We start from the raw sequence: 57,671 nt of genomic DNA on the forward strand, positions 1-57,671 counted from the left end.
TAACAAGACCAGGAGATATGGGATTTGATGTAGTCCATCTTAATCTTCATAAGACATTTTCAACTCCTCATGGTGGCGGTGGTCCAGGGGCTGGACCTGTTGGAGCAAAAAAAGAGTTAGTGTCTTTTTTACCAATTCCAATAATCGAAAAACAAGAAGATAAATATGTATTAAACTATGATAGACCAAAGTCTATTGGAAAAATTAAAAATTTCTATGGAAACTTTGGAGTCCTTGTAAGAGCTTACACATATATATTGACAATGGGAAGAGATGGACTTAAAGAAGCTAGTGAAATGGCAGTTCTAAATGCTAATTATATAAAAGAAAGTATAAAAGATGATTATATTTTACCAATAGACACTTTATGTAAACATGAGTTTGTATTAGGTGGACTACCAAGAGGAGAAGCAAATATAAAAACTATTGATATAGCAAAGAGATTGTTGGATTATGGATATCATCCTCCAACAATGTATTTTCCTCTTATTATAAATGAAGCACTTATGATAGAGCCTACAGAAAGTGAGAGTATAGAAACATTAGATAGTTTTATTGAAGCTATGAAGAATGTCGCCAAAGAAGCTAAGGAAGAGCCAGAATTACTAAAAACTGCTCCACATAATACTTTAGTTAAAAGAGTTGATGATGCAAGAGCAGTGAAAAAGCCTATATTAACATGGTCACAAAGATAAGTAATTAAAATAATAAATAATTTAAATATACAAAAACTTTGTATTTGTATTAAAAAGCTATCTAAACTATTTTAAATTAGATAGCTTTTTTGTATATATGTTGACATACATGGTATGTACTGTTAAAGTTTTTTATATATTACTAGAAAATGTAAGGATTTAAATCCCTCTTGATTTTATGTATGTTTCAACCATTTCTATATTTTATGCTTGAGACATTTGGAGTTAAGTATACATCTACATCAGAAGTTGGAGTTATGATATCTATGATACCAGTAGTTACAGGGATTATGGGAATTATATTTTTAAATGAAAAAATGAACTTAAAACAAGTAGTGTGTATCGTAATTGCAGTTTTTGGAGTTATAATAGTAAATTTACAAAATACAGGTAATCAAACAAGTAGTATGCTTGGAAGAATAATGATACTTGCGGCAGTAATTTGTGCAGGTGCATATGGTGTATATGTAAGAAAATTATCTAAAAGTGAATTTACACCAATTGAAATAACAGCAGCAATGCAACTAATTGGAACAATATCATTTACATCAATATTATCAAATATCGCTACGGTAGTATCTATATTTGCAGGAGTATTTTTACTGAATGAAAAGTTCAATTTTTATAGTATTGTAGGAAGTATGCTTATAATAATTTCAGTTATAGGAATGATTATATATGGTAAAGGAAAACATGAAGATTTGGAAATTGAATATACAAACTAGTTTTATTTTATAGGGAATAAACCTATTTATTCTTTTAACTTAATTTAAACTTAATAAGAATATATCGAAATTCATAAAAAATTTAGGAAATCTTAAGAATTATGATATTTAAATCTTTAGATTTATGTTTTATTATATAAACTACAATAAGATATATTAAACTAAATTAGAATTTTACAATATATTTATAGATATTACTATTAAAGAAAAAGTTAAGTTGAAAGGAGTATAATATGGATAAAGTTAACTTAAAAAGATATAATTGTGATATAAATGTTGGATTAAACAGTGAACAACTTAAAAGTAGAATAGAAGACAAATTAATTAATGTATTTGACAATGGAAAAACTAAAACATACAAGCAAATTTTTAAAGATAATATATTTACACTTTTTAATCTTATAAATATTGTTTTAGTTTGTTTGCTAGTTTCAGTTGGCTCTTTTAAAAATACCTTATTTATATTTATTGCTGTAATTAATACTATTATTGGTGTGATTCAAGAAATAAGAGCAAAAAGATTGTTGGACAATCTATCTGTTATAGTATCAAGCAAAGTATCTGTTATAAGAGAAAAAGAGAAAATAAAGATTGATGTTCAAGAATTAGTGCTAGACGATATTATGATTTTAAAAACAGGAAATCAAATTTGTGCTGATTCAAAAGTTTTAGAAGGAAATTTAGAGGTAAATGAATCTCTAATCACAGGAGAATCTGATATTATTGTAAAAAGCAAAGGTGATTTTTTATATTCTGGTAGTTTTGTAGTTTCTGGAGATGCATTTGTAAAAGTTGAAAATATAGGAAAAGATAACTATGCAAATAAGATAGCTAGTGACGCTAAAATTTCCAAGAAACACAATTCTCAACTCAGAAATTCATTAAATGCAATATTAAAAGTTGTTGGTGTAATAATTATTCCTTTAGGAATTATATTGTTTGTAAAACAACATTTTGGAAATGGAGATTCTATAGTAACATCTGTAGTAGGTACTGTGGCAGCTGTAAATGGAATGATACCAGAAGGATTAACTCTGCTTACAAGTATTGCCTTAGCTGTTGGGACAATAAAACTTGCAAGCCACAAGACTTTAGTTCAAGAATTATATTGTGTAGAGACTCTTGCTAGAGTTGACACATTATGTCTTGATAAAACAGGTACAATTACAGAAGGTAAAATGCAAGTTGATGACGTAGTAATGCTTGAAAAAGTTGATGTAAATGAGATTATGGGAAATTTGTGTAATTCTCTTAAAGATGATAATGCGACATTAAATGCTATAAAAGATAAATATGATATTTCAGATACGTATAAAGTTAAAAATTTGATTCCATTCTCATCAGCAAGAAAATACAGTGGTGTTGTTTTTGAAAATGAAGGTACATACTTAATAGGAGCCTTTGAGTTTATTTTTAAAGATAGATATAAAGACTTAAAAATAGAAATTGAAAAATATTCTAAAGCAGGAAATAGAGTAATAGCTTTAGCTCATAGTAACTCTTACATGGAAGATAATAAGATACCTGAAGATATAAAACCGCTTGCTTTTATATTGATATTAGATAAAATTAGGAATGAGGCTAAGGAAACTTTAGAATTTTTTTATAATGAAGGTGTAGATATAAAAATTATATCTGGAGATAATCCAATAACAGTAAGTGAAGTAGCAAGAAAAGCAGGTCTTAAAACAGCTAATAGATTTATTGATGCAACAACACTTAAAAATGATAAAGACATATACGATGCTGTTGATAAATATAGTGTTTTTGGAAGAGTAAGCCCACAACAAAAGAAACAAATGATTGTAGCATTAAAACAACAAAATCGTACAGTAGCAATGACAGGAGATGGTGTAAATGATGTGTTAGCACTTAAAGAAGCTGACTGTAGTATTGCAATGGCATCTGGAAGTGATGCTACCAAAAATGTTTCTAATTTAGTTTTATTAGATTCAAATTTTGCATCCATGCCAAAGGTTGTTATGGAGGGGAGAAAGGTAATCAATAATATTCAAAGAGCATCTTCTTTGTTTTTAGTAAAAACAATTTTTTCATTCTTCTTATCACTATTAACATTATTTTTCTTTAGTAGACAGTATCCATTTGTGCCAATTCAATTATCATTGATTGGAGCTGTAACAGTAGGTATACCATCATTCTTTTTAGCTCTTGAGGCAAATAGAAGTAGAATTTCAGGAAATTTTTTACTTAATATATTAAAAAATGCTTTACCAGGAGCATTATGTGTAACATTAAATGTAATTATTGTTTACAATATAGTCGAATATTTAGGTTATAGTTCAAGTGTATTTTCCACAATGTGTGCTATATTAACTGGTATATGTGGTCTTTTAATACTAAGACAGCAATGCTTGCCATTTAATAAAGAAAGATTATTTTTAATTGTAAGCATGACCATAGCATTTGTTATTGGGATTCTATTTTTAGGTGGATTATTCTCATTTGTAGCTCTAAGTAAAGAGCTAATCCTTATAACTATGGTATTAGCAGTGTTAATGCCGATTATGATAAAAGTTATGTTATTTGTATTAGATGAGATACTAGACACAATAGTTCCAGATTTAAACTAATTTGAGCAATATAAAAAAAAGAGCAACTTAATATTAAATATAGTTGTTCTTTTTTTATTTACATTAAATTTTATATAAGAATATCATATATATTTATTAATCAGCTATGTATGAACAGCAATAATCAACAACTTCATTAACTTTTAAATCAAAACTTGAATCAGAAGGAACATTAAATTTTTGACCTTCTTTATATGTCACAAATTCATTGCTTCCAGGTAGTTTTACATCCATGCTTCCAGCAAGCATTTCCATTATTTCTTCTTCTCTAGTAGAAAAAGTATACTCTCCAGGTAACATCAATCCTAAAGTTTTTCTTTCTCCATTAGGAAATATTATTACTCTACTACTTACTTTACCATCAAAATAAACGTTTGCTTTTTTTACTGCAGTAACATCTTTAAATTCACTCATTAGACAAATCCTCCAAAATTATTTACTCATATATATTATATAGAAATAATATAAAAATTGCTATATATTTACAAATAAAATTTAGTATTTATAAAAAAAATTAATAAAGATAAAATAAGAAAAAATTTAAAAAATGAATGGAAAAAATTCATATTGTTATTATATTGACTTCGCAATTTTATAAATATAATATGAAAAGTACTTAGGAGAAGTACCATATGCTACACATCAAAAACATAAAGATAGTGTATAATCTAAATATGTTATACAATCTAAAGTTTATAATTATAGAAAGAGGGGATAAGCTTGTCAAAGAGAATATTGGTCATAGAAGACGATATAGATATCCAAAATATAATAAAAACATTTTTAGAAAATGTAGATTATACTATCATAACAGCAAATAATGGTCTTGATGGAATTGAAAAGTTTAAAAAGCAACAATTTGATTTTATTAGACATACTGATGCCAAAAATAGATGGCTTTGTAGTTTGTGAAATAATAAGAAATGAATCTAATATTCCAATTATTATACTTACAGCATTGGATGAAGAAACAGACCAAGTAAAAGGATTTGAATTAAAAGTGGATGATTATATTACAAAACCATTTTCTACAATTGTTCTTCTAAAAAGAGTAGAGGCAGTATTAAGAAGAACTGGGGATAAGGAAGAAAATCATGAAGATAGAGAATTTTTATCATATAGAGATATCAATGTTGATGTTGAAGGATATAAAGTTTTTGTTAATTGTAAACAGATTGAATTGACTGCTAGAGAATTTGAAGTTCTAAAGGAACTAATAGAACACAAGGGTAGTGTACTTACTAGAGAAAATTTAATAAATAGCCTGTGGAAATATGATTTTTTAGGAGATGAAAGGGTTGTAGACACACATATAAAAAATCTTAGAAAAAAGCTTGATGTGAATTACATAGAAACAATAAGAGGGGTAGGATATAGGATTGATGTATTGGATTAAGAAAAGTCTAAATAGAAAAGTTTTTTTAAGTACAACTTTGATACTTATTTTATCCTGTACACTAATTTACATATTTATCATGATGTCAATGCCCAAAACATATAAATCATACTTAACAGATGATATCAAAAAAAATCTGAATGAATTTGTTAAAGTTATTGAGAAGACTAAATATGAGGATTCTACACCTAAATTTTATGATTTTATAATTGAAAATAATGTGTCTATTAATTTAATGAAAAATGGAAAATCAGTAGAAATACCATCTAATATAAAGTATGGGAAATTAGGTGATGAAAATATTATATCAAATAAGAAGCAAAGAACCATATTCAATGAAGATAATTTTTTATATAATTACCTAAATAATAATCAAATTTCGGGAAGTAGTTATGTAAGTGCCATATCCACTGATATTACATTTAAAAATAGTTCAGATAAATATATTCTCTCTGTTATGCCAAAATTGATGGTAGTTGATGAAGCTTCTATGGTTTTATTAAAATTGATACCAGTAGTTACAATAATGATTTTGATAATATCACTAGTTACTTCATTTATTTATTCTAGAGTAATTACAAAACCTGTTGTCAAGATAAGTAATACTTCAAAAAAAATTGCACAGATGAATTTAGATGTTAGATGTGATGTAGAAAGTGATGATGAAATAGGCTCTCTTGCTTTAAGTTTAAATGAGCTTGCACATAATTTATCAAGCACACTTAATAATCTTGAGCATGCAAATTTAAAGCTTCAAGAAGACATTGAAAAGGAAAGAAAGAATGAAATAAGTAGAAGAACTTTTTTTGCAGCAGTATCTCATGAGTTAAAAACACCAATTACGATTATAAAAGGTCAACTTGAAGGCATGATATACAATGTTGGCATGTATAAAGATAGAGATACTTATTTAAGACATTCACTTAAGGTAATAGAAAGTATGGAAGAAATGGTACGTGAAATTCTCGATATTTCTCGTATGGAGTCATCTGGATTTAAATTAAATACAGTAGAAATCAATATGAGTTCATTAGTACAGAAATCAATACAAAATTACTTGATATTAGCAGAAAATAAGAATATAGATGTTATTACTGATATAGAAAAAAATTTATACTCTTTTGTAGATATAAAATTGATGAAAAAAGCTATTTCTAATATTATTAACAATTCAATTAAGCACTCAAAAAATGGTGTTTTGGTAAGTATAAAATTGTATAAGAATAATGAATGTGGAGTTTTTGAAGTTGAGAATTCAAATACATTTATAGAAGAATCTGAGATAGAAAATATTTTTAATCCTTTTTATCGTGTAGATAAGTCACGAAGTAGACAATCTGGTGGAAGTGGTCTAGGATTGTATATTATTAAAGTTATATTTGATATGCACAAGGTCAAATATAAAATTGAAAATACATCAGTAGGTGTAAAATTTACAGCTATATTTCCTATCGCATTAAAAAATACATTGCAGTAAATATTTTATAAATAAAATAACCCTATACTAAAATTTTAAGGTTAAATTTAAATTTTAGTATAGGGTTATTTTGAGTATAAGAATGTATTTAAAAAGTATTTAGCTACCATATAAAAAACAAGATAAGAACATATTAACTACATACTTCATTTATATAATAAAAAATGTAATAAGAAACTAAAAAACGTGAAAGGTGAGTGAAACATGAAAATTGATGTTAAAAATTTAAATATGACTTATAGAGCAGGGAAGGAAGCACTAAAAGATATAAATATAAGTCTTGAAAGTCCAAATTTGATAGGCTTACTTGGTCCTAATGGAGCAGGTAAAAGTACTTTAATGAAACTTTTGACTTCAAGAATACTTCAAACTTCAGGTAAGATTTTAGTAAATGGTAAACCCCTTAAACAGAATGAAACAAATTTAAAAAGTAAATTAGGATATTTACCACAAGAATTTGGTTTGTATGATGAGTTGACAGTGTATCAATTTCTTGAGTACATGTCAGTTTTAAAAGGTATTAATAAGAACACAAAAAAGATAATAGAAGAAGTTATTAGTCAAACTAATCTATTAGAAAAGATAAATTCAAAGATTAAGACCCTATCAGGTGGTCAAAAACAGAGAGTTGGAATAGCTCAAGCAATAATGGGAAATCCAGAGTTATTAATACTAGATGAACCTACAGTCGGACTAGACCCTGAGGAGAGAATAAACTTCCGTAATTTATTTTCAAAAAACTCAAGAGATAAGATTGTAATATTGTCCACACATATTATAGAAGATGTTCAGTCTGTATGTAATAGATTGATAGTAATAAATAAAGGAAATGTGCTATTTGATGGAAGTTCTGAAGAGTTAATTAAAAAAGCGGAGGGACATGTTGGAGTTTATGAAGATAAAAATGGAAAAATACATAGCAATAAAACAAGCAAATTTAAAGTTACATCAAGTATTCTTACTACAACAGGGACTTCATATCGTATTGTAAGTCATAAGCTTTCAGAATTTGCGATACCTGTAGAACCATCATTAGAGGATGCGTATATGTTTTTAATATCTGAGGAGGAGATAAAGTAATGCAATCAATTAAATTTATCAAAGATGAGATAAAGAGGATTTTTAGCTCAAAGATTACATGGACTTTCATAGTAGTAATAGCACTGATACCAGGTCTATCAATAATAATGTATGAAAATCCTGGATTATTGCCCCAAGGTAGTTCAGGACAATCACTTAGTTTGAGTATACCTGTTTTACTTAATCCAGCAAAGTTAGGGGCTTTAATAGGTACAGTTTTATTCTCAATGTTTACAATATATGAGATGGATAGTATTTATAGAAACAAAACCAATGGTATCATAGAAACTATTATGGATGCTAAAAGTTTAAATTTAGCTAGAGTGATTTCTATTCTTATATCAACTATAGTATCTGTAATAATTTCGATGATTATATGTTTTCCATATTCTATCATTAAGATGGGTGATAATTTTAGTTTAAGTACTTATCTTATAAACTATTTAGTTTTAATGTTACCAGCCTTATTATTTGGTATTTTACTTTCAGCAGGATTTTATTCTATAACAAGACGTATTGATTTAAGTATGATTATACTCCTTGTTCTAGTATTTTTATCTATAAATATAAAAGATAGTTATCTTATTGATTGGGTACAGACAAAAGTTACTATTTATTCTGATAGCTTTGGGAATACTTTGCAATTAAAAGCTTTATGTTGGAATAGACTACTTTGGAGTTTTATATCAATATCAACGTATTTATTAGGTGTGATATGCACAAGAAAATATGAAAAAAATGTTTTTTCATCTATACTAATTAATATGAAAAAGGTATTACTATCAATTTTAACTATAGTATTAATTGCAGGTTCTTATAGTGTATATGCATTTGAACCATATTATGATGATACTCCTCCACCTAAAATGGAAAAGGTATCAGATAAGAAGTCTGGCTCAGGTGCTGTTATGTCTACTGGTGCTGATGAAAAGCTAAATAAGAATATAAAATTACTTGATTCAGATCTTGATATAAAAATAAATCCTAAAAAGGCAAGATTAGATGGCAAAATACAATACACTATGGAAAATACTAGTGGAGAAAATCAAAACTTGGAATTTGATTTAAATCCTGGATACGATATTAAAGATATTAAGATAAATGGTAAGAAAGCTAAATATGATATTTCTAAGAAGAAACAAGCAGAAGGAAGACTTAGTTTGAATATACCTAAAGAAAAAAATCTTAAAATTGAAATTGAGTATGGAGGGAAATTAATAAACAATCAACTATTTGAAACTATTCTTGCAGGAGATACAATAAGTAAAGATAAGGTTGAGTTACGTAGTAAAGGTTCAATATTTCCAAAACCTAAAGTTGATGCTATGAATACAATGGAATCGATGATTCATGGTAATATAACTCTACCTACTGGAATAACACCTGTAGTAAGTGGAATCAGTACAGAAAAGGTAAAAGGTGATAAAAAGGATAATGAATGTACATGGAAATTTAGCACAAGAGGAATAATGTTGACTATAATAGCTGCAGACTATGTAAAAAAAGATATAAAAGCAGGTGGGATTGATGTGCAATTTTACTATAATAGAAAGCATGGAGATAAAATAAATAAAATGAATGCAGAGAAAATTATAAAAGATTCTATCAATTTCTATACAAAACAATATGGAGAACTAGAACGTTATAAAGTTATTCCGCTTAAGCTAGTAGAAGGAGGAGCCTCATCAGGACAGGTAACTGGAGGAAAAGCACATGAGAATATAAGTTATATGGATGAAAGTATTTTCAACCCAGATGTATTTGATACTCACATAGGAGAGGGAGAAAATGGATCTGAAGTTTTGGCTCATGAAATATGCCACCAGTGGTGGGGGATTATAGTACAAGTTGACCAAATGACACCTCCTTGGTCACCAGAAGGAATAACAAATTATGCAACTAATAAGTTCATGGAATACGAGTATGGAAAAGAGTATAGTAAAAAAACTATAGATAATTGGAAAGAAGAAAATGATAAGCTTAAGAGAAATTTCTATATGAATAATCCGCAGTATTTGGAAAAATTGCCTGAAAATTATGTATTCAATATTTTATCACCTAATTCTATGAGACTTCTATATAACAAAATGCCATTACAAATTTTGAAGGCAGAAGAGATTTTAGGACAAGATAAGTTTGAAGCTATTCTTAAAGACTTATATAACAAATATAAGTACAATATATTAAAATATGATGATTTCTTAAAGACTTGTAATCTTACAGGGGAGGAATTGAATTTTGAATAATTTAAAAATAATAAAATATGAAATGAAGAGATTGTTATTCTCTAAGGTATATTTGGTTTTAATATTAATAACAGGATGGTTCTCCTACCATGTCCTTAAGACAAAGACAATCTATGGTTTAAACGACACAGCACCATTTTCAGAGTGGAGTTATTCTGGTTTTTTACTTGATGTAAATCCATTTTTACTAGTTATAGTTCTTGTGTTTTGCACGTACATCTTTTCAAAGAGAGAAGAAGCTGTAAGGACAATTACTATGAGCACTAAGATAAAACCTACAACATATTTTTGCTTAAAAAGTTTTACAATAGCAGTTGCGTATCTTCTAACAGTTGCAGTTGTAATTGCAATAAGTTTTATTTTTTACAATAGATTATTTCAATTTAATGATTTTAGTCAATTTATAAAACCTATAATTCTAATTTTAATACCATCTGTGTTATTTATATCAGGTATGGGCATGTTTATTGGTAATATAAATGGAAACTTTCTATATATTTTTATTCCAATAATATTTCTTATAACAAATTCTGGTACACTATCTATTATATCTGGTAAAAATTTAGTGAACTCTATATTAGAGAGTAAAGTTGCAGACACGATGGGGAATCTTGCATTTGATATTCCACAGAGATTTGTAATAAGTAGAATAGCTTTGGTGATTATAGGTATAGGCTTAATAGTTATTGTATGCAAAGCATACAATAAAACTAAAATTAAAGCTTAGAAGGGTATTACAAAGAGTAATTTAGTTAAACTTCATAAAAATTGTAGCATTCTTATTTAAGGATTAAGAGTAATGTGTATAAATTAAAGTTTAGAAATAAAACTGACTATGAAAAACACAATATAATTATTAAAATTAAATACAACTAGAAATAAATCAAAGATAATCTAAAAGAGTATGTTTTAATCTATGATTTCATGGATTTTAGTACATACTCTTTTTATTGAGTATATGAATTAAGTAAGTTATGTACAATAAAAATTTTTATTATAATTCTACAGAAGGTTCCTCAATTAATTTTCCACATACATATCTATGAATAATATTTCTGTCATCACCAACATAGATAAATCTTTCAAGTCTTTCAAGTATAGAGTAGCTGTCATGATTTAAATCTGAATCATCAATAATTAATGCATCAAAATCATAATTTTCTTCAAAGCTACCAACTTTTCCAAAAAAACTTCCTCCACTTTTAGTTGCAATATAAAAAGCCTCAGATAACGATAGGAAATTACATTTCTTATTAGAATTTACCCAGTATAATTTAGATAGCTGGATTGCAGATACTATTGCTTTAAATATTGACAATGTATGACCACCACTTATATCTGAACCAAGAGCTAGTTTAATATTATTATCAAGTAATTTTCTAATAGGCATGGCTCCACTACCAACATTAAAATTAGAAGCAGGACAATGAACAGCCATAACCTCATTTTCTTTCATTAAATCTATTTCTTCTTGAGAGCAGTGAATACAATGAGCCATTAATGTAGCTGTTTGACCAAATAAATTGTATCTATTGTAGGCATCTCCGTAAAATTTAGATTCAGGTTCTAAACTTTTAACCCATTCAATTTCATCATGGTTTTCAGATAAATGTGATTGTATAGGAACATTATACTTTAAACATAAATCTCCTAATTCCCTTAAGAGATTACTTGTACAACTAGGTATAAATCTAGGAGTTATAATTGGTTTTACAATAGAATTTATGTCACTGTATTTGTTTATTATTTCTTCTGTATCGTTGATAGAATCCTCAGTATTTTCTAGTAGAGTGTCAGGACAATTCATGTTCATATTTACTTTACCAACATATGCTCCAAGACCAGCTTCTTTAAAAATATCCATAAGTTTCATAGATGCTTCTTTATGTATTGTTGCAAATACAGCTATTCTAGTAGTACCTGATTTCCATACTTCTTTTACAAATTTTTTATACATCTTTGTAGCATATTCTATATCTATATACTTTGATTCTTCTGGGAATGTATAAGTTTCAAGCCATGGTATAAGTTCCTTGTCCATAGCCATGCCTAAATTTCTAAACTGAGGTGCATGGCAATGAAGGTCGTTCATACCAGGTATTATAAGTTTATCAGTATAGTCTATGATTTCTGAGTTTTTATATTCTTTAGGTATATCTTTAAAGACACCTTTTACTTTGCCTTTGTTTAGTATAATGTAGCTATTTTCAAATACTGTGAAAGTATCTGAAGTCTTTGTAAAAATTATATTTCCTTTTATTGCTTTTAACATATAGCTCTCCTTAGTTTTAAATTTGTTAGCTTTAATATATAAGTAAATATATAGGGTTTATTAATTAAAATTTTACCCTATGTATTATATCAAATCTGAGTTATAAATACTATTAAATAATAATAAATATTATTGAATTTGAGAGGATGAAAATAATGAAACAATACGAATGTATTGGTAAAGGAAATACATCTAAAATTTATGATTATGGAGAGAATAAAATAATAAAATTATATAAAAGTGAAATTTCAAAGGATTCTTACATTAGGGAATTTTGTATTACAAAAAATATATTAGGAATTAATAAGATTATAATATATGACAAAATGAACAAGATTTATCATATATTATAATCATGTTAGAGACATCTATTGGTAGGAGTATTCTCTTTATAACTGGATTAAAAAAATATTAGGTACATTACTTAACAGTTTTTAAAATCGATTTAAATGAATCTTTTTTATGACATAAATTGTACAATATACAATTTCCTTTTATTGTATTTCATTAATTTAATTTTAGTACTATATTTCACTATAAGCATTAAATTTTAAGGAATAAATTGGAATAATGCATTTAAAATATGATTAGTAAAATTAGTTTAAGACTATTATCTATCTTATGGGTTTATATTCCATTTTAGATTCTTCATCAGTTCTCTCAATTTTAAAAATGACAGGACGAATTCCATCATTACAGGAGCATATAGCCACTCCTTCTTTATCTATCCAATCTCCATAGTAAAATTTTTCACTACCATGAGATAAAGCAAATACATATTGATACATTGCTTTCCATGCTTCGTCACATAATTTTTCAGGTTTAGCAAAATCTCCAAAAAATACTTCTCCTACTTTATGCATAGGGCATTTTCCAATACCTTTACATCCATACTCATCTGCTAAATCTTTATGGAATGTTGTTTTTATTACTTCTATTTTACATTTTTTCATGAAAGTCATCTCCTCGTAATTTGTAACTTTTATTTATATAAGTATATGTGCTATCTTATATTTAAACAAGTATTTACTTTTAAGTAAGGTACTAACATTTAGGATAGTATCTTTATTATAGGATGGTGATTAAATGAGTATGAAAAACTATAATACATCTGATTTAACTAATATAACTTCTACACCATTTGGATATACTCTTTCAATTATTGGAGGAAAATGGAAGATGATTATAATGTTTTGGTTAGTCGAGTATGATGTATTACGTTATGGAGAACTTAAAAGATGTATTGGTTCAATAACTGATAAGATTCTCAATAATCAGTTAAAAGAATTGGAACGAGATGGTATTATCATACGCAAAGAATATCCTCAAATTCCTCCTAAAGTTGAATATTCACTTTCCAAAAGGGGATTGTCATTAATGCCTATTTTAGAAGAAATGTGTAAATGGGGTGAAAATAATAAACTCAATTTATAAAATAAAAGCCCAGTAAAGATTTTGCTGGGCTTTTATTTTATAAATTAGAAATGCTAAAGTTAATTTACAGGTATATAATTTTCTGTGATTAATACTTTGAAAATCACTAATTAAAATCTTTATTAGTGATATTTTTTAATATAAATTAAATAAAAAAATAAAAAATATATCTAAATAAAATGATTATTTTTCTTGAATTTTTTATATAAATATGGAAATTTGTCTAGTTATACATTTTTATTGACCAGTTACGCAATTGATATTGAATATTCTAAATATTGATGTTACTTTATATATGATTTAAGTACAATAGGGGGATATTTTATAAATATGATTTGCGTTATAGATAGATAAAATTTGGAGTAGTAAAAACTTAGATTCATATTTGATGAAATTGTAGAATATGTGTATAGAATGATTCTTGTGCTTCAAGAGAATATAAAGGATGTAATTTGTATAGTTGTTTTATTTTATAGTATATACTTTTAAATTATATAGTGAAAAAGTAAAGATGTACTCCCAATACATCTTTACTTTAAAATAAGTTATAGTTACTTGAAAAGTATAAAAAATTATATAGTTATTTAAGGTAGAAAATCTAAAAAGGTTTTTCTAGAAAATGAAACTTAATTTTAATTATATCTACTTACTAACAATAAAACTTGATATAAACAAGATTCAACTACAGTTTCTCCATATTCTGATATAAAATCATCTAATTGTGTATCTATAAAATTACAATAATCATATGAACTACTTATATAAGCAGTCAATATATGTGTACATCTGTCTATTTCTCCAATAAACATATTATCCATCCCCCTAAAAACTTTAGTAAAAATAAAAAAATTATATATGTGCTAATTTGCTAACATAACTTACAAAGAATTTTTTAGTACTTATCACTATAACTTTATTACTAAATTTTTCTAGTTTTACCAATTTAGCTTTTATTCTACAAGTTAATAATACTAGAATATGATTTATTATTCAACATGCTTGTTTTAGATTAAAAAATATTATAAAATTATATTTATTTTTTGAAGAATAAACTCTGACAATAAACTGATAAGGTTTACATGAATAGATTGAATTAAAGGTTTATATATTTGAATTAATTAGATTCAAAGTAGAGGATAAACTAAAAAAGTATTCAGGATATATTATTAAAATGAATGTAAGAATAAATAAAGTGAAATGCTAGAATATTAAAATTAACAATAATATAAAAAATAAAATTTATTGTTAGTAAGAACTTTAATATAGATATTTTAAAACAGATATAAAAACTAATTGATTTACTTATAGATATTTAAAAGATATAAAGAGCTTGTAGATAACTCTTTATATCTTTTTTGTTATGATAAAAAATTTTAAGAGACAACAAAAAAGATAAGAGCATATCTATAACACATATATATGTTCTTTTATAAAAATAAATAAAACAATGCAATTAAATTTGGTTAAACTATATTATTTATATGTAATATCTTGATTATTAATAATAAAGTTTTTATATTAAAAAATTCCTTTTAAATATAAAATGCAATTTAAGTCACTATTTGATAATTTTTCCGCAATATGGGCAATAAGTACTATTCTTTACAAGTTCCATTCTTGAATCTAAATAATGATTACAATTTGGGCAACGATAAAATTTCCAATCAATAAAAATACCAACAAGTACAAAAATAATTGATACTATATAATTTTCTATAAAAAAGATAAATGCTGCTCCAATAATAAACATAGCCATAGATGTTAAGAAGATTATTTTTAATTTTGTATAAATATCTATACTTTTCATACAATCACCAACTTATCTTAGATTTAATCCTATTAATAAAAGTATATCAAGTTTATTATAAAAAATGTAAACTAAAAAATTACAATAAAAATAAGTAGCGAATAAAACTAAACACATAATTTAAGTTTTATTTAAGGTTAGAATTATATTGATATAAGATTTAAGTTTTATTATGTATATAAATAAAAAGCAATTAAAAAGACTTAGGAGGAAATGTATATTGATAAGTTGGGAAATAAAGAAATTGATTAAATCTAAGAGCATGTTGATATCTTTAGGGATATTAATATTCATATTATTAATCAGTATATTTGTTAAACCTGTTTTAGAAACAGAAGATTATTATATTGATGAGAAAAAAGGTCATATAGAATATACAAGTAATAGAACAGATATAGCTAATGATAAATTTCAAAAAAAACTTGATATTTTAAAACAACTTTCAAATCAAACATATAGTGATAAATTTTCTAAAAAGATTAAATCCATGTCAAAAGAAAAACTTGATAATCTAAATGTTGATGAATATAAAAATGTTGACTTTTGGAAGGTATTTAATTATAGAGCCACAAATTCACTTATAAATATAGGGGTGTTGATTGTCATAATCATAACTGTATCAAATCTTTATACAGATGAAGTAATTTCTTCAGTAAAAGATATTATACTATCATCAAAAGAGAAGGAAAAGGCATTAAAATCTAAAATAGTTATTGCTATATTTATACCATTAGTAATTTATTTTGTTTATTTAATCTGGATATTTATTATGACCTGCATACAACAAGGATTACCAATTAATGGTGACTTAGAATCGTTTAGGATAGTAGACAATATAGCTACATTAAAAGCAAATTCAAATATAACCAATTATGTAATATCAAATATAGCTATAGATATTTTAATGTTTGAAGGATGGGCAATGATAGCTATGTTAGGTTCTTTTATTAGCAAATCTTCAATATCATCAGTAGGTTTTCTTATTTTAAGTATAGCTGTAGCTAAAGTGATGTCAGTAGTTCACATATTACCTAAAGGATTGCTTTCGATTATTTCAATGGTAAATTACTATGATTTAATATTTGGATTTAATAAAATAATAGGAAATTATTTAGGTGATATTAGAATATTTAAAATGAATATAGATATTGTCAATCTATCAATAGGACTTTTAGTAGTAATATTTTTAGGTATAATGACTTTGTGTTTCTCAGTAATAAAGTCAAAGTATATAAATAGATAAAAGGGGAATTAAAATGAATAAATTAGAAGTTAAAAATATTTCAAAGATATATGGAAAAAAAGTAGTAAATGATAAAATTACAGTTACATTAGAAAATGGAGTTTATGGTCTTTTAGGACCAAATGGAGCAGGAAAATCCACTCTAATGAAACAAATAACCACACTAATAAAACCTGAGAGTGGGCAAATACTTTACAATGGTAAGGATATATTTAATATGGATGATGATTATAGAAATATTTTAGGATATTTACCACAAGAATTTGGAGTATATAAAAACTTTACAGCTAGACAATTTTTACAATATATAGGAGCGTTGAAAGGTCTAAAAGGCAGAAATTTAAATTGTAGGATAGATGAATTGTTAGAGTTAGTAGGTCTTTATGATGTCAGAAATAAGGCTATAGGAAAATTCTCTGGAGGTATGAAAAGAAGAGTTGGCATAGCACAAGTTTTATTAAACAATCCTAAAATAATAGTACTTGATGAACCAACAGCAGGACTTGACCCACAAGAAAGAGCGAGGTTTAGAAATCTAATAGCAAAAATATCAAGGGATAAGATAATAATTCTTTCTACTCATATAATTTCAGATATAGAATCAGTTGCAAAAGAAACAATAATGATTAAAAATGGTAAACTTCTTATGAAAGGAACACATAAAGAAATATTAAATCATATGCAAGATAAAGTTTATAATATTCAAGTTGAAGATGAGTGTGATATTGATGAGATTCAATCTAAATATAAAGTTATAAGTATTCAAAGTGATGTTAATTCAATAGTAATTAGAGTTGTGTCAGAAAATACTCCAACTGAAGCTAATGTACAACTAGTTCAAGCAAAATTTGAGGATGTATATATGCTTTACTTTGATTTAGAAGATGCAAAGGAGATATAACAGATATGATAAATTTAGTTAAAGCAGAAATAATAAAAGCCTTAAAATTAAAAAGTGTTTGGATGCTTTGGATACTTTTACTATTATTTGGGTTTGTATTGATTAGAAAATTTAATGTTTTTGACACATATTCAGATATATTTTATAAGATAGAGGGTTCTATACCTTTAATAGGGTTGATAATGTTTATAATAACTTCTGGAAACTATACAAAAGAATATGATTCTAATATGACAAGTCTAATAAATACAACTAAAAATGGGAAAAAGTCAGTAGTAGTATCAAAAATAATAGCTAATGGATTGACTTTGTCCATGATTAACATTTCTTTTGTATTATTGGTTGGGATTAGAGGATTTAGTTTTTTTGAATTTAAAAATTTGAATGAACCAATTAAGAACTTATGGTATTTTAGTAATAGTAATTTAAATCTTACCATAATACAAATGTACTTGATTGTTATAGTATCAGTCATTTTTGGTTCTTTCATATTTGCACAAATAGGACTAGCACTTTCTTCAATATTTAAATCAGCTGTAATGCCTTTCATATTAGGAGGCTTAATTATGGCTGTTCCATACTTTATTACAGGCTTTATACCAGATAATGCTATAAAATTTGTTTCTATTACTCCAAACTGGATTATGATGAGTCAACAAATTGTTAAGTATAATGTACCAAATACTTTAATAGGTTTATCTATATTAATCTCAATCATATTGATAATAATATTAACTAAAATAACATATAAAAATTTTACATCAAGTAAAAGGTTTTAATTAAGAATAAAAAAGAACAATGATTTTGTTTATATATTGACTTGATTTAAAATAATATAAATGAAGCTTAGAGAAGATATATGTTAATATATAGATAAATTATCATAGGAGGTTATTTATGGAAAATAGCATTTTAGTAATAGATGATGAGGTAGAAATTTTAAAACTCTTAGAAACTGTATTTAAGAAAGAAGGTCTTAACAATGTGTATACTGCAAAAACAAGAAAGGAAGGATTGGAAGTATTTAAAAAATATAATCCCAACTTAATCATTCTGGACATTATGTTGCCAGATGGTGAAGGGTACGATATTTGTAAAGAAATAAGAAAAAACTCTAATGTACCAATCATATTTTTATCAGCTAAGACGGAAGAGTTAGATAAATTACTTGGACTAGCAATTGGAGGCGATGATTATGTTACAAAGCCTTTTAGTCCTAAAGAAGTCGCTTTTAGGGCAAAAGCTCATCTAAGAAGACTAAATTATTTTAATGAAGAACAAAATGAAAGCATAAACTCAGATAATAAAGAAAAGATTATATCATTTGGTCCATATAAATTAAATGAAAGTAGAGCAGAACTCATAAAAGATGGTAAGTCTATTGCATTATCTGCAAAAGAATTAAAAATATTGTCTTTATTTGCACACAATCAAAATCAAATTATAAGTAAAGAAAAGTTATGGGATAAAGTATGGGGTGAAGATTATATTGGATTTGATAATACTATAATGGTTCATATTAGAAAGATTAGAGAAAAATTAGAAGATAATCCTTCAAAGCCAGAATATATCCTTACAATAAAAGGACTTGGATATAAATTAGCAGTAAAGGAAGATTAGAATATGAAGTGGAAGATTACTAGAAACTTTATGCTTACAATTGTATTTATAGTTATATCAGTGGTTATTATAAATATTGCGTCTATTTTATATGTGATTTCGACTAATAATTTTTTTAATGTTGTAGGTTCTAAAAACAGTCCTGAAGAGTTTGCTCGTTCTTTTGAAAAAGAGCTATATGAAAAAAATGGAGAGTTCAAGTTATCAAAAGTTGGCATTGACAAATTAAAAAAATCACATTTTTGGGTACAAGTTTTAAATGACTCAGGAGAAGAATTGTATGGAGTAAATGTGCCAACGAATACTCCAAAAAAATATACTCCTTTTCAAATGGTTAATAACTACAAATATATAGAAACAGAGTATACTAATTTTGTTTTAGAAAAATATTTAGGCAACAAACATCTAAATATAATAATAGGTATGCCTAGTAGAGATGTATCGAGAATAATTTTAACTTATTCTCAAGATAATGCTAAAGCAATTTTAAATAAAATTATCACTTTGACATTGGTAATTGATGGGATGGTAGCTTTAAGCATAGGATACTTATTTAGTAGAAAACTTACAAAGCCAATATCCAATGTAATATGGAGTATTGAAACTATGGCTAACGGAAATTATAGTTTATATCTTAAAAACAGGGGAATATATGAAGAAGTTTTTGAAAATATCAATATGTTGGCTGATACATTGAGGGTAAACGAAGCAGAGAGAAAAGAAAATGAAGAGATGCGAGAGGAATGGTTAGCTAATATAACACATGATATAAATACACCACTGGCTTCTATACAAGGATATGCAGAGATAATCAATGATAAAGATTATGAATTTGTGGAAGAGGAATTACGAGAATATACAGAGATTATATACAATAAGTCCAAGTATATAAAAAATTTGGTTGATGATTTAAATTTATCAACTCGATTAAAAAATAATAGCTTAGTTTTGAACAAGAAGAAAATAAATTTAGTTAGTTTGGTTAGAAATATAATAATAGATATTCTAAATGACAATAGATATAAAAATAGAAATATTGAGTTTGTAAGTTATGAAGATTTAATTGAAGTATATGTAGATTCAATTTTATTTAGAAGAGCTATAACAAATCTCATATTTAATTCAATAGTGCATAATAAAGAAGAAACTCTGATAAAAATAGAAATAGTAAAAAAAGATACTATAGAAATTATAATAAAAGATAGTGGAGTAGGAATAAGTAAAAATGATTTAAAGCATATTTTTGAAAAATATTATAGAGGTACTAATACAGGTGAATTACATAAAGGCTCTGGTCTTGGAATGGCTATTTCTAAAGAGATAATAGAGATTCATAAAGGTAGTATTTATGTGAATAGTGAAATAGGAATAGGAACAGAAGTCGTCATAAAAATAAATCAGAAGTAGGAGATATGATATGGATTTTCTTAAAAAAGGTTTCAATGGATTTACTATTAAAATATTAGCACTGGTATTTATGACATTTGACCATATAGCAGCTTTTATGCCACAAACAATGCATATACCAGTTTGGTTTCATTGGTTAGGTAGAATATCAGCACCATTGTTTACGTTTATGGTAGTAGAAGGGTTTTGTCATACAAGCAACAAAAAAAAGTATATTGCTAGATTATATGTAGGGGCTATCATTATGGCAATAGGGAATCAAATAATTAATACTGCTTTCCAAAATCCAGAAGGTTCAATAATTATGAATAATATTTTTGCAACATTATTTTTGGTAGTAATTTATTTACAGGCTATAGAATTTATAAAGAAATTTAGAGCAGAAAAAGAAAAAAAGTATCTTGTGAGAGGGCTTTTGATGATAAGTGTTCCTATAATTTTAGGAATCGTTATATTAACTTTACTTTTTAGCTCAGTGGATAAAGTACTTATGTTTATTATGATTTTTGTACCAGTACCATTTTTGGTAGAAGGGGGACCAATTTTGATTGCACTGGGGATTATTTTTTATTTATGTAGAGGAAAGAAGTTTAGTTTAAGTATTTGTTATGTTTTGATGTGTATATTTATATTTGTAGCCATAGCAGGAGGAGATTATAGCTTGAAAAAATCTCTTCTAGAAAATTACCAATGGATGATGATTGCGTCACTTCCTTTTATGTTGCTTTATAATGGAGAAAAAGGTAAGAGTATGAAATATTTGTTTTATTTATACTATCCAATACATATATATATATTGTATATTTTAGGAGTGTATTTGATAAAAATCTAAGAATATAGAAGACATTGATAAGTATGGTTATTAATAACTTTCTATATTTCATACAAATGTCTATGGTCAATATATCCTACTTATTAATGACTGGCATATTAAATAATTATGGAGTTGCTGTCTCAGCAGTATCTGGAATTGGATTGAAGATAAATACTTTTGCAGGGATGCTATGTTGGGCAGTTGGTCAAGCTGTTATTATTAAGCTTGGTTGTAACATTTATTTCCATTGTTTTGTACAAATATTTGCAGAACCAATAGTTGTATTTGGGGGGTCTAAAAATCAAGCAGTTATTAGAGAGGGAATTGTGTATCTTAGAATTTATTGTTTAATTAACAGTTGATTTATGCAGTAATGTATATTTATGATTCATTTGTAACTGGTATAGGTTTTACTAGTCTAGCTATGTTTAATGCATTGTTAGATTCTGTAGTTATTAGACTATCCCTTAGTTATACACTAGGAACTATTTTAGAATATGGATTTATAGGCGTTTATTTTGTTCAATTTTTATCACCAATACTCCCAGCTATTATTGGGTTAATCTATTTTTATAAAAGAAAAAGGAAGGGTATAACTGAGCATGTCAGAAATTAATCGTTTTAAACAGATTAAATAATAAAATAGTGGTTTTGATATAAATAGAATCAAAACCACTATTTAGGTATTATACTGTTTTATATGAGCTATTCCATTTATTAAGTATCACTTTAATTTTAAATTAACCATTAATAAAACCAAATTATTTATTGTATAAAATTAGTCATAATTTTTTCTTCATATTGAGGGTCTTTGACTCCTGTTTTTTGCCCAGCTGAAATACACTTAAGAAGCCATGCCATGTTTTCACCTAAAGTTCTCATAGTTTGTAATCCCTCTTTATCTTTCATAACATCCTCTGGGGTAAAACCATGAACCTGATTCCAGTATTGTGATGATACAATAGGCATATTACTGATTGAGAAATATTTATTCAGTTGGTCAAATGTTGCAGTTGCTCCACCACGTCGACATGATACAACTGATGCACCAAGTTTCTTTGCCATTTTACTTCCAGCTGAAAAAAATAAGCGGTCAAGAAATGAAGTTAGTTGTCCACTTGCACCGGAAAAATATACAGGTGAGCCAACAATAATACCATCAATATTATCTAGTTCTTTCGCTAACTCATTGACCTTATCATTCCAAGTACATTTGCCAGTTTGAAAGCATGATGAGCAAGCAATACAACCTGGTATTGGTTTTTTACCTAAATATAATATTTCGGTTTCAATGTCATGCTTATTTAATGTTTTAGCAACTTCATTTAATGCTGTATAAGTACACCCGTATTGGTTTGGGCTACCATTTATTAATAAAACTTTCATTAGAAATTCCTCCAGTAAAATTTATTTAATCGATATTCAAGGGTCTTTGCTTTTTCTAAAATAGGTTTTCTATGAATCTATAAGTACAGGTATATTCCATTTGTTCTTAGATTTACATTTAAAACACCTCCTATTACTAAATTTATCAGTGATATGAAACTACATTATGTTAGAAGTTTTTTATAACTTGAATTAAAGAGTAAATAAATTAAAATTTGACAATATGCTAAAGTACTAGCATTAAGTAGAATTTATATGTATTATAGCAAATTGACTTTTAATTGTTCTTACACTATAATTTTATTATAAATTAGCTAAAAGACAAGTACGCACATTTTTGTTCAATACTAACCTAAAGGAGAGTGTAGCACATGGATATGGATTGTATCTCACAAGCAGATTTAAGTGAAACAGGGTTTAGTTATACACTTTCACTGATTAATGGAAAATACAAGATGGTAATTCTCTATTGCCTTGCTGAATTTAAAGTTGTTAGATATAATGAACTAAAACGTTATATAAAGACTATTTCTTATAAGACTCTGAGTTTATCTTTAAAGGAATTAGAAGCAGATGATTTGATTATTCGTACTGAATATCCTCAAATACCACCTAAAGTAGAATACAGTTTATCAAAGAGAGGGAAGTCTTTGATTAAGATTTTAGATGCAATGTGTGAGTGGGGAGAACAGAATAGAATTTAATTTTACATTTGAAGATTGTACATATTGTAAAAGACTGTAGGTAAATTTGAATTTAAACAAATATACTTACAGTCTATATTTAAAAAAATGTCTATTTTCATTTATAATTTAAAAAATTTATTTTAGATATTTTTTATGAAATTTCACCACCAATTTCTTTTATATCATCTTTGTAGATTACACAAGCTTCTATGGCTAATTCCAAACCTTTAACTATTTCTTCTAAAGACATAAATGGTGTATTCTTTTTATCTATTATTTGAGAAGTCATGTATGGTATGTGTATGAAGCCTCCTTTTATATTAGGATATTTTTTATCTATCATGTAAAGAATTCCATACATTACATGATTGCAAACAAATGTACCTGCAGTATTTGAAACACTAGCTGGAATTTTATTTTCATTCATATGTTTTACCATAGCTTTTACAGGTAATTTTGAAAAATATGCAGGTTGACCATCTTCTTTTATAACCGTGTCTATAACCTGATTTCCTTCATTATCTTTTATTCTAAAATCATCTACATTTATAGCAACTCTCTCAGGTGTAATATCAAATCTACCTCCTGCTTGTCCGACTGATATTACTATATCAGGGTTGTGTTTTTGAATAGCTTTATCTATTGCTTCAACAGATTTTGTCATAACTGTTGGTATAGTTATTTTTATAATTTCTGAGCCATTTATATTATCTTTGACCCTTTCGACAGCTTCTTGAGCGGGATTAATTGGTTCTCCACCAAATGGGTCAAACCCTGTTAATAAAACTTTCATTATTTTACCTCCTATTTATATCAAAATCCTAAAAAATACATTACTAATATGTGTGCTACAATTAATATTAAAGCAACTGGTGCTTGATACTTTATAACAACATAATCATTTTTACATTCAAGTAAAGCTGCTGGAACTATATTAAAATTAGCTGCCATTGGAGTAAGTAGAGTTCCACAATATCCTGCTGTTAATGCTAATGCTCCAATTATAGCAGGATTTCCACCTTGAGACAATACAAAAGGAATTCCAATTCCTGCCGTTATGACTGAAAATGCAGCAAATGCATTTCCCATTATCATAGTAAATATAACCATACCCAATACATAAGCTATAACGCCAAATAATCTATTGTCAGTAGGAACTACTCCTGATATCATACCTGAGATAACTTCGCCAACTCCAGCTTGAGTAAACAAAGCACCTAATGCAACCAAAAGTTGTGGTAGCATGCTAGCTGGTCCCATTTGTTGCAATAATCTTGAACCATCATGAACTGAGGTAGATGATTTTGATTTGGTTATTATAAGAGCAGATATTAGTGCAATTATTGAACCTACACCTATTGCAAACTGTGAAGAATTATCGAAATTAGAAAGACTCATAGCTACAATTACTGCTGCAAAAGCTAATATTAATGATGGTATGAATATTTTATTTTTAAGTTTGTCTGCCTGTTCTTTCCCAAAATTTTCATTTGGCTCTTCGTATTTTGCAAATATGACTTGTTTAGTAAGTGTTAATAAACTAGATAATATTAGTATGATTCCTATTATATTAGCTGGAATTAATCTTCCAAATATAAATGGTAGTGATATTAGTATCCAAAATAATGATGTACCGTATTTTTTATTATTGTCTATTGTAGTAAAAGACCTGTATGCTATGACAATCATTAAAAGCCCCATTAATGCATAAAAAATTTCTAATGATATGTTTATAAAATTTTGCACTTTTATACCTCCTAAATAAATCTATCTCTTATGACTTTTATTTAATTTTTTATCATATAGAGTAAATTGGATTGTGGCAGCTATAAATGCTATTACGGCCATAATGATATTAGCTTTTACAATCTCAATTCCAGTTACATTATATCCAAATTGAGTAAGAGTAGATGCTATAAGTAAAACTCCACTGCTACCTGCAAATAAGTTTTGACCATAGAAGTTACCATAGTTTTCTGATGCAGCAGATAATGCTTTTATAGCTTCTTCGTCTGATTCTTTTAATTCATCACTATTGCTTAATCCAGCAGCTTGTGCCATGGGGTTAACAAGTGGTCTTACAAATTGAGGATGTCCACTCATTCTTATTGATAAGGCTCCAGCTATTTGTCTAGCAAACATATATATACTCAGTACTTTTCCTGTTGTGAGTCTTTGTAATTTTTCTATTAGAGAAACTGCTCTTTGTTTTAATCCATATCTTTCTAAAACACCAATTACAGGTAATGTTAGTATAAACAATGACACACCTCTATTTGAGACAAAAGAATCTCCTAGGGTTGTAAAGATTTGGTTAAAATCTAATCCTGCTACAAGTCCTGTTGCTATTCCTGCTAATAATACAGTAAATAATGTATCAATTTTAAGTATAAATCCAATCACAACTATTAATATACCAATCAGTTTTATCATCAATTATTCTCCTTCCATTTTTTCTATTTTGATTTAATTTTACTAAATAAATAAATTTAAACTCTTTTTATAGTATTTACGTTAATATGACTATTATTATAAAATTTAATAAAAAATAAGAAAGTAACTTTAAAATACTTATTTTAAAGTTACTTTCTTATTTTTATTTTGGTTTATTTAAAGTTTTTATTTTAAAGTAATTTAACAAGAAGACTGCTTTTTTTTAAAATAGTGTCGATTTCTTTTGTATCAATTTGTTTGATTGTTTTTATGTAGTCTGGTTTTATAGGATGAGTACCTATGTATTTTTCAAATAACATAACATCATGCCAACTACCAAACTTATATCCTGTATTATGATAAATTCCACATAGTTTGAAACCAAAGTGTTGGTGAAGTCTTTCGCTTTTAATATTAGGCGATGCAATGCTAACATATAAGTTTTGAATATTTTGTAATTTTAATATATCTATTATTGAATTATAAAGAGCTATGCCTATTTTACAACTTACAAACCTTTCATCAATATAAATTGATAATCCAGCATTCCATTGATAAGCAGTTCTTTCATTATGTTCATGAGCATAAGTATATCCAACAATTTTTTCATCAATTAAACATACTAGATATGGATATTTTGAACAAATTGTTTTTATTCTATTTTTAAAATCACTAATATTTGGTATATCATATTCAAAAGTAATTGCTGTATTAGTGATATATGGTGTATATATTTCTAATATTTCTTCAGCATCTGTTTCCTTTGCTAGTCTGATTTTAACTTTTCCCATAAGTATCATCTCCAATGTAGTAAATATAATAGTTTTTGTTTTATAATGTTCAAGTTTAAAGGTGAAAACATATTGTATACTTTATTATATTTTATATCAAAAGTTATATAAGGGAAAGTTATGTAACTTTTGATATAAAAATATATGGTAAAACATTCCATGATTTTTGAGCTCTTTGCCATAAAGGAGGGGTAGATGGGGTTGTTAACGAAGAGTATAGCTTATTTTAGTCATTAAAATTTCTTAAAAAATTATCTATATTATCCTGTGATATTTTCAAACCATTGTAATCATTTTTTGTAACTGACTTCATAATCAATTTATCAAAAAATTTCATTTTCTCTAATCTAGCTTCACCACCAAATACACTTATTGATTTTGCACTCTTTAATAATGATGATGGGAAATTACTTGATAGATATTTATCCGTCTGTTCAGAGAATGCGCAACAAAGAAAAATTCCAACTTTCTTTTGGTTTAATGACTCTATATTATCATTACAGAATGTACGAATTTCTTTTGAAACTGAACCCACATATATTGAACTTCCAATAATAACTGTATCAAATTTTGATAATTCAATTTTACTGTTTTTATCCTTAATATCAACAATAGTCACATTATTTGATAGTTTACTTTTTAATATATTTGCACAGTCTGTTGTACAACCATATTTACTTGAATATACAATAATAGTATCCATATTTTACTCTCCTTTTTGTAAAGCATTTTCTATAGCTTTTCGTATAGTATCACTGCTGTAAGTTGCAGAAGTTATAGCATCCACTTCTAAAGATTGTTGCTTAATAATATTATTTACAATCTTTTCAGCTGGTTTACCTAAAAGAGTGTCATGTTTCAATATATGAATATCTTTTATTACTCCATTGTTAACTTTGACAGATACAGTAGCTTTTACTAGACCATTATCAGCATTTCCAAGATAAGTACCATTTTTTATTTTAGTAGGATTTATATTTTGTACTACTAATTTTTCTGGTTTCAAATTAACTACAGCTACAATAATAATACATATAAATATAAAAAATAAAACTATTAATACTTTTAGAATTCTTAAAAATTTATTTTTCTTATTAAGATTTTTGATGTGAATGCTCATTGTAAATTCCTCCAAGTAAAATATCCACGAAATTGTCTATAAATTGTGGGAAGTTATGTAAAGAATACAAGTGATTTTCAACAGCACATAAAACAAAACCTAATAATGCACTTATAAGCATCCAAGAAGCATTATCTATGTTTGGTTTAAATATTTTTTGCTTAATTCCAATAGCAAGAAGTTTATCAAACATCTCTATACCATTATTAGCAGGAGTACTAGCAGTATTTTGAGATGCAAATATAATATTCATTCCACTATACATTATGGCTTTTGTCATTTCTGGATTGCTAGAAAGAATTTTGATAAAAGTAAGCATAATTTCTCTGATTTGTTTATCTACTGAAAATGAGGAGTACTTATCCATAACAGTAATAGAATCATTTTCTATTTTATTATAAAGTTCATTAGCCATATCATTAATAATCTGTGCCTTATCTTTGTAGTAAAGATAAATAGTAGTTGGAGAATATTCTATTTTTGTAGCAATTTTTCTAATTGATAAATTTTCATATCCTTCTTGATTGATAATTTCAATGGCAGCATCCATAATTTTTTTCTTCATTTCTATTTTTTCCTTTTTACGTCTTTCTTTGACACTCATATAATCACCTCTTTAACTTAACAGTGTTAATTTAATTTACAATGTTATTGTATGTTTTATTTTTAAGTTTGTCAACAATCTAGATTTCTATACTTTCTATATTGGTACAGTACTTACACATTTTAATTAAATTACTATTAAATCAAATTAATTTGGTTTTGCAAAATAATTTAGGATACTAAAATTGATTAGAATCTTCTTATGTGATATTAAGAAGATACATTGGATTTATTATGTGCTGATTTGGATAATATTAAGATAAAAAAGATAGTATTTATCTAATGATTGATTCTTATATAAAATTGAAAAATGAAGGTTTATTACATGGTATCTGAATATTTCACATAATTATAAAAAACAAAAAAGAGTGCCATAGCACTCCTATTGTGAGAAATATATATGAAATTCATTTTTGCATTAATGCAAAATGTACATATAACAAAGTTTATTTTTTATATTTACTTTATATAATAGCATATTAGTATTAACTAAATATTTATCATAATTAGTAAAAAGAAAAGGGAGTGATTTTACACTCCAGTTGTCAAAAATCTAAAACTGTCATCGCAATATTCTCATTATAACATAATTTATGAGAATGTGTGAATATATTTAAGATTTTTAAAATATTTTTGATATAACTAAAGTTATACTAAAAAATGTAATCATTAGATATTAACATAAAAAAATTAAAACAGAGTATTTATAAAATATATAAATGATAAAAAAGTGTTATAGTTAAAAAAAGTATTATCAATTAATAATTTTACGAATTTTTAAATAAAAATAGACAATAGAGATTATATAGTAGAATCACATAAAAGTTTATCAAATCAGATGAAAATAAATGAAAATAAAAATGTTTTTGTCTAGTTATGCGTTTTAGATTACCACTTATGTATTATATATTGAATATTAAGAATATTTGTGATATTTTTATAAAAAATAAAATGATAATTATTTTTTTTATGAAGATGAATGATTTATATAAATTTAGATTTTCATTATTATGGGACATATACATGGATAAAATTTAATTAAAGGAGTAAAATGTTATGAAAATATGTATTACAGTAGGACACAGTATTCTAAAAAATGGTGCATGTACTTCTGCTGATGGATTAGTTAATGAATATCAGTATAACAAATTATTGGCACCAATATTAGCAGATATATTTAGGAAAAAAGGGCATACAGTAAGCGTAATAATATGCCCTGAAAAACAGTTTAGTTCTAAAAATGAGGAAAAGTCTTATAAAATACCTAAAGTTAATAATGGAGAATATGATTTACTTATAGAGTTACATTTAAATGCAAGTGATGGTCAAGGAAAAGGCTCAGAAGTGTTATATTATAGTAATAAAGGTTTAGAATATGCAACTAGAATATGTAATAAATTAGGTATGGTATTTAAAAATAGAGGAGCCAAATTAGATAAAGGATTGTATATTCTAAATAGTTCAAAACCTACTGCTATATTAATAGAAAGTTTTTTTTGTGACAATAAAGAGGATTATGAGAAAGCAGAAAAACTTGGATATGAGGGTGTGGCTAAGTTAATCGTAGAAGGCGTATTAAATAATAATATAAATGGTGGAGATATCAAGCAGATTAAACATACAATAGTTTATAGTGGAGATGATAGAGTTTCAGCAGAAATAATAGGGTTATATTATAAAAGAAAAGATGAAAGCTGTTTAGTAACAGATATAAAAGATTATAAGCCATATAAAACAGAAAATTTGTATGTTATTGGCGGAGGTGCTTGTAGCAAGATGGAAGAAATGAGTAAGAGCACAGGAGAAAAATTTACACAAATATATGATAGTGATGTGTGGTCAACAATGGATAAAGTAAGAGCATTTATAAAAGAAAAAGCGTAATTTAAAATCTTTATTAAATTAAATATTTAGATAAGAAGAATTTATATAAAATTCTTCTTATTCTTTTTGATGAATTAAATTTTATGCCAAACCACATTCACATAATAAAATCATAATTCTATGAAGACAAGACTCTACAATATCTTCTCCATATCTTTTAATAAAATCATCAATCTGAGTTTCTATAAATGAATAGTATTCTTTTAAACTAACAATGTATGCAGTCATTATATGAACACATTCATCAATTTTGTCTTTAAACACAATACATCCCCCTAAAAAATAAAAATATTCAGTAAATAAAATAAATTATTTTATTTGAAAATATATATGTATAATACTTCGCTTTAATATATTTTACAAGTGTATATGCAAAACTGGATATTACAACTGTAAAACTGGTTGAATTATTATTCCTATCATAGTATCTAGTACTAATTTTTTTAATATAAAAGCCACTAAAAAGAATATGAACAAACCAAATATATCCAAAAAAGCGTGTTGAAAGTTTTCTTTTCATATAATCACCAAATTGTATTAGTTTTAATCTATTTAAGAAAAGTATAGCAAAAATTTTAAGAAGAGAATAGTTACTAATCCTTTATATATTCAAAAACTTCTTCTATACTTACATTGAATACGTTAGCAATGTCAAATGCTAATTTTAATGAAGGGTTATATTTTCCATTTTCAAGATTTCCTATAGTTTCTCTTCTTACTCCTACTAATGATGCCAGTTCATCTTGTTTCATATTATATTTTGCTCTATATTCTTTAGTTCTTGAACGAATCATCATTACTCTAGTCCTTTTCCTTCTTTATACTGTAAGTATGCAAAAACTGCAACAAAGCTAATCATTGATATAGAAAAACTTATTCCTAGACCATTTTCAATAGTAGAAATATTATCTGAGATGATGGATAAAACCATAGCTACTGATAGCGATGAAAGTGTAAAGAAAAATGCTGGCACAGCTGCTTTTCTCAGGTTTTCTCTAAATAATTCATCTGGCATAATATTAAAGTATCTAAAAAAAACAAAGAATGCACAAAAACTAATAGTTCGTATTTCACCAGCATATATTCCAGCTAGTCCTAAAAAACCTAAGAAACCTAAAAATCCTAGTTTATTTAATTCCCTAAAACTTTTCATTATTAACAACTCCTTTAGTAAATGTTATATATTTTTAACTTCTTGTTAAAAATATATAACATTTGATGCTTATTTGCAACATAAAAATTAAATTTAGTATAAATTTTATATGTAAATTTAATTAAAGGTATTAATTGTAATATTTATAATATTGTTGTATAATAATAATCGGTTTAAACGTGCCACATTTTATTAAAGTTTGTTTATTATTTAAGCATGCTTTAATGAGACACATAAAAATATAATAAATTCTTTTAAACTACAAACAGTGTTTTTGTAGTTAGTAAATCAGGTGTTTGAAAGGTTTTAGTTGATTGACAGGTTATAATAAATGACTTAAAATCATAACTAAACTTAACATCTGTACTTGTTCGAGAACTCCAAGTATAAAAAACTAAGGAATTATATAGTGGCAGTATATAATTAATACCCTTAGACACACCTTTTTGAAAGTGGAAAAAAGATGTGTAGTTCTCCTCGACCACAAATCAAGGAGGATAGTAATATGGAAAAAAGAAAAGTAATAATTGATTGTGACCCAGGAATTGATGATTCTTTGGCAATCCTTTTGGCTTTAAACTCACCAGAGCTAGAAGTAATTGGAATTACCACATGTTGTGGTAACGTACCAGCAAATGTAGGTGCAGAAAATGCACTAAAAACACTTCAAATGTGTTCTTCACTAAATATTCCAGTATATATAGGAGAAGAAGCACCACTAAAAAGAACACTTGTAACAGCTCAAGATACACATGGAGAAGATGGTATAGGAGAAAATTTTTATCAAAAAGTGACAGAAGTTAAAGCAAAAAATGGAGCAGTAGATTTTATAATAAATACTTTACATAATTGTGAAAAAGTATCTATAATAGCACTTGCACCACTTACAAACATAGCTAAAGCACTTATGAAAGATAAAAAAGCCTTTGAAAATCTTGATGAATTTGTATCTATGGGAGGAGCATTTAAAATTCATGGAAATTGTTCTCCAGTAGCAGAATTTAACTATTGGGTAGACCCACATGGAGCAGATTATGTTTACAAGAATTTATCTAAAAAAATTCACATGGTAGGTTTAGATGTAACTAGAAAAATTGTACTTACTCCTAATATTATTGAGTTTATAAATAGACTTGATGAAAAAATGGCAAAATATATAACTGAAATCACTAGATTTTATATTGATTTTCATTGGGAGCAAGAAGGAATAATAGGTTGTGTAATAAATGACCCTCTAGCAGTGGCATATTTTATAGACAGAAGTATATGTAAAGGATTTGAATCATATGTAGAAATTGTGGAAGATGGAATAGCTATGGGGCAATCCATAGTAGACTCATTTAATTTCTACAAAAACCATGCTAATGCGATTATTTTAAATGAGGTTGATGAAAAGAAATTTATGTATATGTTTTTAAAAAGACTTTTTAAAGGATATGAAAACATTATAGACTCTGTGGAAGGAGTGATATAGTGTGAAAAGAAAAATATGTGTCAAAACTATTACACTTATAGCCTTTGGGATTTCTATAAATATAGTAGGTGCGTTTATAGCTATGGGGCTGAGGCTACCTATATATTTAGATTCAATAGGAACTATAATGATAGCTTCACTTTTGGGGCCTAAATATGCTGTTATTACAGGTGTGTTTGGAAGTTTAATAAGTGGAGTTACATTTGATGTATATTCTCTTTATTTTGCACCAGTTCAGATATCAACAGGATTACTTGCTGGTATTGCTTTTAAAAAGAAATTCTTAACTGGTTTAAAAACTCCATTAGGAGTATTGTTGTTTGCCATACCAACATCTATAGTAAGCTCAGTAATTTCAGCTTTTTTGTTTGGCGGGGTGACATCATCGGGTTCTTCTTATATAGTTCAAATTTTAAAAGTACTAGGGCTTGGAGATGTATTTAGTGTGTTTATAACTCAAGTGTTCACAGATTATACAGATAAATTAATTGCTGTTGTTTTGGTAAATTTGGGATTAAATGCAGTTCCAAAGACTTTAAAAGTATCATTAACTGGAGAAAGATAGGAGAGAATATGGATAGATATAGTGAGATAATAAATAAAAATCAAAGAGAAATAGTTTTACTTAAAAGCTTTCCATGTATATGGGGAAGATGTTCTTTTTGTGATTATATAGATGATAATTCTAATTTGGAAGAAGAAATGAACAAAGTAAACTTTGAAGTTTTAAAAAATATAACTGGAAAATATGGAGTTCTTGAAGTCATAAATTCTGGTAGCTGTTTTGAAATACCTAAAGATACTTTAGAGAGAATAAAGAAGATTATAAAAGAAAAAAATATAAAAAAACTATTCTTAGAAAGTCATTGGTCCTACAAAAATAGACTAAAGGAAATGAGAGATTATTTTGAAATTCCTATAATATTTAAAATTGGGGTTGAAACATTTGATTATGATTTTAGAAATAATTTTTTAAATAAGAATGCAAGATTTAAAACTCCAGAAGATGTAAAAGAATATTTTGATTCGCCTTGTATTATGGTTGGAATCAAAGGACAGACTAAAGAAATGATAGATAATGACATGGATATTATTCTAAATACTTTTGAAAAAGCAACTGTGAATGTTTTTATAAACAATTCTTCTAAAATAAAAAGAGATGAAGAGTTGGTTAAATGGTTTATTAATAAGTATGAATTTTTAAATGAAAATCCAAATATAGAAGTTTTATACAATAATACAGACTTCGGTGTGGGAGATTAGTAAGATTTTCTAAAGAGATATTATGCTGTAGTAAAGCTTAATTTAATTTAAATTTTAAATTGAAAAATTTAGTACATTTTTGAAAAAGCTTCTGATATGTAGAAGCTTTTTTTTATATAATTTTATGTTACAATAAGAAAAAAGGAACTAAGGAGTAAATAAATGATGCTTAGTAGGGAAAAATGGGATAAATTGGAATATATCGAATTTTTAGAGTATATGAAATCTATGCAAGATGTTAAGTATAGAGATTTTAATAAGAAACTTATACCAGGAACAGAAAATATAATAGGTATTAGAATTCCTAATTTAAGAAAGTTGTCAAAAGAAATAAGTAAAGGCAACTGGAAAGAATTTTTAGAAGTAGCAGAAGATACTTATTATGAAGAAGTTATGTTACAGGGTATGGTGATTGGCAATATAAATAGTAATTTTGAAGAGATTTTATATTACATAAAAAAATTTGTACCTAAAATTAGTAATTGGGCAATTTGTGATGGATTTTGTTCTGGACTAAAATGTACAAATAATTATAAAGAATACATGTATGATATATTAAAAAAATATGTTTGTTCAGAAAATCCGTGGGAGATTAGATTTGCATTAGTTATGTTTTTAATATATTATGTTGATGATGAACATATTAAAGATATTTTTGAATACTGTAACAATATACAAAGTGAAGAATATTATGTTAAAATGGGTATGGCATGGCTATTGTCAATTTGTTTTGTTAAGTATGAAGAAGAAACACTTCTTTATATAAAAAACAATAATTTAGATGATTTTACTTATAATAAAATGTTACAAAAAATAATTGAATCAAACAGAGTAGATTTAGAAAAGAAGAATATAATAAGAAGTATGAAAAGAAAGACAAGAAGATATTGACGGAGGAGTATTAATGAATAATGAGGAAAGAATTGATAAATTTTTAGAATTTCAAAGTAAAGGAATCAAATTTACAGAGATAGCTCAAAATCTAAAAATTAGTCAAAGTACTTTAAGAACTTTTTTAAATAAAAAAGGATATAAGTCAGAAAAAGGTAAATACATATTAAAAGACGAATTAAAGAATAAAGAAGATTTGGATAAAGAAAAAACTAAGGAAGATAACACTAATAATGTAAAAAAGGTAAGCACCAAAAAGAAGAAATCTAATGAAAAGGTTTTAAATAAGAGTATTGAACAAATTGAGTTTAACGACACAGATTTAAAAAATATAAAATCAAGAAAAAATATTAAACCTAAAAAAGACAGAAAAATAAATATAACTCAAGAAGATTTAGATAAGCTTTGTGAAGTGTATGATTGGTATTTAGAAGTGAAGGATTATAATATAAAACCTAAAAAAATATCTAATAAAAAAGATGTACATATAGATAATGAATCTTTAAGTGAATTAAAAACAACAAGAGTACGTATAGATAAAGAAACTTGGAGTGACTTTGAAAGATTATGTAGCAACTCAAATTTTGAAAAACACCAAATACTTACACAAGCATTGAAGGAATTTATGAAAAAGTATAAAAATCTACTATAAAATACTACTATATGAGGTGCTTAATATGAATAAAATAGTAAAAAAATTAATTTTTTTAATGATTATATTAACAATATTTATTTTTACACTGACTGCATGTAAAAGGGAAGAAGAACAATCTGATTCAGTTGAGATTCAAGCAGAAGACAATAATGAAGTAATAATAGATAAGGACAATGCAAAAGTATTGAATATAGGAGCAACAGAGATTATAACTGTAGATGAAGGTGGAAAAATAGATACATCCACAAAGATAGAAAATAATTCAACATTTAATATATCGAATGTTGAACTAATATATAATGAATACGATGATAATAAAAAAATTACTTCATCTGATAGTAAATCTCTGTTAGATATGACTTTAATGCCTGGGAAAGTTGCTTATGTAGAATGTGGACATAAAACTTTTGCCAAAAGTGTAGAAGTCTATGCATATGAATATGAAGCAGAGGGTAAAATTGTATATGTTAATTTAAAAGAAAATACTATTGATATAAGAAACAATAAAATTAAGCTAGAAAATAGTAGTCAGTATGAAGTATTATCTACTTCAGAACTTAAAAAAGTAAATGAGTCAAAAGAGGGAATCACATATCAAATAAAAGTAAAGAATTCATCATCAAAAGACTTAGGAAATATTATCCTTAAGACGGCAGAAGTTAATGATAATGGGGAATACTTGACAGTAAGTCGTGTACCATCATACAAAGTTTTGAAGGCTTCAGAAGAAACAGATATAGATATAACATGTTCAACAAAAGCAAAGAATGTTGAAATAGTAGGATATACTTATGATGATATAAAAGAAAAAGCAAATGTAGATATTGATTTGAAATCTCATAAAGTCAAGATAGACAAGTAAAGGTAGGGGATATTTATGAAGGTTTTGATAGTTGAAGATAATAGGGTGCTTTTAGAAAGTGTAGTAGAAGAACTTAGTAATCATTTTGAAACTGAAAAATGTGAAGATGGAGAAGAAGCATTATATTTAATAAATCAAAATATATATGATTTAGTTATTTTAGATTTAATGCTTCCTAATATAAATGGAATTGATATTTTGAAGAAAATGAGAATCAATAATATAGATACACCTGTACTTATATTGACTGCTAAAGAAGCATTAGATGATAAAGTAGAAGCATTTACTATAGGAGCTAATGATTATTTAACAAAACCTTTTTATATGGAGGAACTAGTAGCAAGAGTATATGCCATATTGAGGACTAATGGAAAAATAAAAGAAAGAAATGGATTAGAATTTAAATCTTTATATCTAGATACATTAGAAAAAAGAGTGTATATTGAAGAAGAAGAAATAAAACTTCAAAATAAACAGTTTAACTTATTGGAATATTTTGTTTTAAATAAAGGTTCAATTTTATTAAAAGAACAGATTTATGATAGAATATGGGGAATTGATTCAGATGCAACTATTGAAATAGTAGAGGTATATGTAAGTAATCTGAGAAAAAAACTAAGTAAATATGGATATGATAAATATATTAAAACTAAGCGTAAGGTAGGATACATATTCGATGATAAATAAGAATGTATTTACCAGCACTAAAAACCATTTGATAAAAATGTACATTGTTGTAGTGGGTAGTTTTTTAATAATATTTTCTATATTTATATATTCATATTTTAGAGGTCTTACATATAGTGGAATTGATAGTGAAATCAATGATGAACTGGAGTATATAGTTTCTCAATTTAAGAGAACCTCATTTTTAAACCCAATAAGACTTAAAGACCCTAAAGATATGGTATATGTTTATGAGAATGACAGAATAAGTTACTATACTCAAAATGAATATTTTGATGAATTACTTCCAGACAGAAGACTAGATAAGAAAAATACATTTTTTAAATATACAGAAAATGGTTATACATTTAGAGAATTAAATGTGGATGTGGGCAGATATCAGATACAAATAATCAGAAACATTGACTCAGAGATGAATTCTTTAAAACAGTTGACATCTGTACTTATAATTGGAATACTAATTTCTGTTATAATAACATACTTTGTAGCTGTATATCTTACTCGAAAAGCATTAATTCCAATAGAGACTGCTTGGAGGAACCAAGCTAAATTTATACAAGATGCTTCACATGAGTTAAGGACTCCAATAACAATAGTTTCATCAAAATTAGAAAGTATGTTAAAATCTCCAGAAAATACAGTAAATGATGAAGTTGAAACAATAGCTACTGCAATGAAAGAAACTAGAAGACTTAAAAAGATGATAACGGATTTACTATCTCTTACTAAGGAAGATTCTATTGTTAAAGTTAACTTGGAGGAAATTGATTTAGAAAAATTACTAGAAGAAATATCAGAAGATTATGTGGATATTGCTGAGTTTCAAGAAAAAAAATTTACATTTAACTCTGAATTAAAGAATAAAGTTATAATAACAGATAAAAATAAATTGAGACAACTTATATTAATTTTTATTGATAATGCTTTTAAATATACTAAACTAGGTGATGAGATAGTATTAGAATTAAAAGAAGATGTGGAAGATGAAGTAACATTACTTATAAGAGATACTGGTATAGGTATAAAAAAAGAAGAAATGCCTTTTATATTTGACAGATTTTTTAGAAGTGAAAATGTGAGAAATAAAGATTTAGAAGGTTCTGGAATAGGTCTTTCAATAGCACATATGATTAGCTTGAATTTATCTATCGAAATAGATGTAACTTCTGATATAGGTATTGGAACTACATTTGAAATATCAATACCAAAAAAATTAAAATAATAAAAATATAAAAATCTGTTTTTACAAATAAAGAATGGGTATACTAATAGTATAAAATAAAATATAAAAGAATTTATAAAAGTAAAATTATATTTATAAATTTCATAGTATAATTATAAGGATAATAAATTTTTAGGAGGATTAAAAAAATGGCAAAAATTATAAATACATCTGAATTTAGAAGTAGTGTTGAAGGTAGTAAAGGAGTAGTTGTAGTAGATTTCTTTGCAACTTGGTGTGGACCTTGTAATATGTTAGGACCTGTATTTGCAGAATTAGGCGAAGAGATGAAAGACGAAGCTAGATTTGTAAAAGTTGATATAGATGAAAGCTTAGAAATAGCTCAACAATTTAGTGTATCTACAGTACCAACTATGATTATATTTAAAGATGGAGAGCCAGTTGAAACTCTAATTGGATTTATGCCTAAGAACAAAATTGAGATGAAAGTAAAATCATATTTATAAAAATGGGTGAATATTATGAGATATGACATAGCTATAATAGGTAGTGGTCCAGCAGGATTATCTGCTGCTATAAATGCAAAAATAAGAAATAAAACAATGATTATATTTGGCAATGATAATTTAAGCAATAAGCTTGTTAAAGCTCCTTCAATAGATAATTATTTAGGTTTTTATGATATAAGTGGAGATGAATTAAAAGACAAATTTAAATCCCATATAGATAACATGGATATTTCAATTGAAAATAAAAGAATAAATAATATTTATGCTATGGGAGAATACTTTGCAATAATGTCTGGAAATGATATGTATGAAGCTACTACTGTAATCCTTGCGACTGGTGTAGAATATACTAGACCAATAAAAGGTGAAGAAGAATTTCTAGGAAGAGGAGTAGGATATTGTGCTACATGCGATGCACCACTTTATAGAAATAAAAAAGTAGCAGTTATAGGATATAATGAAGAATCTAAAGAAGAGGCAAATTTCTTAAGTGAACTTACTTCAAAAACTTATTTTATACCTATGTATAAAAAAGAAAACCTTATGAGAAGTTCAGATAATTTAGATGATTCTATTGAGATTATACATGATAGACCAGTGCAAATAGATGGAGATAAACTTGTAAATAAGATATCTTTTAAAGAAAATCATATTGAAGTTGATGGAGTATTCGTTATAAAAGATAGTACAGCTCCAAGTACATTGATTCCTGGAATAGAAATTGATGGTATCCATATTAAGGTTGACAATAATATGAAAACTAATATAGAAGGATGTTTTGCCGCAGGAGACTGTGTAGGTAAACCCTATTCTTATATCAAAGCAGCTGGGCAAGGACAAATAGCAGCATTAAATGCTGTTTATTATCTAGATAAATTAAAAAGAGCTTAGTATAATTAGTAAGTAAATTTTTAAATATACAAATAAAAAACTGTCTTAAAATAATATAATTATTTTAGACAGTTTTTTATTTGTATATTATTATTTTACTTCAAGATACATTAGAGATGTATCTCTGGGTATGTTTATTTTGATAGATTTAAATTGACAATTGAAATATATATAGAAACAATTAGAATTATTTATAATAAGTTCCAAAATTTCAAAATAATAGTTGAAAAATCTAATTAAGAGTACTATAATTTAATTAAGTAATTACTTAATCAAAAAGAGGTCTTTATGGAAAATTTGGTTAAAATATTTAAAGCATTGAGTGATGAAACTAGACTTAACATACTTATATTAGTATCTAAAAGAAATATCTGCCAAAAAGGAATTTCTAAATATTTAGGAATTTCAGATTCTGCTGTTTCACAACATATAAAAATATTAAAAGAAGTTGGCATAATAACAGGATATAAAGAAGGATACTATGTTTTATATCATATTAACAAAGAAGTGTTTAACATATGTATGAATTTTATAAATTCTATGTTAAGTAATTCTAGTGAAAGCTTTATAGATGTATTTGATATAAATACAATACATCTAGGATGCAGTAAAGAATGTAAATCTATGAAAAAATGTTGCAAGAGAAGGGAGAAATAATAATGAAAGTATGTATACCAGTAGAAGAAAATAAAGGATTAGATAGTAAACCATATGGTCATTTTGGTTCTGCACCAATCTTTGTTGTGTGTGACTTAGAAAGTGGAGAAGTTAAATCCTTAGACAATGGAGATTTAGGTCATGAACATGGGAAATGCCAACCAATAAAAGCATTATCAGGTACAGTTGTAGATGCAGTAGTAGTTGGAGGAATAGGGCAAGGTGCCATAGTTAAATTAAATAGTATGGGAATAAAAGTTTATAGAGCTGAAGCTGATACTATCAGTGGTAATTTGGACTTACTTAAAGATGGAAAATTAGTAGAATTTCCATCAAATCATACTTGTTCACATGATGGATGTGGGCATCATTAAAAACAAGATAGCTGATGAAGCATATGCTTCATCAGCTATTTTATCATTTTAACAAATAAGATTCTTTATATTTAGTATTAAAATTTTGAGGTTGTACAAAGTTTTTATATATAACCTTAAATTTATAAGTATCTTACTTTAGATTTTCTTTGTATGCTTTTCTATATAGTTAATATCATTTAATATATCGTTAAGTTCTTTATTGAGTGTTTTTAAATCATCTCCATCTACATTATAGTTTAAAAATAACTCTTCTACATTATCAATAATAGAATTGACTTTTCTAGTAACTTCAACAAAAGTTTTAAAGTTACTACTATTTTTAGCATTTAGAAATTTGTTTAAATCCTTTGATATAAATGATATTATTTCATATTCATCATTAAATAGACCTCTACCAATAGGATATGGTTCAATTCTTTGTAAAAAATATTGATCTTTAGCATTAATATTATAAGTATAAGATATTTCCCAGTTGTCTCCTAAATCAAACTTAATAAAATATAATGTACTACTTACTTTTGATATTTTTGTAGCTCCAAGTTGTCTTAAAAGAACTTCAATTGAATCTCCTTGAACAGTATTAATATTCATATATACACATCCCCTTTAATACTATTATACTATATTTTCTAAAATTTTATAATTAAATAAACAGTAGATATAATAATAGATATAATCATAAGTGGAAAACCTATCTTAAAATACTCTTTAAAAGATATAGGATGACCATGCTTATTGCCTATACCTGCTAGTACAACATTGGCAGAGGCTCCAATAAGTGTCCCATTACCTCCAAGACAAGCTCCAAGGGATGTTGCCCACCATAGTGGCATTACATCAATTCCTTCAGCTTGCATAGTCAAAATAAGTGGAATTAATGTTGCAACAAACGGAATATTATCTAAGAATGAAGAAACTATTGCTGATAACCATAATATTAATAACATTGTAAATACAATATGGCCCTCTGTAAGTCCAATCAATGCTTGAGCTAATTTATTTATTATACCCACTTCTACTAATCCACCAACTACTACAAATAATCCCATAAAGAATAAGATTGTAGACCATTCAATACCTGCCATAATTTCATCTACATCTTGTTTTCCTATAAGAAGCATTATAGATGCACCAGTTAATGCTACAACAGAAGAATCTATATGGATTGTGCTATGAAACATAAAACCAAAGAGTATAAATGCTATTAAAAGAAGACTTTTTATAAGTAAGGGTTTATCTTTAATAGATTTTTTTTCATCAAGCTTTAATATTACTTCTTTGGCTTTATCATCTACAACAAGTTCTTTTCCATAAATAAATTTAAAACATATTATTGTTATAATAAGTATTACTATAACAGCAGGTCCTAAATTTATTACAAAATCCATGAAACTAAGATTGGCAGCACTACCAATCATAATATTTGGAGGGTCACCTATAAGAGTAGATGTACCTCCGATATTTGAAGCTAAAATTTGTGTTATTAAAAATGGAACTGGATTAAGTCCTAGAATTTGTGTAATAACTATAGTCATTGGACCTATAAGTAAAACAGTAGTAACATTATCTAATACAGCAGATAAAATAGCTGTTATAATAGCAAAACAAATCATTATTCTCCATGGATCACCTTTAGCTTTTTTTGCAGTCCAAATAGCTATATATTCAAATAGTCCTGAGTTTTTAACAACAGCAACAAATAGCATCATACCAACCAATACTCCAATAGTATTGAAGTCTATATGGCTTAATCCTTCATCAAGTGTAAGTATATTGAATATTATCATTAATAGTGCACCACCAACCGCTGCTACAGATCTGTTTACCTTTTCTGTAATAATAGCTGCCATAACTATTAAAAATATACATATAGCTATTATTTGTTGAAATTCCATAATATAAGTACCTCCATTTGTATTCTTTTGTGTCTAATGCTAGTACTATATATAGTATTACTTTTTTCTAGTTTTTTCAATGGATGTATAAAAGTATATTATTTAACAAAGTTTTTAAAAAATTAACAGAATTTAGAGAAAATTTTTGTTATTTAAATAAATTTTAAAATCATATCATTACTTATAATATTAAACGACAAACGAAAAAATATACTTCAAAAGTATAATTTATTGTATTTGATAAGCAATATAAAGTATTAATTACATCTAAGTTATAAAATTAATAAAATAAAGTTGAATTCAAAGATAAAACTGCAATTTATTAAAGAAATTATTCATTTTAAACCTTGTAATTTAATTTTATAAATATTATAATTAAATTAATGAATTTTTCACAAGGAATTATGCATTTTTTTGATTTTAAGATTTATTGAGAAAACAATATTAACAGGGGGTAATTAATAAAATGGATTTTTTAAATGGTATTTTAACAGGCATTAACAATGCAGTAGTATTTGTAAACAATTACTTATGGTCTTATATTCTAATTATAATGTTAGTTGTAATTGGTATTTACTTTACTATTAAAACAAATTTTGTACAATTCAGATATTTTATAGAAATGTTTAGGCTTTTAGGTGATGGTGCAGCAAATAAAAATGCAAAAAAAGAAGGAAAAATATCTTCATTTCAAGCCTTTTGTATAAGTACATCTTCAAGAGTTGGTACTGGAAATATAGCAGGGATAGCAATTGCAGTAGTAGCAGGAGGTCCTGGTGCTGTATTTTGGATGTGGCTTATAGCTTTAATTGGTTCTGCTTCAAGTTTTGTGGAGAGTACATTGGCTCAAATTTATAAAGTTAAGAATGGACCAGCTTTTAGAGGTGGACCAGCTTATTATATGGAACAAGGTTTAAATAAAAGATGGATGGGTGTTTTATTTTCAATACTTATAACTATCTGTTATGGATTTGTATTCAATGCAGTTCAAGCAAATACTGTTTCATTGGCATTTAATAATGCATTTGGTATAAGTAAAATGGCTATGGGAATAGGTCTTGGAATTTTAACAGCAATAGTTATTTTTGGTGGTGTTCATAGAATAGCAAAAGTTTCAGAAATAATAGTTCCTGTATTTGCAGGATTATACATATTAGTTGCTTTAGCTATAGTTGTAATGAATATAACAGAAATACCAGGAGTTATATCATTAATAGTAGAAAGCGCATTTGATTTTAGAGGAATGGCAATTGGTACATTTATGGGAGTTGTAATGACTGGAGTAAAAAGAGGTTTATTTTCTAATGAAGCAGGAATGGGTAGTGCACCTAATGCTGCTGCAACAGCACATGTAACTCACCCTGTAAAACAAGGTTTAATCCAATCTCTAGGTGTTTTTACAGATACTATAATTATATGTAGTTGTACAGCATTCATGGTATTATTATATTCAGATTATGCTAGTAGTGGAGCAACAGGAATTGAATTAGCTCAAGAAGCTTTAACTCACCATATAGGTCCAATAGGAAATATTTTTATAGCAGTTTGTATATTCTTATTTGCATTTAGTTCTATAGTAGGAAATTATTACTATGGAGAATCAAATATGGAGTTTATGAGTGGAAGTAAAATTAAACTTAATGTATTTAGAGTTTTCGTTGTAGGTATGGTTTTATTTGGTTCTCTTACTCAAGTAGAAGTAGTCTGGAATTTAGCAGATTTATTTATGGCACTGATGGCTATAATAAACTTAATAGCAATAACTCTTTTAGGTAAGTACGCATTTATTGCTTTAAAAGACTATACAAGCCAAAAAAAATCTGGAATAAAAGACCCTGTATTTATTGCAGATGAAATAGAAGGACTAGAAAATGTATCAGAGTGGCACGCTGAATTATCTGATGAACGTTTAGGATAAAAAGTAGTATAAAAATTATAGAGTAATTTTGATAGATTAGAATGTATTTAATTTATGTGAATATAGTATTTTAGTTAACTTATATTACTGGAATTTTTAATTCCAGTAATATTTTTTTATATCAAGTATATTATATTTTATTAAGAGTTTTTAGTATTTTAATATAATTTAGTTATCATAAATAATATATTAAAACCTCTCTTTTTAAATACTACACAATTAAATCTTGTAAGTTATCTTCAAAGCTTTCTAAGTAATCACAAAATAATCTAAACTCTTCTATATTTTTGATTTCTTGTAAATTTCTTAAGTCTATCATCATGTTGCTATATTTATGCAACATAAAACTCATATCATATATTTCACATTTAACAAATCCTTCTTGATAGTTGTATTTATAAGGTTCATATTTTGAAAAATTTGATTCAAAGTATTTTATTTTAGCATAACATAATCTGTGTATATTGAATAAAAGAGCAAATATAGATTCTTTAACTGCAAACTTGTGTGTGAAGTATTTTACAGTGTGGTATTTATCGTGTTTAAATTCCCAAATTAAATCTTCATTCAAAGTAAGAGAATATTTTTTTATAAGATTACGTTTTTCTAGTGTTAAATCTTGTATTGAACTTGTTTTCATAATTCAGTCCCCCATAAATATTCAATAAACAACCATTAAATTATGGTGTTCATTTATAGTTTATTATTGCTTACTTAATTATATTGTATAATTAATCGAGAAAATAATAAAATAGATAATTAATATAACATTAATATATGCTATAAATAAAAACGATAGCTTTGATAGTAATATGTACAAATTTATGGTATTTTATATTTAGATTTATATTTGTAGTTATTTTAAGCTTTTAAAAGTATTTTTTATTATTAACTTATATTTCCTAGATTACAGGGAATTTAACACTAAAAATCTATCTTGTGTCCTTAAAAATTTACATAATGATTGTATATATTCTAATTTCAAAATATACGTGAATAGTGTTGGTATTTCTAATGAATATGAAGATATGGGTAAGGTTGTTCAAATAGATAATTATCTTTAAAATTATTAAGTACCAAAAGACAAGTATGCTTTGCCATATTGGTACTTAATAGTATTTTATAGTCTCTATTTTAATTTCCACTATTTAATCAATAAAGGTATTTAATCTAGAACCTTAAATAGGTTTGCCATTTCTAGTGCATTCATAGCACAATCATATCCTTTATTTCCAGCTTTTGTGCCAGCTCTTTCAATAGCTTGTTCAATATTTTCTGTTGTTACTATTCCAAATATAACAGGTAATTCATTATCCAAAGATACTTTTGCAATGCCTTTAGATACTTCGCTACATACATAATCATAATGAGAAGTAGCACCTCTTATAACACATCCTAAACATATTATAGCATCATACTTACCACTCTTAGACATTTTTTGAGCAACGAGAGGAATCTCAAAAGCTCCAGGTACCCAAACCACTTCTATATTTTCCTGAGTAACATCGTGTCTTAAAAGGCAATCTTGAGCACCAGATAAAAGTTTTGATGTTATAAATTCATTAAAACGAGAGTTTATTATACCTATTTTTAAATCTTTTCCAATAAGTTTTCCTTCATATATCATTTTTATTTCCTCCAATTTTATTTAGGTTATAAATCTATATTTTTAGTATATATGCATATTATTGTAATAAAAATTACTTAGTAGAATAAAAATTAAATACCATTAGCTATATAATATCTAATAGATGTCCCATTTTATCCTTCTTAGTTTTCAGATATAATTTATTAAAATCATTAATTTCTTCATTAATAGGAACTCTATGTTCAATTTTTATTCCATATTTTTCTAATTGATTTATTTTGTCAGGATTATTACTTAAAAGGTTTATACTTTTTATATGTAAATTTTTTAATATCTGAGCAGCGATATAAAAATCTCTCATATCTTCTTCAAATCCAAGCATTAAATTCGCTTCAACAGTATCATAACCTTCTTCTTGAAGTTTATAAGCTTTAATTTTATTTAAAAGCCCAATACCTCTGCCTTCCTGTTTCATATAAATTAAAACACCACTTCCATTTTCTACAATTTTTTTCATAGAAGTTTCTAACTGTAGCCCACAATCACATTTTAAAGAATGAAATACATCACCTGTTAAACATTCAGAATGAAGTCTGACTAGTGTATTTTCTTCATTTACATTTCCATAAGTAAGGGCAATGTGTTCTTCATTTGAGTAAATATCTTTATATCCTATTATTTCAAAATTTCCATATTTTGTTGGAAGAAAAGCACTAGAAATTTTTTCTATAGTGGTTTCATTTCTTTTTCGATATTCTATCAAGTCTTTTATAGTAATTATTTTTAAATTATGTTTTTCTTTAAATATCATTAAATCATCAACTCTTGCCATTGTACCATCATCTTTCATTATTTCGCAGATAAGACCAATTTCTTTAAATCCTGCAAGTCTAGCAAGGTCTACAGAAGCTTCTGTGTGACCATCTCTAACTAGGACACCTCCAGTTTTTGCTATTAATGGAAATACATGTCCAGGTGTTTTAAAATCTTTACTTGTGGAACTTTCATTACAGAATAGTTTGACAGTTTCAGCTCTCTCATATGCAGATATACCTGTTAAAGTATCTATTCCATCTATAGTGACAGTAAATGCAGTTTGAAATGTGTCTGTATTTTCTTTAACCATAAGAGGTATATTTAGACTTTTAAATTTTTCTTCAGTAGCAGGAAGACAAATAAGGCCCCTACCATATGTAGCCATAAAGTTTATTGTCTCAGGTGTAGCCATTTCAGCTGCCATCAATAAATCTCCTTCATTTTCTCTGCTTTCATCATCAACTACGATTACCATTTTTCCATTTTTGATATCATTAATAGCTTCTTTAATAGTGTTAAACATGTAATTCACTCCTTTTATTATTTTTAAAAACCATTTTTAAATAAAAATTCTTTATCTATATTTGATTTATAGTTACTACTATTAGAATTTAATTCCTTGTAGTTTTTTACAAGAAAATTATTAACATACTTTCCAATTACATCACTTTCTAAATTGACAAAGTCTCCAATATTCTTTGTCAAGAGAGTAGTGTTAAATTTAGTATGAGGTATAACCGAAACCTTAAATATCTCATCATCTAAATAAGCTATAGTTAGACTTACACCATCAATAGCAACAGAACCTTTGTGTATCATTGTTGATAAAAGTTCTTTGGACGGTTGTATGCTTATTAAAACTGCATTTTCATCTTTTTCAAATTTACAAATAGTACCTTTACTATCAACATGACCTGTTACTAGGTGTCCACCAAATCTAGAAGAAAGACTCATAGCTCTTTCAAGATTTACTTCATCACTTGGATTTAATGAACTTAAATTTGTGGAACGGACTGTTTCCATCATGACATCAGCAGTAAATTCATTTTTACCTAAACTTGAAACAGTTAAGCAAACTCCATTTACAGCAATACTATCTCCAAGATTTGTACCATCTAGTATTTTATTTGATTGTATGGTGACTTTTCCACTTTTGCCATTAGCAGTAATTTTTCTAAGTATTCCAACTTCTTCTACTATGCCAGTAAACATTTTAACCTCCTAGACGTGTATATTTATAAATTTAATTTAAAACATCAGACTCTACCAAAATATCGCCATCTATTAAAGTTACATTCTTAATTTCTAATTGTATAGCATCTGATAAGTAATCTATTCCATCTCCAGAAACGAAAGTAGGAGCATCTTTTCCACCTATAATTTTAGGTGATAAAAACAATTTGACTTTATCAACTAAATTGTTTCTAAATAGACTGTCATTAAGTGTAGCACCACCTTCAACTAAAACAGAATCAATTTTTAATTCTCCTAATTTATACATTACAAATTCTAAATCTACCATATTATTTTTTTTAGGAGAAAGTACTACTTCAATATTATTTTTTCTTAGAACTAATGATTTTTCACTATCTTCACAACACGTAAAAACTATAGTTTTATTGTTTTTATCTTTAACTAATTTGCTATCAACTGGCAATTTTAAGTTTGTGTCTATTATTATTCTTACAGGGTGAGATACATTTTCTTGGTTAAGCCTGCAAGTTAGCAATGGATTATCATTTAAAACTGTGTTTATCCCAACCATTATACCTTGATATTTATTTCTATACTTATGAGTTAGATATCTTGATGATTCATTAGATATCCATTTTGATTCTAGCGATTTTGTGGCAATCTTGCCATCTAAACTTACTGCTGATTTTACAATACAAAGAGGTTTTTTTGTTTTTATATAGTAAAAAAATATTTCATTTAATTGTTTTGCTTCTTTTTCTAATATACCTACAGTAACATCAATGTTATTGTCTCTTAGTTTTTTTACTCCATTACCACAAACGATTGGATTTGGGTCTAATGTAGATATTACGACTCTCTTAATCTTATTTTGAATAATTTTATCTACACAAGGAGGTGTTTTGCCATAATGAGAACAGGGTTCTAAATTTACATAAAGGGTAGTGTCTTTTAAACTTTGATTAGCACTATTTATAGCATTTATTTCAGCGTGATTAGAGCCAAATCTCTCATGATATCCTTTACCTATTATGTCATCATCTTTAACGATTACACATCCCACTAATGGATTTGGATTTACAAAACCTTCTCCATTTTTGGCTAATTCAATAGCTTTTTTCATATAATAAATATCTTTCTCTTTTTGACTTATAAATTTCACAATATTTACACCTCCTATTTAAACTTAGATAATTTTCAAACAAAAAACCCCGAGAATTAACTCGGGGTTTAGAATAATCTACAATAAATATTGTATAAATGTATAGCAAAACGGCTCTACAAAAACACTTATTTAGCATATATCTTCTTCCATCCAGACTTTACTGTCGGCTTTGGAATTTAACCAAATCAACCAAGTTTTAACTCAGCTCGCGGGCTATACCGCCGATTGGGAATTTCACCCTACCCCGAAGATTAAGTATTAAATTTATATTTAGAATGTATCATAAATTATTTTACTTTGCAAACTATTTTTTTAAAAATATATGTTAATATATAATATATAACAGCTAGAAACTTTGGAATAATGCGATTGTGAATATAAAAATAAAAATTTGAACATAATCAGAAAAGAAGTTTAATTAATTTGAATTGGGAGAGAAATATATGAATAAAAAACCTTTAGAAATATTATCAAAATACTATGGATATACAAGTTTTAGAAAAGGCCAAGAGTCCATAATAAATTCTATTTTGAATAAAAAAGATGTATTAGCTATAATGCCAACTGGAGGAGGAAAATCTATATGTTATCAACTTCCAGCATTGATATTAGATGGGATGACAGTAGTGATTTCACCACTTATATCTCTTATGAAAGACCAAGTAGATGCTTTAAAAGCCATGGGAATCAATGCTGCTTTTATAAATAGTTCATTGGGAAACAAAGAATTTAATGAAATATTAAGTAATATTAGAAAAAATACTTATAAAATACTTTATATTGCTCCAGAAAGATTAGATACCCAAGAATTTCTTGAACTAATAAATAATAATGACATAAGTCAAATTGCAATAGATGAAGCACATTGTGTATCTCAATGGGGACATGATTTTAGACTGAGTTATAGAAGGATTTCTACGTTTATCAATAGTTTGTCTAAAAGACCTATAGTCACAGCCTTTACAGCTACTGCATCAGAAGAGGTAAGAGCTGATATAATAAATTTATTGTGTTTAGAGAGTCCAGATTGTTACATAACAGGGTTTGATAGAGAAAATCTAGCAATAAATATAGTGAAATCATCTAGTAAAAATAAATATATTTTGGACTATATTCAAAATCATAAAAATGAGTCTGGAATTATATATACAGCTACTAGAAAAGAAGTTGAAAATATTTATAATGGCTTGGCAAAGAGAAATATATCTGTATCAAAATACCATGCAGGTTTATCTAAAAATGAAAGAAATAAGAATCAAGAAGATTTTATAAATGATAATATAGATATAATGATAGCAACAAATGCATTTGGGATGGGTATTGATAAGCCCAATATAAGATGGGTTATACACTACAATATGCCTCAAAGTGTAGAAAATTACTACCAAGAAATAGGGAGAGCTGGTAGGGATGGAGAAAAAAGTGAATGTATACTTTTATTTTCTCCAGGAGATGTACATATACAAAAATATTTAATAGATATTGGTGTTGAAAATCCTGAAAGAAAATTATTTCAACATAAAAAACTTCAGCATATGATTGATTTAGTTTATAGTAATTCATGCTATAGGAGGACAATATTAAATTACTTTGGAGAAAATTATATAGAAAACTGTAATAACTGTAGTAATTGTTTAGTTGAAGGAGAAATAGTGGATAAAACTATAGATGCTCAAAAAGTTATTTCATGTGTAGCTAGAATGAAAAGAAGTTATGGTGTTACTACTATTGTAGATGTACTTAGAGGGTCTAAAAACAAAAAAATTTTACAACTTGGTTTAGATACTTTGTCTACATATAATATTATGAGAGATTATTCAAGTGAAGACTTGAAGAATTTTATAAATACATTAGTTTCTCATGGTTTTTTAGATTTAGTCGAAACTTTAGGTAGCGGAAACAGAGGAAGTTACCCAACTATAAGATTAAATGATATGTCTATGAAAGTTTTGAAGGGCGAGGTAAAGGTAGAATTTAAGGAAATTGTAATGACAAAATCTCTAGAAATAGAAGATGAATTATATAGTGCTTTAAGAGAATTAAGACACTTAATTGCAAGTGAAGAAAGAATAGCTCCATATATGGTTTTTGGAGATGGAACACTTAGAGCTATGTCTAGTAGTTATCCAGTCAATAAAGAAGAAATGCTAAATATATCTGGAGTAGGAGAAATTAAATATCAAAAATATGGTGAAGATTTTGAAACACTAATCAAAGAATATGTCGAAAAAAACAATATAGATAAAAAAGACAAAGAAAAAAATGTCGATTTAATGAATGTCAATAGTGAATTTCTTGAAGTTAATACAGATAAAGCTTTATATGAAAGGCTAATAAATATTAGAGAAGAATATGCTAAAAAAGAAAAATTACTTCCATACATGATTTTAACTAATAAGGCTTTGAAAGAAATAAGTGGAAGATATCCTATTGATAAAGAACAATTAAAGGATATTTCTGGTATAGGTGAAGTAAAAATTGAAAAGTATGGGGCTAGTATTTTAGATGAAGTTAAACATTATGTAAAAGAAAATAGTATTGATGTTACTTGGGAGAAAAAGAAAAAAAGAAAATTGATACTAGATGGAGAAAGCAGAAAAAACAATGAAATAGCACTAGATTTGTTAAATCAAGGTAAGGATATACAAAGTGTAAGTCAAGAAATAGAAGTCTCCCTATCTACAGTTATTGGATATGTATATGATTATTTAAAAGATGGGCAAAGTATATCATTTACATTAGATTTAGAAAATTTTTATAGTGAAGATGAAAGGAAGATGATTTTAGAAGTATGTGAAGAAGTAGGTTATGAAAATTTAAATAACATAAAAAGAAAACTTCCAGATTCAATAAAGTATGAAAATATAAGGGCTGTTATACTTAAATCTTATCTTGAAAATTCGAAAAAAGGTGCATCATTGGAGTAAAGTTAGCTGGATTAAAATATAAAATTTGTATTATTATGTTGAACTAATATTTTTGCTGTGTTATACTGAATTTGTAAAAATGATAAAAATTTAGAGCTAGGGGCGCTAGAATTGGCTAGCTGAGAGATAAAGCCGTAACTTACAAACCCTAATAACCTGATCAAGATAATGCTTGCGAAGGGAAGCTTTGTAATATAATTTTGTTATATAAATAGATAAATTATTCTGCATAGTGAGAAATTTGTCTAAGTGTATATATGATTATAAGAGTGCTTTCCAAAACAAGGAAAAGCACTTTTTTTATTGTTAAAAACTATAACTTTAATCTTGGAGGAATGTAATATGAATTATACAACGCAAATGGATGCTGCTAGAAAAGGCATAATAACTAAAGAAATGGAAATCGTTTCTCAAAAGGAACAAGTAGATGTAAATGAATTAAGAGAATTAATAGCAAAGGGACAAGTTGTTATACCTGCTAACAAAAATCATAAATCCTTAAGTGCAGAAGGTGTAGGTAAAAATTTAAGAACAAAGATAAATGTAAACTTAGGAATTTCAAGAGATTGTAAGAATATAGAAAATGAACTTGAAAAAGTTAAAGTGGCAATAGACATGAAAGCTGAAGCAATAATGGATTTGAGTAACTATGGAAAAACTAGAGAATTTAGAGAAAAAGTTGTTGAAATGTCACCTGCAATGATAGGTTCGGTTCCTATGTATGATGCAGTAGGGTATTTAGAAAAAGAACTAAAGGATATAACAGAAGAAGAATTTTTAAATGTAATAAGACAACATGCTATTGACGGAGTTGATTTTATTACTATACATGCTGGTCTTACTAGAAGTGTTTGTCAAAAGATAAAAAATCATGAAAGATTAACTCATATAGTATCTCGTGGAGGTTCACTATTATTTGCTTGGATGGAGTTAAATAATAAAGAAAATCCTATTTATACTAATTTTGATAAGATTTTAGATATATGTGAAGAGTATGATGTTACATTAAGTTTGGGGGATGCATGTAGACCTGGTTGTATAAAAGATTCTACAGATGGAGTTCAGATTCAAGAACTTGTAGTATTAGGAGAGCTTACTAAAAAAGCATGGGAAAGAAATGTACAAGTCATGATAGAAGGACCTGGTCATATGGCTATTGATGAAATAGAAGCAAATGTAGTGTTAGAAAAAAGACTATGTCATGGAGCACCTTTTTATGTTCTTGGTCCATTGGTTACAGATATAGCCCCAGGTTATGACCATATAACTAGTGCAATAGGAGGAGCATTAGCATGTGCTAAAGGAGTAGACTTCTTATGCTATGTAACTCCAGCAGAACATTTAAGATTACCTAATTTAGATGATATGAAAGAAGGGATAATAGCTGCTAAAATAGCTGCTCATGCAGGAGATATAGCTAAGAATGTTAAAGGAGCTCGTGAATGGGATAACAAAATGAGTAAAGCTAGAGCAGATTTAGATTGGTGTGAAATGTTTAGACTTGCAATAGACCCTGAAAAAGCTAAAAGATATAGAGATGAGTCAACTCCGACTCATGAAGATAGTTGTACTATGTGTGGAAAAATGTGTTCAATGAGAACAGTTAAAAAAATATTAAACAATGAGGAACTTAATTTAATATAATTTGTGCAGAGCATTAGTTGAATAAAGTCAAAATGAGGAGGTGATTTAGTGAAGGTTAATGGAAAGAATGTTGAATTCAAAGAAAACTTAACTGTTATAGATTTGTTGAATAAATATAATTTGAAGAGCGATAGAGTTGTAGTTGAGATAAATCTAGAAATAATTGAAGAATCCAATTACAATACATATATATTAAAGGATGAAGATGTTGTAGAACTTATTAGCTTTATTGGAGGTGGTTAAAATAAAAATATTTGTAAATGAAGTATTAACAGATGTTGAAAAAAATACAACTGCCTATAAAGTTAGAGATAAATATAATCATAAATGTGATGTATTGGTGTTGAATGGATATCCAATTAAAGCTGACATTCCACTTTCTGAAAATGATAAATTAACACTTATACAAAAAGGGGTTAAACCTTCTTTTGATGAGTTAGAAAGCTTGTTGATAGCTAGACATACTCCAAATGTGCATAATAAATTAAAAAAAGGAAGAGTTGCTATATTGGGACTAGGTGGACTTGGGTCTAATATAGCTATCTCTTTAGCTCGAATTGGAGTTGGAGAACTTCTACTTATAGATTATGATGTTGTGGAGCCATCTAACTTAAATAGACAGCAATACTTTATAGATGATATAGGAAAACTAAAAACAGATGCTATGGTTGAAAATATAACAAAAATTAATCCATTTATAAAATTAAAAAAGCAAAATATTTTTTTAAATAAATATAATATGGATATACTTAAAGAGGCAGATTTGATAATTGAAGCTTTTGATGATGCTTCATGTAAAGCACAAGTTTGTAATTATATCTTAATAAATTTGAAAGATAAATATTTGATAGCATCATCAGGTATGGCAGGTTACTATGATTCAAATATAATAACTACTAAGAAAATAAGAGATAGATTTTATATATGTGGAGATTTTGTAAATGAAGCTAAAATTGGAGAGGGACTTATGGCTCCAAGAGTTGCTATTTGTGCAAATCATATGGCAAATTTGGCAACAAAAATACTTATAGATATATAAATACGTGAATCAGAAAATAAAAAGATTGAAAATTGAAAAAAATAAGATGGGGAGGAAAGAAAATGGATAAATTAGTACTTGGAGGACATGAATTCAATAGCAGATTATTGGTTGGAACAGGTAAATATGGCTCAAATGATATATTGCCTAAAGTAATCAAAGAAAGTGGAAGCGAAATAATAACAATGGCACTTAGAAGAGTAGATTTAGATAATAAACAAGAAAATATCTTAACATATATTCCAAAAGAAATGACTATACTTCCAAACACGTCAGGAGCTACTAATGCAGAAGAAGCTGTAAGAATAGCTAGAATATCTAGAAAAATGGGTTGTGGAGACTTTATAAAAATAGAAGTAATATCAGATACTAGATACTTACTTCCTGATAATGAAGAAACTATAAAAGCTACAAAAATACTTGCTGATGAAGGATTTATAGTACTTCCATATATGACACCAGACCTTTATGCTGGAAGAAGACTTATAGAAGCTAAAGCAGCAGCAGTTATGCCTCTTGGTGCTCCAATTGGTTCAAATAGAGGTCTTCAAATGAAAGAAATGATAAAAATAATGATAGATGAATTAGATATACCAATAATAGTTGATGCAGGTATTGGTAAACCATCTCAAGCTATGGAAGCTATGGAAATGGGAGCTGATGCAGTGCTTGTTAATACTGCTATAGCTTCAGCAGGTGACCCTGTGCAAATGGCTAGAGCATTTAAGTTAGCTGTAGAAGGTGGACGAGAAGCTTATATAGCAAAAACAGGAAGTGTATCAGAATTTGCAAATGCATCTTCTCCTTTAACAGGTTTTTTAGGCAATTTATAGAAAGTGGTGATTGATGATGAGTTTTTATGAGGTAATAGAAAAATATAGGGATTTTGATTTTGATGGATATTTAAATAATGTTACAGACAATGATGTTTTAAGAAGTTTATCAAAAGACAAACTTGAGGATTTTGATATATTAAATTTACTTTCTAAAACTGCTGTAAAACATTTAGAAGCTATGGCACAAAAAGCACATAAATTAAGTGTTCAATATTTTGGAAAGACAGTCTGCCTATATACACCAATGTACATAGCAAATTACTGTGTAAATCAATGTGTTTATTGTAGTTACAATATAAAAAGTGGAATAAAAAGAAAAAAACTAACTATGGATGAAATTAGAGAGGAAGGAAATGAAATTTCAAAAGAGGGTTTCAAACATCTACTTGTTTTAACTGGTGAAAGTAGTTTTCATTCAAGTGTAGAATATATAGGTGAAGCTATAGAAATATTAAGAGATAAATTTCCATCTATAGGAATTGAAGTATATCCAATGGAAATAGATGAATATAAGTATATTGTAAACAAAGGTGTTGAAGGTCTAACTGTATACCAAGAAACTTATGATGAGAAAATATATAAAAGAGTTCATTTAAAAGGGCCAAAATCAAATTATAAATTTAGATTAGATGCTCCTGAAAGAGGAGCAAAGGCAGGTATGAGAACTCTATCAATAGGAGCACTTTTAGGATTAAATGATTTTAGAAAAGAGACCTTCTTTACAATATTGCATGGGAAATATCTAAAAACAAAATATCCTCATATTGAGCTTTCATATTCAACACCAAGAATGAGACCATTCAAAGGTTGTTTTGAAGAATTAGTAGATATAAGCGACACTGATTTAGTTCAAGCGATGGTTTGTATGAGGCTGTTTGACCCTCATGCAGCTTTAAATATATCTACTAGAGAAAATTTGGAAATGAGAAGTCATATAGTACCTTTAGGAGTAACTAAATTAAGTGCAGGTGTATCTACAGATGTAGGAGGGCATTCTCAAGATGAACATGATACTGCTCAATTCAAAATAAATGATGAAAGTACTGTTGAAGATATAGAGAAAATGCTAAATTCAATTGGTTATCAACATGTATTTAAAGATTGGGAAAGATTTTAGATGTATTTGATAACAAATAGAAATTTATGTAGCGAGGAACGATACTTAGAGGTTATTAAAGAATCTATATTGAGTGGTGTAGAAAATATTATAATAAGAGAAAAAGATTTAGAATATGAAGCATTAAAAGATTTATATATAAAGATAAAAAATAAAATTAAGTATATTAATTTTCAGGAAAAAATATTGGATGAAAGCTTGAAGAATAGTATAAAAAAGAAAGAGAATAATGATGGATTTAAAGTAAACTTTATAATAAATAGCAATATAGAATTTTTTGAAAAGACAGATTGTCAAGGTATTCATCTTCCATTTAAAT

The 57,671-nt window shown here is 26.8% G+C and carries 64 protein-coding genes and 3 riboswitches (2 of these 67 running past the window's edge); of the genes, 41 read left to right on the forward strand and 23 right to left on the reverse strand.

Annotated features, from left to right (window positions below; genetic code table 11):
- The 3 genes from gcvPB to IC219_RS01095 all read left to right on the forward strand — a co-directional run.
- On the forward strand, window positions 1–695 hold the end of the coding sequence (gene gcvPB / locus IC219_RS01085) for an aminomethyl-transferring glycine dehydrogenase subunit GcvPB (RefSeq protein WP_227831087.1). 763 nt of this gene lie to the left of the window's left edge; only the last 695 of its 1,458 coding nucleotides appear in the window; its start codon lies beyond the left edge, outside the window; its stop codon occupies window positions 693–695.
- 170 nt (window positions 696–865) lie between these two features.
- Window positions 866–1,420: a DMT family transporter gene (locus IC219_RS01090; protein ID WP_227831086.1), complete on the forward strand. Its 555-nt coding sequence runs from the start codon at window positions 866–868 to the stop codon at window positions 1,418–1,420.
- Between the two features lie 233 nt (window positions 1,421–1,653).
- Window positions 1,654–4,011: an HAD-IC family P-type ATPase gene (locus IC219_RS01095; protein WP_227831085.1), complete on the forward strand. Its 2,358-nt coding sequence runs from the start codon at window positions 1,654–1,656 to the stop codon at window positions 4,009–4,011.
- A 96-nt stretch (window positions 4,012–4,107) separates the two neighbouring features.
- On the opposite strand, the gene IC219_RS01100 is transcribed toward IC219_RS01095, so the two are convergent.
- A complete protein-coding gene (locus tag IC219_RS01100; RefSeq protein ID WP_227433130.1) occupies window positions 4,108–4,425 on the reverse strand; it encodes a pyrimidine/purine nucleoside phosphorylase in 318 nt (105 codons plus the stop codon).
- Between the two features lie 306 nt (window positions 4,426–4,731).
- On the opposite strand from IC219_RS01100, the gene IC219_RS21935 reads away from it, so the two are divergent.
- From IC219_RS21935 to IC219_RS01125, 6 genes are all read left to right on the forward strand, one after another.
- A complete protein-coding gene (locus IC219_RS21935) occupies window positions 4,732–4,923 on the forward strand; it encodes a response regulator (RefSeq protein WP_413926918.1) in 192 nt (63 codons plus the stop codon).
- Window positions 4,892–5,407, forward strand: coding sequence for a response regulator transcription factor (locus IC219_RS01105; RefSeq protein WP_413926917.1), 516 nt, complete (start codon window positions 4,892–4,894; stop codon window positions 5,405–5,407). The genes IC219_RS21935 and IC219_RS01105 overlap by 32 nt, the downstream gene beginning before the upstream one ends.
- The gene (locus IC219_RS01110) at window positions 5,394–6,884 is read left to right on the forward strand and encodes a sensor histidine kinase (protein ID WP_227831084.1); all 1,491 of its coding nucleotides are present in this window, start codon (window positions 5,394–5,396) and stop codon (window positions 6,882–6,884) included. The genes IC219_RS01105 and IC219_RS01110 overlap by 14 nt, the downstream gene beginning before the upstream one ends.
- A gap of 204 nt (window positions 6,885–7,088) precedes the next feature.
- On the forward strand, window positions 7,089–7,964 hold the full coding sequence (locus IC219_RS01115; protein ID WP_227831083.1) for an ATP-binding cassette domain-containing protein: 876 nt from the start codon (window positions 7,089–7,091) through the stop codon (window positions 7,962–7,964).
- Window positions 7,964–10,210: a M1 family aminopeptidase gene (locus tag IC219_RS01120; RefSeq protein WP_227831082.1), complete on the forward strand. Its 2,247-nt coding sequence runs from the start codon at window positions 7,964–7,966 to the stop codon at window positions 10,208–10,210. The genes IC219_RS01115 and IC219_RS01120 overlap by 1 nt, the downstream gene beginning before the upstream one ends.
- Window positions 10,203–10,937, forward strand: coding sequence for a hypothetical protein (locus IC219_RS01125; RefSeq protein ID WP_227831081.1), 735 nt, complete (start codon window positions 10,203–10,205; stop codon window positions 10,935–10,937). Before IC219_RS01120 ends, IC219_RS01125 begins: the two co-directional genes overlap by 8 nt.
- 267 nt (window positions 10,938–11,204) lie before the next feature.
- Here the strand turns inward: IC219_RS01125 and IC219_RS01130 are convergent, their stop codons facing one another.
- A complete protein-coding gene (locus IC219_RS01130; protein WP_227831080.1) occupies window positions 11,205–12,482 on the reverse strand; it encodes an amidohydrolase family protein in 1,278 nt (425 codons plus the stop codon).
- A 155-nt stretch (window positions 12,483–12,637) separates the two neighbouring features.
- Here IC219_RS01130 and IC219_RS01135 point away from each other — a divergent pair, with 155 nt between their 5' ends.
- Window positions 12,638–12,835 (forward strand): hypothetical protein, encoded by a 198-nt coding sequence (locus IC219_RS01135; RefSeq protein ID WP_227433145.1) that lies wholly within the window; start codon window positions 12,638–12,640, stop codon window positions 12,833–12,835.
- Between the two features lie 261 nt (window positions 12,836–13,096).
- On the opposite strand, the gene IC219_RS01140 is transcribed toward IC219_RS01135, so the two are convergent.
- Window positions 13,097–13,435, reverse strand: coding sequence for a TIGR04076 family protein (locus IC219_RS01140; protein ID WP_227433146.1), 339 nt, complete (start codon window positions 13,433–13,435; stop codon window positions 13,097–13,099).
- Between the two features lie 139 nt (window positions 13,436–13,574).
- Between IC219_RS01140 and IC219_RS01145 the strand changes: the two genes are divergently transcribed.
- Window positions 13,575–13,916, forward strand: a complete 342-nt coding sequence (locus tag IC219_RS01145; protein WP_227433313.1) for a winged helix-turn-helix transcriptional regulator — start codon at window positions 13,575–13,577, stop codon at window positions 13,914–13,916.
- A 632-nt stretch (window positions 13,917–14,548) separates the two neighbouring features.
- Here the strand turns inward: IC219_RS01145 and IC219_RS01150 are convergent.
- Complete coding sequence (locus IC219_RS01150) at window positions 14,549–14,725, reverse strand: hypothetical protein (protein ID WP_227433148.1); 177 nt, start codon at window positions 14,723–14,725, stop codon at window positions 14,549–14,551.
- Between the two features lie 749 nt (window positions 14,726–15,474).
- Window positions 15,475–15,723 (reverse strand): hypothetical protein, encoded by a 249-nt coding sequence (locus IC219_RS01155; RefSeq protein ID WP_227433149.1) that lies wholly within the window; start codon window positions 15,721–15,723, stop codon window positions 15,475–15,477.
- Window positions 15,724–15,943: 220 nt separating this feature from the next.
- Here IC219_RS01155 and IC219_RS01160 point away from each other — a divergent pair, with 220 nt between their 5' ends.
- From IC219_RS01160 to IC219_RS01195, 8 genes are all read left to right on the forward strand, one after another.
- Entirely contained in the window at window positions 15,944–16,966 is a 1,023-nt protein-coding gene (locus IC219_RS01160; protein WP_227831079.1) for a hypothetical protein, read from the forward strand.
- Between the two features lie 13 nt (window positions 16,967–16,979).
- The gene (locus IC219_RS01165) at window positions 16,980–17,867 is read left to right on the forward strand and encodes an ABC transporter ATP-binding protein (protein ID WP_227831078.1); all 888 of its coding nucleotides are present in this window, start codon (window positions 16,980–16,982) and stop codon (window positions 17,865–17,867) included.
- A gap of 5 nt (window positions 17,868–17,872) precedes the next feature.
- The gene (locus IC219_RS01170; RefSeq protein ID WP_227831077.1) at window positions 17,873–18,646 is read left to right on the forward strand and encodes an ABC transporter permease; all 774 of its coding nucleotides are present in this window, start codon (window positions 17,873–17,875) and stop codon (window positions 18,644–18,646) included.
- Window positions 18,647–18,764: 118 nt separating this feature from the next.
- On the forward strand, window positions 18,765–19,487 hold the full coding sequence (locus IC219_RS01175) for a response regulator transcription factor (protein WP_227433156.1): 723 nt from the start codon (window positions 18,765–18,767) through the stop codon (window positions 19,485–19,487).
- Between the two features lie 3 nt (window positions 19,488–19,490).
- Window positions 19,491–20,894 carry a sensor histidine kinase gene (locus IC219_RS01180; RefSeq protein ID WP_227831076.1) on the forward strand — a complete coding sequence of 468 codons (1,404 nt, stop codon included), beginning with the start codon at window positions 19,491–19,493 and terminating at the stop codon, window positions 20,892–20,894.
- 10 nt (window positions 20,895–20,904) lie between these two features.
- A complete protein-coding gene (locus tag IC219_RS01185; protein WP_227831075.1) occupies window positions 20,905–21,726 on the forward strand; it encodes a TraX family protein in 822 nt (273 codons plus the stop codon).
- A gap of 23 nt (window positions 21,727–21,749) precedes the next feature.
- Entirely contained in the window at window positions 21,750–22,070 is a 321-nt protein-coding gene (locus IC219_RS01190) for a hypothetical protein (RefSeq protein WP_227831074.1), read from the forward strand.
- An 11-nt stretch (window positions 22,071–22,081) separates the two neighbouring features.
- Window positions 22,082–22,324 carry a hypothetical protein gene (locus IC219_RS01195; RefSeq protein ID WP_227853313.1) on the forward strand — a complete coding sequence of 81 codons (243 nt, stop codon included), beginning with the start codon at window positions 22,082–22,084 and terminating at the stop codon, window positions 22,322–22,324.
- Between the two features lie 149 nt (window positions 22,325–22,473).
- On the opposite strand, the gene IC219_RS01200 is transcribed toward IC219_RS01195, so the two are convergent.
- Window positions 22,474–23,094, reverse strand: a complete 621-nt coding sequence (locus IC219_RS01200; protein WP_227433161.1) for a flavodoxin family protein — start codon at window positions 23,092–23,094, stop codon at window positions 22,474–22,476.
- 371 nt (window positions 23,095–23,465) lie between these two features.
- On the opposite strand from IC219_RS01200, the gene IC219_RS01205 reads away from it, so the two are divergent.
- Window positions 23,466–23,798 carry a winged helix-turn-helix transcriptional regulator gene (locus IC219_RS01205; protein ID WP_227433162.1) on the forward strand — a complete coding sequence of 111 codons (333 nt, stop codon included), beginning with the start codon at window positions 23,466–23,468 and terminating at the stop codon, window positions 23,796–23,798.
- Window positions 23,799–23,931: 133 nt separating this feature from the next.
- Here IC219_RS01205 and pcp read toward each other — a convergent pair whose 3' ends face one another.
- From pcp to IC219_RS01240, 7 genes are all read right to left on the reverse strand, one after another.
- On the reverse strand, window positions 23,932–24,573 hold the full coding sequence (gene pcp / locus IC219_RS01210; protein WP_227433163.1) for a pyroglutamyl-peptidase I: 642 nt from the start codon (window positions 24,571–24,573) through the stop codon (window positions 23,932–23,934).
- 20 nt (window positions 24,574–24,593) lie between these two features.
- Window positions 24,594–25,526, reverse strand: a complete 933-nt coding sequence (locus IC219_RS01215) for a DUF979 domain-containing protein (protein ID WP_227433164.1) — start codon at window positions 25,524–25,526, stop codon at window positions 24,594–24,596.
- A 21-nt stretch (window positions 25,527–25,547) separates the two neighbouring features.
- Window positions 25,548–26,213, reverse strand: a complete 666-nt coding sequence (locus IC219_RS01220) for a DUF969 domain-containing protein (protein WP_227433165.1) — start codon at window positions 26,211–26,213, stop codon at window positions 25,548–25,550.
- Window positions 26,214–26,404: 191 nt separating this feature from the next.
- On the reverse strand, window positions 26,405–27,004 hold the full coding sequence (locus IC219_RS01225) for a GNAT family N-acetyltransferase (RefSeq protein ID WP_227831073.1): 600 nt from the start codon (window positions 27,002–27,004) through the stop codon (window positions 26,405–26,407).
- Window positions 27,005–27,230: 226 nt separating this feature from the next.
- Window positions 27,231–27,707 (reverse strand): flavodoxin domain-containing protein, encoded by a 477-nt coding sequence (locus tag IC219_RS01230; protein ID WP_227433167.1) that lies wholly within the window; start codon window positions 27,705–27,707, stop codon window positions 27,231–27,233.
- Between the two features lie 3 nt (window positions 27,708–27,710).
- Complete coding sequence (locus IC219_RS01235) at window positions 27,711–28,124, reverse strand: FMN-binding protein (protein WP_227433168.1); 414 nt, start codon at window positions 28,122–28,124, stop codon at window positions 27,711–27,713.
- Window positions 28,099–28,728, reverse strand: a complete 630-nt coding sequence (locus IC219_RS01240) for a TetR/AcrR family transcriptional regulator (protein WP_227483248.1) — start codon at window positions 28,726–28,728, stop codon at window positions 28,099–28,101. The genes IC219_RS01235 and IC219_RS01240 overlap by 26 nt, the downstream gene beginning before the upstream one ends.
- A 1,055-nt stretch (window positions 28,729–29,783) precedes the next feature.
- Here IC219_RS01240 and IC219_RS01245 point away from each other — a divergent pair.
- Complete coding sequence (locus tag IC219_RS01245; RefSeq protein ID WP_227433170.1) at window positions 29,784–30,611, forward strand: N-acetylmuramoyl-L-alanine amidase; 828 nt, start codon at window positions 29,784–29,786, stop codon at window positions 30,609–30,611.
- 81 nt (window positions 30,612–30,692) lie between these two features.
- Here the strand turns inward: IC219_RS01245 and IC219_RS01250 are convergent, their stop codons facing one another.
- The 3 genes from IC219_RS01250 to IC219_RS01260 all read right to left on the reverse strand — a co-directional run bounded on the left by IC219_RS01250 (window position 30,693) and on the right by IC219_RS01260 (window position 31,764).
- A complete protein-coding gene (locus IC219_RS01250; protein ID WP_227433171.1) occupies window positions 30,693–30,875 on the reverse strand; it encodes a hypothetical protein in 183 nt (60 codons plus the stop codon).
- A 329-nt stretch (window positions 30,876–31,204) separates the two neighbouring features.
- Window positions 31,205–31,405 carry a helix-turn-helix transcriptional regulator gene (locus IC219_RS01255; RefSeq protein ID WP_227433172.1) on the reverse strand — a complete coding sequence of 67 codons (201 nt, stop codon included), beginning with the start codon at window positions 31,403–31,405 and terminating at the stop codon, window positions 31,205–31,207.
- A 2-nt stretch (window positions 31,406–31,407) separates the two neighbouring features.
- On the reverse strand, window positions 31,408–31,764 hold the full coding sequence (locus IC219_RS01260) for a DUF3796 domain-containing protein (RefSeq protein ID WP_227433173.1): 357 nt from the start codon (window positions 31,762–31,764) through the stop codon (window positions 31,408–31,410).
- A gap of 360 nt (window positions 31,765–32,124) precedes the next feature.
- Window positions 32,125–32,168: riboswitch (PreQ1 riboswitch) on the forward strand.
- 101 nt (window positions 32,169–32,269) lie between these two features.
- On the opposite strand from IC219_RS01260, the gene IC219_RS01265 reads away from it, so the two are divergent.
- The 12 genes from IC219_RS01265 to IC219_RS01320 all read left to right on the forward strand — a co-directional run bounded on the left by IC219_RS01265 (window position 32,270) and on the right by IC219_RS01320 (window position 41,210).
- Entirely contained in the window at window positions 32,270–33,238 is a 969-nt protein-coding gene (locus tag IC219_RS01265) for a nucleoside hydrolase (protein ID WP_227831072.1), read from the forward strand.
- A 1-nt stretch (window position 33,239) separates the two neighbouring features.
- Window positions 33,240–33,803, forward strand: a complete 564-nt coding sequence (locus IC219_RS01270) for an ECF transporter S component (RefSeq protein ID WP_227433175.1) — start codon at window positions 33,240–33,242, stop codon at window positions 33,801–33,803.
- A gap of 8 nt (window positions 33,804–33,811) precedes the next feature.
- Entirely contained in the window at window positions 33,812–34,501 is a 690-nt protein-coding gene (locus IC219_RS01275; RefSeq protein WP_227433176.1) for a radical SAM protein, read from the forward strand.
- 162 nt (window positions 34,502–34,663) lie between these two features.
- Window positions 34,664–35,392 (forward strand): DNA alkylation repair protein, encoded by a 729-nt coding sequence (locus tag IC219_RS01280; protein ID WP_227831071.1) that lies wholly within the window; start codon window positions 34,664–34,666, stop codon window positions 35,390–35,392.
- A gap of 13 nt (window positions 35,393–35,405) precedes the next feature.
- Window positions 35,406–36,044, forward strand: coding sequence for a DNA-binding protein (locus tag IC219_RS01285; protein ID WP_227433178.1), 639 nt, complete (start codon window positions 35,406–35,408; stop codon window positions 36,042–36,044).
- A gap of 25 nt (window positions 36,045–36,069) precedes the next feature.
- A complete protein-coding gene (locus IC219_RS01290; protein ID WP_227831070.1) occupies window positions 36,070–36,909 on the forward strand; it encodes a hypothetical protein in 840 nt (279 codons plus the stop codon).
- 15 nt (window positions 36,910–36,924) lie between these two features.
- Entirely contained in the window at window positions 36,925–37,596 is a 672-nt protein-coding gene (locus IC219_RS01295) for a response regulator transcription factor (RefSeq protein ID WP_227433180.1), read from the forward strand.
- Window positions 37,586–38,818 carry a sensor histidine kinase gene (locus IC219_RS01300; RefSeq protein WP_227433181.1) on the forward strand — a complete coding sequence of 411 codons (1,233 nt, stop codon included), beginning with the start codon at window positions 37,586–37,588 and terminating at the stop codon, window positions 38,816–38,818. The genes IC219_RS01295 and IC219_RS01300 overlap by 11 nt, the downstream gene beginning before the upstream one ends.
- A gap of 149 nt (window positions 38,819–38,967) precedes the next feature.
- On the forward strand, window positions 38,968–39,285 hold the full coding sequence (trxA, locus tag IC219_RS01305) for a thioredoxin (protein WP_227433182.1): 318 nt from the start codon (window positions 38,968–38,970) through the stop codon (window positions 39,283–39,285).
- A 15-nt stretch (window positions 39,286–39,300) separates the two neighbouring features.
- Window positions 39,301–40,179: an NAD(P)/FAD-dependent oxidoreductase gene (locus tag IC219_RS01310; RefSeq protein ID WP_227831069.1), complete on the forward strand. Its 879-nt coding sequence runs from the start codon at window positions 39,301–39,303 to the stop codon at window positions 40,177–40,179.
- A 288-nt stretch (window positions 40,180–40,467) separates the two neighbouring features.
- Window positions 40,468–40,836 carry a winged helix-turn-helix domain-containing protein gene (locus IC219_RS01315; protein WP_227831068.1) on the forward strand — a complete coding sequence of 123 codons (369 nt, stop codon included), beginning with the start codon at window positions 40,468–40,470 and terminating at the stop codon, window positions 40,834–40,836.
- Between the two features lie 2 nt (window positions 40,837–40,838).
- On the forward strand, window positions 40,839–41,210 hold the full coding sequence (locus IC219_RS01320) for a NifB/NifX family molybdenum-iron cluster-binding protein (protein WP_227433185.1): 372 nt from the start codon (window positions 40,839–40,841) through the stop codon (window positions 41,208–41,210).
- A gap of 138 nt (window positions 41,211–41,348) precedes the next feature.
- Here IC219_RS01320 and IC219_RS01325 read toward each other — a convergent pair whose 3' ends face one another.
- Both IC219_RS01325 and IC219_RS01330 read right to left on the reverse strand, forming a co-directional pair.
- On the reverse strand, window positions 41,349–41,804 hold the full coding sequence (locus IC219_RS01325; RefSeq protein WP_227433186.1) for a hypothetical protein: 456 nt from the start codon (window positions 41,802–41,804) through the stop codon (window positions 41,349–41,351).
- 38 nt (window positions 41,805–41,842) lie between these two features.
- Window positions 41,843–43,108, reverse strand: coding sequence for an ArsB/NhaD family transporter (locus IC219_RS01330; RefSeq protein WP_227433187.1), 1,266 nt, complete (start codon window positions 43,106–43,108; stop codon window positions 41,843–41,845).
- A 466-nt stretch (window positions 43,109–43,574) separates the two neighbouring features.
- On the opposite strand from IC219_RS01330, the gene IC219_RS01335 reads away from it, so the two are divergent.
- Window positions 43,575–45,026, forward strand: coding sequence for an alanine/glycine:cation symporter family protein (locus tag IC219_RS01335; RefSeq protein WP_227823814.1), 1,452 nt, complete (start codon window positions 43,575–43,577; stop codon window positions 45,024–45,026).
- 211 nt (window positions 45,027–45,237) lie between these two features.
- Here IC219_RS01335 and IC219_RS01340 read toward each other — a convergent pair whose 3' ends face one another.
- The 5 genes from IC219_RS01340 to ribD all read right to left on the reverse strand — a co-directional run bounded on the left by IC219_RS01340 (window position 45,238) and on the right by ribD (window position 49,786).
- Window positions 45,238–45,666, reverse strand: coding sequence for a hypothetical protein (locus IC219_RS01340; protein ID WP_227433189.1), 429 nt, complete (start codon window positions 45,664–45,666; stop codon window positions 45,238–45,240).
- Between the two features lie 525 nt (window positions 45,667–46,191).
- Complete coding sequence (gene ribE, locus IC219_RS01345) at window positions 46,192–46,653, reverse strand: 6,7-dimethyl-8-ribityllumazine synthase (RefSeq protein WP_227433190.1); 462 nt, start codon at window positions 46,651–46,653, stop codon at window positions 46,192–46,194.
- A gap of 106 nt (window positions 46,654–46,759) precedes the next feature.
- Entirely contained in the window at window positions 46,760–47,953 is a 1,194-nt protein-coding gene (locus IC219_RS01350) for a bifunctional 3,4-dihydroxy-2-butanone-4-phosphate synthase/GTP cyclohydrolase II (protein ID WP_227433191.1), read from the reverse strand.
- 23 nt (window positions 47,954–47,976) lie between these two features.
- On the reverse strand, window positions 47,977–48,642 hold the full coding sequence (locus tag IC219_RS01355; protein WP_227483245.1) for a riboflavin synthase: 666 nt from the start codon (window positions 48,640–48,642) through the stop codon (window positions 47,977–47,979).
- Between the two features lie 31 nt (window positions 48,643–48,673).
- Window positions 48,674–49,786, reverse strand: a complete 1,113-nt coding sequence (gene ribD, locus IC219_RS01360) for a bifunctional diaminohydroxyphosphoribosylaminopyrimidine deaminase/5-amino-6-(5-phosphoribosylamino)uracil reductase RibD (protein ID WP_227433193.1) — start codon at window positions 49,784–49,786, stop codon at window positions 48,674–48,676.
- Between the two features lie 137 nt (window positions 49,787–49,923).
- Window positions 49,924–50,045, reverse strand: a riboswitch (FMN riboswitch).
- 187 nt (window positions 50,046–50,232) lie between these two features.
- Here ribD and recQ point away from each other — a divergent pair.
- The 7 genes from recQ to IC219_RS01395 form a co-directional block, all read left to right on the forward strand.
- Entirely contained in the window at window positions 50,233–52,716 is a 2,484-nt protein-coding gene (gene recQ, locus IC219_RS01365; protein ID WP_227483243.1) for a DNA helicase RecQ, read from the forward strand.
- A gap of 88 nt (window positions 52,717–52,804) precedes the next feature.
- Window positions 52,805–52,916, forward strand: a riboswitch (TPP riboswitch).
- Between the two features lie 142 nt (window positions 52,917–53,058).
- On the forward strand, window positions 53,059–54,360 hold the full coding sequence (gene thiC, locus IC219_RS01370) for a phosphomethylpyrimidine synthase ThiC (protein ID WP_227831067.1): 1,302 nt from the start codon (window positions 53,059–53,061) through the stop codon (window positions 54,358–54,360).
- Between the two features lie 48 nt (window positions 54,361–54,408).
- Entirely contained in the window at window positions 54,409–54,603 is a 195-nt protein-coding gene (thiS, locus tag IC219_RS01375) for a sulfur carrier protein ThiS (RefSeq protein WP_227433196.1), read from the forward strand.
- On the forward strand, window positions 54,596–55,399 hold the full coding sequence (thiF, locus tag IC219_RS01380) for a thiamine biosynthesis protein ThiF (RefSeq protein WP_227483242.1): 804 nt from the start codon (window positions 54,596–54,598) through the stop codon (window positions 55,397–55,399). The genes thiS and thiF overlap by 8 nt, the downstream gene beginning before the upstream one ends.
- Before the next feature lie 62 nt (window positions 55,400–55,461).
- The gene (locus IC219_RS01385; protein WP_227433198.1) at window positions 55,462–56,232 is read left to right on the forward strand and encodes a thiazole synthase; all 771 of its coding nucleotides are present in this window, start codon (window positions 55,462–55,464) and stop codon (window positions 56,230–56,232) included.
- A gap of 16 nt (window positions 56,233–56,248) precedes the next feature.
- Window positions 56,249–57,352 carry a 2-iminoacetate synthase ThiH gene (gene thiH / locus IC219_RS01390; protein WP_227433199.1) on the forward strand — a complete coding sequence of 368 codons (1,104 nt, stop codon included), beginning with the start codon at window positions 56,249–56,251 and terminating at the stop codon, window positions 57,350–57,352.
- Window positions 57,353–57,671 carry the 5' end (the start) of a thiamine phosphate synthase gene (locus tag IC219_RS01395; RefSeq protein ID WP_227433200.1) on the forward strand. The gene runs 380 nt beyond the window's last position, so the window shows 319 of its 699 coding nt (coding positions 1–319); its start codon is at window positions 57,353–57,355; the stop codon falls past the right edge of the window.

The organism is Clostridioides sp. ES-W-0018-02 (genome assembly GCF_020658175.1).
GTDB lineage: Bacteria > Bacillota > Clostridia > Peptostreptococcales > Peptostreptococcaceae > Clostridioides.

Bases quoted from the DNA above. Each gene is read 5' to 3' on its own strand.
- IC219_RS01200 (WP_227433161.1), bottom strand. From the start codon at position 23,094: ATGAAAGTTTTATTAATAAATGGTAGCCCAAACCAATACGGGTGTACT.
- IC219_RS01235 (WP_227433168.1), bottom strand. From the start codon at position 28,124: ATGAGCATTCACATCAAAAATCTTAATAAGAAAAATAAATTTTTAAGA.
- IC219_RS01165 (WP_227831078.1), top strand. From the start codon at position 16,980: ATGAATAAATTAGAAGTTAAAAATATTTCAAAGATATATGGAAAAAAA.
- IC219_RS01115 (WP_227831083.1), top strand. From the start codon at position 7,089: ATGAAAATTGATGTTAAAAATTTAAATATGACTTATAGAGCAGGGAAG.
- IC219_RS01320 (WP_227433185.1), top strand. From the start codon at position 40,839: ATGAAAGTATGTATACCAGTAGAAGAAAATAAAGGATTAGATAGTAAA.
- IC219_RS01280 (WP_227831071.1), top strand. From the start codon at position 34,664: ATGATGCTTAGTAGGGAAAAATGGGATAAATTGGAATATATCGAATTT.
- IC219_RS01145 (WP_227433313.1), top strand. From the start codon at position 13,575: ATGAAAAACTATAATACATCTGATTTAACTAATATAACTTCTACACCA.
- IC219_RS01100 (WP_227433130.1), bottom strand. From the start codon at position 4,425: ATGAGTGAATTTAAAGATGTTACTGCAGTAAAAAAAGCAAACGTTTAT.
- trxA (WP_227433182.1), top strand. From the start codon at position 38,968: ATGGCAAAAATTATAAATACATCTGAATTTAGAAGTAGTGTTGAAGGT.
- IC219_RS01275 (WP_227433176.1), top strand. From the start codon at position 33,812: ATGGATAGATATAGTGAGATAATAAATAAAAATCAAAGAGAAATAGTT.
- IC219_RS01175 (WP_227433156.1), top strand. From the start codon at position 18,765: ATGGAAAATAGCATTTTAGTAATAGATGATGAGGTAGAAATTTTAAAA.
- IC219_RS01300 (WP_227433181.1), top strand. From the start codon at position 37,586: ATGATAAATAAGAATGTATTTACCAGCACTAAAAACCATTTGATAAAA.
- IC219_RS01340 (WP_227433189.1), bottom strand. From the start codon at position 45,666: ATGAAAACAAGTTCAATACAAGATTTAACACTAGAAAAACGTAATCTT.
- thiC (WP_227831067.1), top strand. From the start codon at position 53,059: ATGAATTATACAACGCAAATGGATGCTGCTAGAAAAGGCATAATAACT.
- IC219_RS01330 (WP_227433187.1), bottom strand. From the start codon at position 43,108: ATGGAATTTCAACAAATAATAGCTATATGTATATTTTTAATAGTTATG.
- recQ (WP_227483243.1), top strand. From the start codon at position 50,233: ATGAATAAAAAACCTTTAGAAATATTATCAAAATACTATGGATATACA.
- IC219_RS01335 (WP_227823814.1), top strand. From the start codon at position 43,575: ATGGATTTTTTAAATGGTATTTTAACAGGCATTAACAATGCAGTAGTA.
- IC219_RS01290 (WP_227831070.1), top strand. From the start codon at position 36,070: ATGAATAAAATAGTAAAAAAATTAATTTTTTTAATGATTATATTAACA.
- IC219_RS01295 (WP_227433180.1), top strand. From the start codon at position 36,925: ATGAAGGTTTTGATAGTTGAAGATAATAGGGTGCTTTTAGAAAGTGTA.
- IC219_RS01130 (WP_227831080.1), bottom strand. From the start codon at position 12,482: ATGTTAAAAGCAATAAAAGGAAATATAATTTTTACAAAGACTTCAGAT.
- IC219_RS01105 (WP_413926917.1), top strand. From the start codon at position 4,892: ATGCCAAAAATAGATGGCTTTGTAGTTTGTGAAATAATAAGAAATGAA.
- thiH (WP_227433199.1), top strand. From the start codon at position 56,249: ATGAGTTTTTATGAGGTAATAGAAAAATATAGGGATTTTGATTTTGAT.
- IC219_RS01135 (WP_227433145.1), top strand. From the start codon at position 12,638: ATGAAACAATACGAATGTATTGGTAAAGGAAATACATCTAAAATTTAT.
- pcp (WP_227433163.1), bottom strand. From the start codon at position 24,573: ATGAAAGTTTTATTAACAGGGTTTGACCCATTTGGTGGAGAACCAATT.
- IC219_RS01260 (WP_227433173.1), bottom strand. From the start codon at position 31,764: ATGAAAAGTTTTAGGGAATTAAATAAACTAGGATTTTTAGGTTTCTTA.
- IC219_RS01140 (WP_227433146.1), bottom strand. From the start codon at position 13,435: ATGAAAAAATGTAAAATAGAAGTAATAAAAACAACATTCCATAAAGAT.
- IC219_RS01255 (WP_227433172.1), bottom strand. From the start codon at position 31,405: ATGATTCGTTCAAGAACTAAAGAATATAGAGCAAAATATAATATGAAA.
- IC219_RS01205 (WP_227433162.1), top strand. From the start codon at position 23,466: ATGGATATGGATTGTATCTCACAAGCAGATTTAAGTGAAACAGGGTTT.
- IC219_RS01155 (WP_227433149.1), bottom strand. From the start codon at position 15,723: ATGAAAAGTATAGATATTTATACAAAATTAAAAATAATCTTCTTAACA.
- IC219_RS01195 (WP_227853313.1), top strand. From the start codon at position 22,082: ATGTATATTTATGATTCATTTGTAACTGGTATAGGTTTTACTAGTCTA.
- ribE (WP_227433190.1), bottom strand. From the start codon at position 46,653: ATGATATATGAAGGAAAACTTATTGGAAAAGATTTAAAAATAGGTATA.
- IC219_RS01095 (WP_227831085.1), top strand. From the start codon at position 1,654: ATGGATAAAGTTAACTTAAAAAGATATAATTGTGATATAAATGTTGGA.
- IC219_RS01190 (WP_227831074.1), top strand. From the start codon at position 21,750: ATGGTTATTAATAACTTTCTATATTTCATACAAATGTCTATGGTCAAT.
- IC219_RS01385 (WP_227433198.1), top strand. From the start codon at position 55,462: ATGGATAAATTAGTACTTGGAGGACATGAATTCAATAGCAGATTATTG.
- IC219_RS01120 (WP_227831082.1), top strand. From the start codon at position 7,964: ATGCAATCAATTAAATTTATCAAAGATGAGATAAAGAGGATTTTTAGC.
- IC219_RS01350 (WP_227433191.1), bottom strand. From the start codon at position 47,953: ATGTTTAACACTATTAAAGAAGCTATTAATGATATCAAAAATGGAAAA.
- IC219_RS01110 (WP_227831084.1), top strand. From the start codon at position 5,394: ATGTATTGGATTAAGAAAAGTCTAAATAGAAAAGTTTTTTTAAGTACA.
- IC219_RS01150 (WP_227433148.1), bottom strand. From the start codon at position 14,725: ATGTTTATTGGAGAAATAGACAGATGTACACATATATTGACTGCTTAT.
- IC219_RS01355 (WP_227483245.1), bottom strand. From the start codon at position 48,642: ATGTTTACTGGCATAGTAGAAGAAGTTGGAATACTTAGAAAAATTACT.
- IC219_RS01325 (WP_227433186.1), bottom strand. From the start codon at position 41,804: ATGAATATTAATACTGTTCAAGGAGATTCAATTGAAGTTCTTTTAAGA.
- IC219_RS01170 (WP_227831077.1), top strand. From the start codon at position 17,873: ATGATAAATTTAGTTAAAGCAGAAATAATAAAAGCCTTAAAATTAAAA.
- IC219_RS01245 (WP_227433170.1), top strand. From the start codon at position 29,784: ATGAAAATATGTATTACAGTAGGACACAGTATTCTAAAAAATGGTGCA.
- IC219_RS01185 (WP_227831075.1), top strand. From the start codon at position 20,905: ATGGATTTTCTTAAAAAAGGTTTCAATGGATTTACTATTAAAATATTA.
- IC219_RS01310 (WP_227831069.1), top strand. From the start codon at position 39,301: ATGAGATATGACATAGCTATAATAGGTAGTGGTCCAGCAGGATTATCT.
- IC219_RS01265 (WP_227831072.1), top strand. From the start codon at position 32,270: ATGGAAAAAAGAAAAGTAATAATTGATTGTGACCCAGGAATTGATGAT.
- IC219_RS01285 (WP_227433178.1), top strand. From the start codon at position 35,406: ATGAATAATGAGGAAAGAATTGATAAATTTTTAGAATTTCAAAGTAAA.
- IC219_RS01225 (WP_227831073.1), bottom strand. From the start codon at position 27,004: ATGGGAAAAGTTAAAATCAGACTAGCAAAGGAAACAGATGCTGAAGAA.
- IC219_RS01315 (WP_227831068.1), top strand. From the start codon at position 40,468: ATGGAAAATTTGGTTAAAATATTTAAAGCATTGAGTGATGAAACTAGA.
- IC219_RS01230 (WP_227433167.1), bottom strand. From the start codon at position 27,707: ATGGATACTATTATTGTATATTCAAGTAAATATGGTTGTACAACAGAC.
- IC219_RS01240 (WP_227483248.1), bottom strand. From the start codon at position 28,728: ATGAGTGTCAAAGAAAGACGTAAAAAGGAAAAAATAGAAATGAAGAAA.
- IC219_RS01220 (WP_227433165.1), bottom strand. From the start codon at position 26,213: ATGATAAAACTGATTGGTATATTAATAGTTGTGATTGGATTTATACTT.
- IC219_RS01180 (WP_227831076.1), top strand. From the start codon at position 19,491: ATGAAGTGGAAGATTACTAGAAACTTTATGCTTACAATTGTATTTATA.